Genomic DNA, 56,747 nt, shown 5'->3' on the forward strand with positions numbered 1-56,747 from the left:
CCGCGATAGCGTTCTGCCTGACACACCGCTATCGCGGCCTCGCGGTGCTCGTGCGCTCCTACAGGGTCCTCATTTACCCTGTGACTGCGCGATGGGATCAATCCCCGCGAATGTACTGCTCCAGCTGTTCGATCAGGCTGGCCTGCTCGGAGATGGCTTCTTTGACCAGGTCGCCGATGGACAGCAGCCCCAGCAGTTGACCTTCTTCCACGACCGGCAGGTGGCGCAGGTGGCTGTCGGTCATGATGCCCATGCAGGTTTCGACGCTTTGCAGGGAGTCGACGGTGATCACCTTGTTGCTCATGATCGCGCTGACCGGGGTGCCGACCGAGGAGCGGCCCTGAAGGACCATCTTGCGTGCGTAGTCACGTTCACTGACGACGCCCACCAGCTTGCCGTTGTCTACCACTGGCAAGGCACCGATGTTTTTCTCGGCCATGAGCCTGAGGGCATCGAGCACCATCTGGTGGGGGGAGATGGTGTGGACCTGCTGATTGGACGACGCCTTGAGCTTGAGCAGTTGCGCAACGGTTTTCATTTGTTGTTCTCCCATGACGACCCGAGGCGGCGTAGGGCGGCCTGACAGTCTGCCAACAGCATCTTAGACCACGCCCCGCAGAGCAAGCTGCAAAACCGGATCAGGGCATTAGAAAAGCGCTATTTGTGCAGAATTGCATGCTGGATGTCGTGCAGAGGCATGATGCGCTGCGCGGCATTCAGTTTGATCGCTTCCTTGGGCATGCCAAACACCACGCACGAGGCTTCGTCCTGGGCGACCGTAGAACTGCCCGCGTCGAGCATTTCTTTGAGGCCCCTGGCGCCATCATCGCCCATGCCGGTCATGATGATGCCGGTGGCGTTCTTGCCAGCAAATTTGGCCACCGAGCGAAACAACACATCGACTGAAGGGCGATGGCGGTTAACGAGCGGGCCATCCACTACTTGCACGTGATAAAACGCGCCGCTGCGGGTGACCATCATGTGTTTGCCGCCCGGTGCAATCAGTGCGAGGCCTGGCAGGATGCGGTCGTTGTTTTTCGCCTCGCGCACCTCGATCTGCGACAGCCCGTTAAGGCGCTCTGCGAAGGACGCGGTAAATTTCTCCGGCATGTGCTGGACGATGACGATGCCGGGGCATACCCGTGGCAAAGCGGTCAGCACCGCTTCCAGGGCCTGGGTGCCCCCTGTGGAAGTTCCCAGCGCGACAATTCGCTCGGTGGTCTGGGCCATGGCGTGACCCTGTGCGGCAGGCAGAATCGCATCGGCGCTCAGGCGTGTCGCGGGTGTCAGCACGGGTGCTGGCGCACGTCGGCCGAGGTTTTTGACATTGGCGTTGGCGGCGGCGCGAATCGCGCCTACCAGCTCTGCGGCGGACTCCAGCAGAAAGTTCTTCAGGCCAGTGGTCGGTTTGGTGATGACTTCCACGGCACCCGCCGACATGGCCTGCAGGCTGGTTTCCGCGCCTTTCTGGGTCAGTGACGAACAGATCACTACCGGAGTGGGGCGCTCGCTCATGATTTTCTTCAGGAAAGTAATGCCGTCCATGCGCGGCATTTCCACGTCGAGCACTATCACGTCCGGCCACTCTTTGGCCAGTTTATCCATGGCGAAGATCGGATCGGAGGCTGCACCCATCACATGGATGTCAGGTGTGTCGTTAAGGATACCCAGCAGAACCTGACGAACTACCGCCGAGTCATCGACTAGCAGTACGCTTATTTTTTTCGTCGCCATGTTCCGTGCTTGTCCTTATTGGTTTGTGCCTGACCCACACATGTCCGTTGCAGAGTTCGAAAATGACGTTGCGGTAGCCTGTGCTGCCCATGTCCTGTGCGATCAGGTCCAGGTTATGGCTATCGGCAAGTTGCAGTGCCGCGCTGATGTTCATCCGCGCAACATCGCTGTAATGCACGCCGCGCTTGTGGTGCGGAAACATTTCGCCGCCGCCGAACAGCTTGAGCTGATAATCCTCAGGCGCTGTGCGGTGTGCCTTGGCGTGCTCGATGAACATCTCGATCGCTTCGTCAGCGTATTTACCGTTGAGCACGCCGCATCGGTGAGTCCGGCTGGGTAGCATGAAGTGGCACATGGCGCCGATCTTGCGCACCGGATGCCACAAGGTGATACCTACGCAGGACCCAAGGATGGTGCGGATACGGGTAGGGCTTGTTGCGAAGTGAAAATCGCCGGGTGCCAGAAAGACTTCATCAACGGTGGTTTTCATGGCTTGCGATAGATCGAAGGCGCTACCAGTTTCAGTGCATCGCTGACGCCATTGAGGCTTTCAGAGTGGCTGACAATGAAATACCCGCCGGACTTGAGGCGCGGGAGCAAACGGGCAACAACCTTGATCTTGGTCTCCTGGTCAAAATAAATCATCACGTTACGAAGAAAGATCACGTCGAACTCGCCGAGTTCCGGCAGGGCCTCATTTAGATTGACCTGAATAAAGTTGACCCGGTTGCGCAACCCCCGGTCCACGAGGAAAGTACCGTGCTGATTACCGATGCCTTTGAGGCAGTACTTGTGCAGCAAAGGTACTGGCAGGTTGGTTGCGCGCTCCATAGGGTAATGCCCGGCGCGTGCTTTGGCGAGCACCTGGCTGCTGATATCCGAACCAATGATTTCCCATGGCGTGGTGCCCAGGCTTTCGGCCAGGGTCATCGCCAGGCTATATGGCTCCTCGCCCGACGAACTCGCAGCACTCCACACCCGGAAAGTCTTGCCCGGTGTCGCTTTAGGCAATACCTGCTGGCGCAGAAAATCGAAATGCTTGGGTTCACGAAAAAAGTACGTTTCGTTGGTGGTGAGCAAGTCCAGCGCAACTTGCAGTTCGTCGCTGCGCTGGCCACTCATGATCAGCTTGAAGTACTCGCCGTAGCTTTCCAGCCCATAGTGCTTGAGCCGCTTGAACAAGCGACCCGCAACCAGTGCTTTTTTTGCAGGCGACAGGCTGATGCCCGCAGCCCCGTACAACCAGGACTGAAACTGGCTGAATTCCCTGTCATTGAGCACTGTTCCGTTCACGATATCTGCCTGTCCCTGGTCAGCGTTGTTCGGCGTCGATAGCCGGAATCTGATCAACTTCAGCCAGCTTCGACATTTCGTCGATGGACAACACCTGATCGACTTCCAGAACGATGACAAACTTGCCATCGACCTTGGCCATGCCACTGATGAAGTCGGCGCGGATCTTTGCACCGAAACTCGGTGGCGGCTCGATCTGCGAAGCAGGGATGTCCATGACCGCCGAGACGGTGTCCACCAGCAAGCCGATGTCCTGGGACTGACCGTCCGCAGCACTGGCTTCGATGATCACCACGCAGCTACGGCGGGTGGTGGTCGAATTGGGGCGGCCGAAGCGCGCCGACAGATCCACCACCGGCACGACCGCGCCGCGCAGGTTGATCACCCCGCGGACGAAGGCCGGCATCATCGGTACGACAGTGAGATTGCCGTACTCGATGATTTCCTTGATGCCGAGGATACCGATGGCGAACATCTCGGTGCCGAGCATGAACGTCAGGTACTGCTCCTGCTCCTCAACGACTGTTGCGTTTTGTCGTGTCGTGGCGATTGCGCCCATGTCTGTCTCCTTTCAAGGCAAGCGTGTGGGTGGATCCGCTCAGAATCGAGTGAACTCGGATTCATCCGGAGTGCTTGCCATGTTGTACGCAAACGATTTCTGCGGCGCTTGCGTAGCCGGGCGAGACGGCTTGCGGCTTGAAGTCCCTGAGGAGTTATCAAACTTCGCTGGCTGGTTGGCTGCTTTTGGCGCCGCGTCCAGGGTGAAGAAGCTCATGGCCTGCTGCAGTTGTTCAGCCTGGCTACTCATCTCCTCGGCTGTGGCGGCGAGTTCTTCGCTGCTCGATGCGTTCTGTTGCGTAACCGAGTTGAGCTGGGTCATGGCCGTGTTGATCTGCGCGACACCGGCAGCCTGTTCTTCAGACGCAGCGCTGATTTCCTGCACCAGGTCCGAGGTTTTGTTGATGGACGGCACCATCTCGTTGAGCAGGTTGCCGGCTTTCTCTGCCATGTCGACACTGCTGGAAGACAGTTCGCCAATTTCCTGCGCGGCCACCTGGCTGCGTTCTGCGAGCTTGCGCACTTCAGCGGCGACCACTGCGAAACCTTTACCATGCTCACCCGCACGAGCGGCTTCGATGGCGGCATTGAGTGCCAACAGGTTGGTTTGGTAAGCGATGTCATCGATGATGCTGATGCGCTGGGCGATCTTTTTCATGGCCACAACGGTCTGCTGTACGGATTCACCACCGTCGGTGGCTTCCTTGGCAGCCTTGCTGGCCATGCCGTCGGTGACTTTGGCGTTCTCGGTGTTCTGGTTGATGCTGGCGCTCATCTGTTCGATGGAGGCGCTGGTTTCTTCAACGCTGGCGGCTTGCTCGCTGGTCGCCTGGCTCATGGACTGGGCGGTAGCACTGACTTCTTCGGAGGCGCTGGCCAGATTGTCGGCCGCGTTACGCACTTCACCGATGATGTGCGATAGCTTGCCCACCATGTTTTGCATGGCGTTGATAACCATGCCGGTTTCGTCTTTCGATCCGGCTTCAATACGAACGTTGAGGTTGCCTTCGGCCAATTGCTCGGCAACCGAAGCGGCTTCTTTCAACGGGCGGGAAATGATCCGCGAGATGAACAGTGCCAGACCCAGGCCGATGACCAGTGCAGCGATCAATACGCCGACGATCGAGACCCGCGCACTGTCGTACAGTGCATCACCGCGCTGACTGGCGGCTTCAGCACCGGCATCATTAAGCTCTACCAGTTTTTGCAGGTCGCCCGTAACCAGGTCGAACTGGCGCTTGGACTCACCCGCCAGCATGGCGCGGGCTTCATCTTCGCGGCTCTGGTTGGACAGGGCCTGCAAGTCCTTGCTGACCGCCAGATAAGCCGCCCAGTCATTTTTTGTGACGGTGAAGAGGCGACGATCCTCGTCGTTGCTCAACAGTTTTTCATAGGTGTCCAGACGAGTTTCGAACTGCTTTCTTTCGGCCGCTGCTTCAAGCGCAATCGCGTTCTTGTCATCGAGGGACAGTGCCGCCACGTGACGGTTTTCCTTGATGCGATAATTCGCGGCGAAGAAACGCATGCCCGACGCGGCGCGCATCGACGGCATCCAGTTATCGCGAATCTCACTGGCAGTGTCGTTCACCTGACCCAGCTGAATGATGGAAAAAACGCCCATGACTGCGGTGAGGGCGAGCACCGTGAGAAATGACGCGATCAACTTTGTGGCGATCTTCAGATCGTAAAACCATTTCATCGGGTGTTACCTCCATGGAAATGCATGTGCATCAACGAGCAGTGGCTGGCGATTGGGCTTGATTAGCGGTGTAGCGTGTTTCTAGATGTACGATTTGGCTGAGCAGAGCTGGAACGTCGAGGATCAACGCCACCGCGCCACTGCCCAGGATGGTTGAGCCGCTGATGCCGCGCAGTGCGCCGAACAGCTTGCCCAACGGTTTGATAACGGTCTGGAACTCGCCCAGCAGATCGTCTACGACCAGTCCCGCCTTGTGCTCGGCATAGCGCACCACCACCACGTTTTGGCGACGTGCGGCAGGACCGTCGTGGTGGAAGTGGTCACGCAGGTACACCAGTGGCAGGACTTCGCCGCGCAAATCCAGATAACCCTGTTCGCGGCTGATCTGACGGTCGTCTTCACTGAGTTCTATGCACTCCTGAACCATGTCCAGAGGGATCACATAAGTGGACTGGCCAATGCCGACCAGGAAGCCATTGATGATGGCCAGGGTCAGCGGCAGGCGGATGCGTATCACGGTGCCCTGGCCCGGCTTGCTGTCCAGATCGACAGTGCCGCGCAGCAAGGTGATGTTGCGCTTGACCACGTCCATGCCCACGCCACGGCCCGAAAGGTTGGTGACGGCCTGGGCAGTAGAGAAGCCCGCTTCGAATATCAGGTTGTAGATTTCCTGATCGGTGAGGGTCGCGCCGGGGGCGATCAGGCCGCGTTCCTGGGCTTTCTCCAGAATCCGGTCGCGATTCAGTCCCGCGCCATCATCGGCGATTTCGAGGACGATACTGCCCGAGTCGTGGTAAGCGTTGAGATGCAGATGGCCCTTGGACGGTTTGCCAGCGGCGAGTCGTGCCTCGGCGCTTTCAATCCCGTGGTCCATGGCGTTGCGCAGCAAGTGCATGAGCGGATCGCCGATTTTCTCGACGACCGTTTTGTCCAGTTCGGTTTCGGCACCGCTGATGATCAGGTCGATGTCTTTGCCCAGCTCCTGGCTGACATCACGCACGACCCGGCGGAAGCGGTTGAAGGTGTCGCCGATGGGGATCATCCGCAGGCGCAACGCACCATCAAGAATTTCCTCCACCAGCCCGGAGACCGTTGAAGTCGACTCCTGCAAAGGGTCGTTGTCGCAGGTGCGGGCTAGCAGGGTGGCACCCGCACTCGCGATGACCAGTTCGCCCACCAGATTGATCAGTTCGTCGAGCTTGTCAGCGTTGACCCGCACGTAACGGCCATCTTTGGCCTTGCTGTCGGCGGGCTTGTCGGCGGAAACCTGCTTGTCGCTGGCAAGCGCTTTTTCACTGGAAAGTTGCGCAGGGACGCGTGGCACTGAACGCTGGTCTTCCAGCAGCTCACCCATCGCGACCATGGACGTGCCGTGTTCTGCGCCTTGAGAAACAAGCTCCGTGCCGGGCTCTGCCTGCTGATTGACCGCATCGCCAGAATCGATCCGGGTAATGTCTACCTGGCATTCATCACGTACAAAGTCGAAGACTTCATTGATCGCTGCGTGGGTTGCGCTGGAGTTGAAGTCGATTTCGAAACCCAGGTAGCAAGACTCTGCGTCCCATGCTTCAAGGGCTGGCAGGTTGTCGGTCAGTGTCTGAATCGCAACGATTTCACCCAGCGTGTTCAGAAAACGCAGGAACGACAACGGGTCCATGCCGTTGCGAAATACGTCCTGACCGAAGCGCAGGGATAGATGCCAAAGCACCGCGTCGGAGTGCCCGGCTGGAGCGTCGCTGTCCGGGATGACCTCTAGCTCTTCGCTGGCCTTGCCGCCGGGTGCCTGATAAGCCTGCAGGGTTTTGCGCAATTCGGCTTCGCGGGCCAACGCGGGCGCTTGTAATTGGCCGCCCTGACTGGCGACCACATCGATCAACTCCAGCATGTGATCGCCGGATTTGAGCAGTACTGCAATCAGACCTGCATCGGCGGCGACACTGCCTTCACGCAAGCGATCAAGCACGTCTTCGACGATGTGCGTGAAGCTGACGATAGGGTCCAGGCCAAACAGGCCGGCAGAGCCCTTGATGGTATGCGCCGCACGGAATATCGCGCCGATGGCGTCATCATTGCCAGGTTCGCTCTCCAGCTGCAGCAATGACTCTTCCATCGCCTCCAACAGCTCGCGAGCCTCGACGATGAACGTTTGTAATGCCTGATCGAGGTTAATGCTCACGTACAGTTCCTTGTCGTGTCGGCCATGGCGGCCGGGCGTGCCGGGTTAAACCGACGGGCCCAGGCCACTCAATTGCAGGGTTTCCAGTACAGCTTTGCTATGCCCGGTCAGCGTCAACGCGGTCCCGGCACGGGAGGCCTCACGGGTGACCATGATCAGCAGTTGCAGGCCCGCGCCGTCCATTTCGGTGATCTGCGACAGATCGATCTGCATCTGCGGCGTCGCGCCCAGCTTCGGCAGCAATTGGGCGGACAATTCCGAGGCGGTATAGATGGTCAGCTCACCGTCGATGTTCACGTGTGCCGTGTCATTGAGTATTTCGCATGCAAGCGGCATCGCTACCTCCCGGGTATCAGCATCAAGTAGCAGGCAATCAGGGCAGAATCAGTTTGGAAACCGCTGCGAGCATCTGCGCAGGCTGGAACGGCTTGACGACCCAGGCCTTGGCGCCAGCAGCCTGGCCTTCCATTTTTTTCGATTCCTGAGATTCGGTGGTGAGCATGATGATCGGCGTGAATTTATAGCTGGGTAACTTCTTCACCTCTTTGACGAAGGTGATGCCATCCATGTTAGGCATGTTCACGTCGCTGATGATCAAGTGCACTTTCTGACCGTTGAGCTTGCTCAGTGCGTCTCGGCCGTCGCTTGCTTCGATAACGTCATAACCTGCGCTTTTCAGTGCGATGCCGACCACTTGTCGAACGCTGCTGGAGTCGTCGACGACCAATATGTTTTTAGCCATGTGGCTCTCCTAAAAAAAGGTTATTTCTTGTGAATTCTGTTGTCCGGCGCTGCTGCCGTGATGCGTGTTGCGCTGCTCGTCGGTGGCGTAGGTTGCTTCCATACGTGCGAGCCAGCTGCGTGCATCAATCGCCACTGCCTGATCAGGTGCCTGTGTCGCCTGCTGCAAATGCGCGTGCAGGTCGTCAATGTTGTCCCGAACGTGAACCAGTATCTGGCTGACCCGATCCTGAAATTGCAGGCTGACCAGCACCTCAGTCATTTCGTCGCGGATACCGAAGCTTTCCTGTTGAAGCATTTCGGCAGACTCAGCGAGGCGCTCGGTCACGCTCTTGAAGCGCTCCAATACACGCTGAATAGTGTTTTCAGAATTCACTACCGAGTTGCTGTCCAGGTCCGCGCCACTGGAAGCAGCCTGCACCAGTTGGTTAATGGCACTGTTGATGATGTCGACCTTGGCGGACATCTGCTGACCGGTCTCACTGGACTTGCTCGACAGGCTGCGTACGGCGTCGGCAACCACGGCAAAACCACGACCTGCTTCGCCAGCGCGTGCGGCTTCGATGGCTGCGTTGAGGGCCAACAGGTTGGTTTGCGCAGCAATGGCCGCGACATCCGCCGCCATGGTGCGCAACTCGCCGGTGTAGGCGGTGAGGTTGCGAACCTGAGCGAGGGTTTCGTCGCGGCTGGTCTGTGTGGCCTTGAGGGAGTTGATCACCTGCACCAGGTCGTTGTCGCTTTGTGCGAGAACCTGCAATGCGCCATCGTTGTTTTGCCCACCCAGGTCACCCGCCGCATGTTGCGACGCATGCACCGTTTCCTGAAGTCGCGAGGAAATACCGGTGAAGCGACCGGTCAGGGTCACAATGGCGGTTTCGGTCTGTTGCCGCGAGCTTTCTACCTGCTTGGCCCAGATGGGCATTGCGCCGAGCAAGACTTCGTTGATCTGGGCATTCGATTGCAGCGATGCGCCTTCAGCCGCTTGCTGATGATGCAAGGCTGTCGCCTGGGCGATGGCCAGCAGTTTGCGATTTTGACTGGCGGCAGCGAAGAGGCCCGTGGCGACGCCAGCAGCCAGTACGGCAGCGCTTAAACCAATGTTCAATTGGGTCGGTGCTGACAGCAAAAGTGCTGCGCATCCTGCTACTGCAGGCACCAGTGGAAACCAGAGGAAGAGCGTTTGGCGGTCTTGACCAGGAGAACTACCGTTTTGGCTCGGCGTCATGGTTCGTTCCTTGAACTGCTACAAAGGATGATTTGCGAATATCTGGTTATCTGCTAGTACGACTGAGACTTTAGTCACATTTATGACGCCAATCGTCGGGCAATCGGACAGGCACACACCTCATTCGAGTGGCTTTTTCTGACGACCTTGTTTTTTTGATGTGTGTTTTGCCTTTATTTACGGGGGTTTCCCTGATTTGGGGTCAGGAAAAAGCGTAGCAGCGCAATTTCAAACACGGAAATATTTTGTCGTTAATAGACGGAACTATTTTTGGTTTTGTTGTCACGCAAGCTGCCTGATTTTTGTAAGAACTGCCGCAGGCCTTGTAGGAGCCAACTTGTTGGCGAGACGGAATTTCTGACGACGCAGGTCCGACGTCTCGCCAACAAGTTGGCTCCTACAGGTCCTGTGGTGTCTGTCCCATCAACCAGGTGGTGTTACCGCGCGTCCACCGGGCGGCCCCATAACTCCATCACGTAGTCGACAAAGCTGCGTAGTTTGGGCGACCTGTAGCGATCCCGGGGGTAAAGCAGATTCATCGGGCGACACGGCAACTGGTAATCAGGGAGCAGGGCAACTAGCCTGCCATCTGCCATGTCTTCGCGCACCAGCGCATCAGGCATCATCACGATCCCCGCTCCGGCGCGAGCTGCCTTGTGCAGGCCAGCGGAGGTATTCATCGTGATCGGCCCGCTGACCGGAACCAGCACCTCACCATCCGCACCCGTCAAACGCCAATGCTTTTCAACCGAACTCCAGTCGTCACCTGCCGGGTAGGCAAATGCCAGGCAGTCATGTTGCTGCAGGTCCATAGGCGCAAGAGGAGTGCCCCTGCGCTGCAGGTACGAGGGGGCAGCGCACAGGGTCAGTGTGTAATCCAGCAGGGGGCGGGCCACCAGGCTTGAGGTGTGGACAGGGCCAAGACGGATAGCAGCGTCGAAACCCTGGCCGATCAAGTCCATGCGCTCGTTACTCCAGACAATGTCGAGCTTGATTTGCGGGTAGCGGCGAATGAACTCGCTGAGCGCCGGGGCGAGGCTTTCCGAGCCGAACGTGAAGGGTGCAGTGATCCGTAATGTCCCTTGGGGCGTGTCCTGAGACTGCGCGGCCAGTTGCTCCGAGTCCGCCACCAGCGCCAGCACGTCGACACAGCGTTGGTAGTACGTTGCACCGAACTCTGTCAGCCCCTGACGCCGGGTCGTACGTTTCAGCAGGCTTACCCCCAGCCTTTGTTCAAGCGCCCGCAGATGGTTGCCGACCATCGTGGTCGACATGCCGCATTCCAGCGCCGCGGCCGTCATGCTGCCTGTCTCGACCACTTTCACAAAAACCGACATTGCCTGGAGTAAGTCCATTATCAAGCCTGACTTTAAAATGATTTAAGAAATTGGCCGTTTATCCAGCTCAGGTTGCTAACGATACTGGAAAAAACCACGCCTGAGATGGAGTTTCACATCATGACCGCCACTTGCCTGATGACCACGTATCAACCCCTTGCGCTGAGCTTTGTTCGCGGTCTGGGTACTCGCGTGTGGGACGATACTGGCCGCGAATATCTGGATGCGGTGGCGGGTGTGGCGGTCACCAATGTGGGGCATTCCCATCCCCGTTTGGTAGCAGCTATCAGCGAGCAGGCGAGTCTGCTGATACACACTTCGAACCTCTACAGCATTCAGTGGCAGCAGCTACTGGCCGAGAAGCTGACCCGGCTGGCGGGTATGGACAAGGCGTTTTTCAATAACTCCGGCGCAGAAGCCAACGAGACCGCGCTGAAACTGGCCCGGCTCTATGCATGGCACAAGGGGATCGAAAAGCCGTTGGTGGTGGTGATGGACAACGCCTTCCATGGCCGCACACTCGGGACCTTGTCGGCCAGTGATGGTCCGGCGGTGCGGCTAGGGTTCAATTCGTTGCCCGGTGACTTCGTCAAAGTGCCTTTTGGCGATCTGCCGGCATTGGACAAAGTGTGCCAGGCCTACGGCAATCGCATCACGGCGATTCTGCTGGAGCCGATCCAGGGCGAAAGTGGTGTTCAGTTAGCCCCGCCGGGTTACTTGAAGGCACTGCGGGAGCTGTGCAGTCGGCGTGCCTGGTTGCTGATGCTGGACGAGATTCAAACCGGTATGGGCCGTACCGGGCAATGGTTTGCTTTCCAGCACGAAGGCATCGTGCCGGACGTGATGACGTTGGCCAAGGGGCTAGCCAATGGTGTTCCGATCGGAGCCTGTCTGGCACGGGGCAAAGCGGCGCAGTTGTTTACGCCGGGCAGCCACGGCAGCACCTTCGGAGGAAACCCTCTGGCGTGTCGGGCAGGCTGCACAGTAGTGGATATTCTCAATGAGCAGCATCTGCTGAGTAACGCCCGTCAGCAAGGTGAGCGGCTACTTGCCGGCTTGCGGGCGGCCCTGAGTGAACACCCGGATGTGCTGGCAATTCGTGGCAAGGGGTTGATGGTGGGCATTGAGCTGAACCGGTCCTTGCCGAATCTCGCAGCGATTGCTGCCCAAGAGCACGGCCTGTTGATCAACGTGACACGGGGCAAAACGATTCGCTTGCTGCCACCCTTGACGATCAATGAGCAGGAAGTTGATGCGATTGTGTCGGGGGTATGCAAGACGCTGGCGTCGTGTACGGGGAGGGAGGAGGTGACTGCTGCGACGCACACCAGGATTAAGTCAGTACAGCCTGCAGTAAACGCATAACCTTTGGGTGCTCACCGAGGTTGCGAGGCCAGCGATAGCGGTTTGTCTGACACGCCGCCATCGCTGGCCTCGTTACCTCGGCTTGGGTCGAATTTGACGGGGCTTTACGTCACCACTCGATAGCAAGGCTCGTAGGCCGCGCCACCGGGAAGTTTCATGCGGTGTTGCTCGACAAACGCATGCAGCAGGCGATCAAGAGGCTCCATGATTTCGGTATCGCCGTGGATCTCGTAGGGGCCATATTGCTCGATCAGACGAATGCCTTTGTCTTTCACGTTGCCGGCGACAATGCCCGAAAACGCACGACGCAGGTTGGCCGCCAACTGGTGAGGCGGCAGTGAACGGCTCAGTTGCAGAGAGGCCATGTTTTCGTGGGTCGGATCAAACGGGTGCTGGAAGCCTTCATCAATTTTCAGCAACCAGTTGAAGTGGAACGCGTCATTGCGGTCGCGGCGGAACTGCTTGACGGCCTTGAGACCGGCAACCATTTCTCTGGCCACTTCAGCGGGATCGTCAATGATGATCTGGTAATGCTTGTAGGCCGACTCGCCCAGGGTGGCGCCGACAAACGCGTGCAGTTGCTCCAGATACGGCGCTGCGCTTCTTGGTCCGGTGAGCACGACCGGGAACGGCAGGTCGCGGTTGTCCGGGTGCATCAGGATGCCCAGCAGGTAGAGGAACTCTTCAGCAGTACCTGCGCCACCCGGAAAGATGATGATGCCGTGCCCGACGCGAACGAACGCTTCAAGGCGTTTCTCGATGTCGGGCAGGATCACCAGTTCGTTCACGATCGGGTTGGGGGCTTCCGCTGCGATGATGCCCGGCTCGGTCAAACCCAGATAACGACCAGCGTTGATCCGCTGTTTGGCGTGGGCGATGGTTGCGCCTTTCATCGGGCCTTTCATCACTCCCGGGCCGCAACCGGTACAGATATCCAGGCTGCGCAGGCCGAGTTCGTGGCCGACCTTCTTGGTGTATTTGTACTCTTCGGTGTTGATCGAGTGTCCGCCCCAGCACACCACCATTTTCGGCTCAAGCCCCGGCCGCAGCGTGCGGGCATTGCGCAGCAGGTGAAACACGTAGTCGGTGATGCCTTGTGAGCTTTCCAGGTCAATACGCTGACTGTCCAGTTCACTTTCGGTGTAGACGATGTCGCGCAGCGCGCTGAAGAGCATTTCGCGGGTGCTGGCAATCATCTCCCCGTCGACGAACGCATCAGCTGGCGCGTTGAGGAGTTCCAGACGTACACCGCGGTCCTGCTGGTGAATACGGACTTCGAAGCTTTCGTAAGCTTCAAGGATGGTCTTGGCATTATCGACATGCGCGCCGGTGTTGAGGATCGCCAGAGCGCATTGGCGGAACAGGGTGTAAATGCTGCCTGAACCGGCGGCGCTGAGTTGCTGTACTTCGCGTTGGGACAATGTTTCGAGGCTGCCTTTCGGGCTTACCGAGGCGTTGATTACTTGTCTTTGGGGCATTCTGAAATCCCTTGAAGAAATGCCGCTGAGCCAATCGGGCTCAGGCGCATCCGGATAATGAAGTCCTGCACGGCCTTGCATGAACGGAGGCGACCGGGCGGGCACATGTGAAGTTGAGCATCGTGGGGCAAAAGCCATCACCACGATTGAAGCGGGTGAAAACCCGGTGACTCAATATCCTCCTTGTCTGAGTTGATGCGGTGCGGTTGGTTCTGCGCGGCCTGATCTGAACAGACACACTCATTCAACCGATGATTCAATTGAGCGTCAACTCCTTACAAGTGAGTGGCTTACAGCCTTCATCCTATACCTGATCAAGTTTTGCCCGCAGCCTTTACTGTCCGTCGCGGGCGGCTGCTGCCAGTACCAGCAGTTTTCCGCTTGCCGGACTTGCGTTTGTTTTTCCAGGGCGGAGAAACTCCGGCAGGGCTCGCAGCAGTGATGACCATCCGCATGCCGATACAACGGCTGACGTGTTTGCTCATCCAGCTGGCCTGTCGCGTGACAAACTCTTCGAGGCTCATCTCGCCAGCCTGGACCATGTCCAGCGCCTGCTCCCAGATAGCCGTGGTGCCTGGATCGGCAATCGCTCGGGGGACCGCATCTATCAGACTGAACGCTGCCGGAGTTGCTGCCAGCGCTTTACCGTTCTTGATCAGGTAACCCCGGTCCAGCAAACCCTGAATGATGCCGGCGCGAGTCGCTTCGGTGCCGATCCCGGTGGTGTCCTTGAGCTTCTGTTTGAGCAGCGGATCTTCTACCAGCCGGGCGACATTTTTCATCGCCTTGATCAGATCGCCCTCGGTGTATGGCTTGGGCGGTTGGGTCCAGAGGTCTTTGAGGGTGATGTCGGCGACCGGGTATTCGCAACCTTCAGCCAGTCTCGGCAATGCTTGTGGAGCCGGAGCTTCGCGACCTTTGACGGGTGTCAGAGCCTCAGGCAGTGCTCGTTTCCAGCCCGGTTCGACAATCAGCTTGCCCGTCGCTCGAAGCTTTTCACCGCCGCAGTCGAAGTCGGCCTGCGTGCGATCGTACTCATGATTGGGCAGGAATTGCGCAAGGTAACGTGCTCTGATCAAGGTGAATACCGCCCGGTATTTACCCGTCAGTTGCTCGAGGAATTTGCCCGCACCCGTGGGGATGATGCCATGGTGGGCACTGACCTTGGCATCGTTCCAGGCCTTCGAGCGCCGACCCGGTTCCAGATGCTTGAGTAGATCGCTCAGTGCCGGATCAGCACGGCCCAGTGCGTTGATGATTCGCGTCGCGTCGCTGTGTTGACTGACCGGCAGATAACCGCAGTCGCTTCGCGGATAGGTGATGACCTTGTGGGTTTCGTAGAGCGATTGGGCGATGTCCAGCGTTTCCTGGGCGCCCAGGCCAAGCTTTTTCGAGCAGATTTCCTGCAGCGTGCCGAGGTCGAAAGGCAGCGGTGCTGATTCGCGTACCCGTTCTGTCCGTAGCTTCAGCAGCCTGGCTCGGGCCGCGTTGCGCATGGCCTCGACGGCGCTCTGCGCCGTTACCTGATTCAGGCAACGATCCTGGTCGTCACACACATCGGGTGCCGCGCGCCATTGTGCGGTGAACGTCTGGTCGTCGTGGCGAAGTTGCACATCGATTGCCCAGAACGGGACAGGGACAAAGTCTGCAATGCTGCGGTCCCGGTCCACCACCAGCCGCAACGTCGGGGTCTGTACGCGCCCGACCGGGAGGACGCCTTGATAACCCGATTGCCGGCCGAGGAGGGTGAACAGGCGACTCATGTTCATACCTATCAGCCAGTCCGCTCGCGAGCGTCCCAATGCCGAGTGGTAGAGGCTGAAGGTTTCGGCGCCGGGCTTGAGGGCGTTCAAGGCCTTGCGGATCGACGCATCGTCCAGCGCCGAGAGCCACAGGCGCTGAATCGGCCCGCGATATCGACAATGGTCCACCAGTTCCCTAGCGATCATTTCCCCTTCGCGGTCGGCGTCGGTGGCGATGACCAGCTCGGATGCTTCGCCCAGAAGTCGCTTCACCGCCTTGAACTGGCTTGCGGTACGCGGTTTGACCAGCATTTTCCATTTTTCCGGGACGATAGGCAGGTCATCCAGTACCCAGCGTTTGTAGCGGGCGTCGTAGCTGTCAGGGGGGGCAGTCTCAAGCAAATGGCCAATGCACCAGGTCACAGTCGCGTCGGGACCGATCCAGCAGCCATCGCCACGGCGCTTTGCGCCCAATACGGCGGCGATATCTTTGGCCTGGGAGGGTTTTTCGCAGAGAAACAGCCGCATGAGTACCATCGATTTTTACGGTTTTGATGGGGTACAGCATGAGCAGTGATGATCTTTTCGGCAAGTTTTATCTGTATGGATATACAGATAAAGTTTGTGGGAAGGTGCGCTGGGCATCGCAGAAAATCTATTGGCTTGAAAGCAATTCCGCAGGACCGTCTTCAGCCGGGAGGAGCTTATTACATTCGCTTGATCTTCTTCGCCAGAAATACCGTTCTCCCGGCTAAAGCGCGGCGCCGCCCGGCCAGTTTTGCGAGATCGTGGCACTCCTCACAGAAGGCGTGTAATCCCGCAAGCCTTGCACCAACCGCTCTGGCACCGCTATTTTGTCCCTGCGCTTTGTGAATAAAACACTCTTAAGGATGTTTGATGAGCTGGATGTTCCTGTTGTTCGCCGGTGCCTGCGAGATCATTTATGCGGCGGTCATGCCCCGCACCGACGGCTTTACCAAGCTCTTGCCCAGCCTTTTTTGCGGTTTCTTTATCTGTTTGAGCATGTACCTGCTCTCCCTGGCAACGCGCACGATACCGGTGGGCACAGCCTATGCTGTCTGGGTAGGAATCGGTGCTTTGGGGACGGCCATCTACGGAATGCTGGTGCTGGGCGAAGATCGCAGTGTGTTGCGGATTCTGTGTTTTTTGCTGATTCTGGCCGGTATCGTCGGTTTGAAACTGGTGTCTGCACCCCGCTGAATACGAGCCCTCGGTGACTATTGAGCTATACCGGTTAGAACAAAACATCTAAAACAGCGTCGAAAGCCCGACGAGTGTCCCTGTCTCGGTTTGAAGGAGCCATTTATGTTTATCCGGTCGTTGACCATCGCTACGTTGCTTGTCTCTGCAGGCCCTCTGCTTGCAGCTGACAGTGACAGCCCTCTGAACCAGGATCGTGGCAAGGCCCGGCCACTGATCGTGATTGCACCCAGCAGCGTCGACCCAACGCTGGTCAGCCTGCAAAACGCCCTCAAAGAACCGGCTAATCAGAAAGCTTTTACTGAACGTGACATGGTCCTTTACACCGTGATCAACACCATGGGCAAGCGCAACGGCAAAGACCTCGATGCGCAATCAACCATGGCGCTTATTCGTGAGCTGAAGCTGGGCGCAAGCACCGGCACCAAGGTCATTCTGGTCGGTAAGGACGGTGAGAAAAAGCTTGATCAGTTGGGTCCCATTGGCGTGAAAGATCTGTTCACCAAGGTTGATCAGTTACCCGCTGAGGAAAAGGCTGCCAGCGCTCCGGCCGTTGCTGCGCCAGTCCCTGAAGCCAAACCCGGTGCTGAAAAAAACGGCAAGCCCGCGAAAGGCGCCCCTAAGACGCTTGACGATTGACCGGTAGTTGTCGGGGCTGACGATTGTCGGCCTCGACACAGGTGACGCTCATACTGACGTGTGACCCGCTACCCAGAACCCGACCAGACTTCGCTCAAAACGTTAAGATGCACACCGGCAGGGGCTTGGGACTGAAACAGGCCCGGCTGGAACGTTTGCTTTAAAGTGTAGAACTCGATTTGAGCGATTTCAGACCATGAAGACCGTAGCAATTATTTTGTTTCCCGATTTCCTTCTGCTCGACATGGCCGGGCCGATGGAAGTCTTTTCAATCGCCAATCGTTATCTCGACCCTTCCAGGCACTACCAACTGACGACCGTCGGTACTCAGTCTTCGCCTATTCGTGCGTCAAATGGCGTGACGGTCACCCCGGATATTTGCGTTGAACACGCCCCGACTTCCTTTGACGTGTTACTGGTGCCAGGAGGGCCGGGGTCTTATAACGACAGTCATCCGCCACTGGTGGCGTGGCTGCAGCGGGCTGCGCAGGAATCGGTCCTCTACGGTTCGATCTGCACCGGCGCGTTTCTGCTGGGGCGGGCCGGTTTGCTCGATGGCCATACGGTGACCACTCACTGGCATTACACCGAGCGCTTGATCAAGGGCTTTCCCGCAGCCAATGTGACCACCGATCAGATCTACATCAAGGACCGCCGTCTGGTGACCTCCGGCGGTGTAACGGCCGGGATCGACCTGGCCTTGGCGCTGGTCGCCGAAGATCACGGCAAGAAAGTCGCGCTGGATGTTGCCAAGGTACTGCTGGTTGTCATGAAGCGGCAGGGCGGACAAGCGCAGTTCAGTCCGCTGGTGGCCACAGTCGCTACTCAGGAAACACCCATCACCCGAGTGCAGAACTACCTTGTCGAGCACCTTGAAGAGAGCTTCTGCATCGAACGCATGGCGTCGATGGCCGCGATGAGCCCACGGCATTTCGCCAGGGTCTTCAGTCGTGAAGTCAACATGACACCGATGGAGTTCATCCAGAATGCCCGGCTCGACAGGGCCCGCAACCTGCTGGAAACCACGGCGCTGCCGCTCAAGACGATTGCTCATCGCAGTGGGTTTGGCAGCGTGCGGTACATGCGCTCGCTGTTCAGCGACCGACTCGGCCTGACACCGAGCCAGTATCGGCAGCAGTTTGGTTGAGAGGAAATCAGGCATCCCCTCGAATGCATGGTGATCCTGCACCTTGTTGGCGAGAATGCTGGATGCGGTGGTTCAGGCCCGCCGCCTCGCGAACAAGTTCGCTCCTACCATTAGTGTTTAAATTCTTAACAACACCGAGTGCCGCTTTGTCCTGATTGTGCACCTTGATGACCGTTGCGCTCCCCTTGCGAGGGTTGTTTGAAAGTCGACGCCTGCGAAGATACCTCAAGGAATTTTTTGCAAGGCTCAGCCCCATGGACAACCCACCGTACGACGTTAACAACGATGCTGATCCGGTGACCCTCACCGGGGCGCACGTCAGTCTTGATATGCCGGTAACCGGCGGCCTGTCTCCCGGCCGACTGGCATTGGTCAAACAGCTCATCAGCGCCGACCTGAGCAAGAAAGTTTCTGTGCCTTTTCTGGCGGCGTCCTGCGAGTTGACCCGCAGTCATTTCTCGCGCTCATTCAAACGCAGTACGGGCATGTCTCCTCAGGACTGGATTCGCAATCAGCGCATCCAGCAAGCCAAGGAGCTGATAAAGAACTCGGCGATGACCCTCACGCAAATCAGCGCCGAATGCGGGTTTTGCGACCAGGCGCATTTTTCCCATATGTTCAGCAAAACCGAAGGCACAAACCCTGCTCTATGGCGTGGCATCGAACGCAAATCACAAGCAGCCAGCCAGGGTCACAGTTCGCGAAGCGCTCGCCACATATGGACTTTGGAAATGAACCCGGTCTCGGTCGCGACGGCCAGCGGCTCCAGCCCAAAGGATTCAAACCCGTTGTGCTCGTAAAGCTTGCGGGCTGAAGGGTTGTCTTCACTGACAGTCAGTTGTACCAACAACGCGTCAGGCCGGTTACGTGCGTAATCCAGCGCTGCTTCGAGCAGGGCCTGGCCGTAACCTTTGCCCTGTTGTTCGGCGACGACATACATGCCGAACAACAACACCTTGTGCCGGGCCCGTTGCCGACTGCTGAAGGTCAAGCCCACAGCGCCGAGTACGCTTTCACCGTCGAGGATACCGAACACCACTTGCCCCGCATCTTCTGCCTCATCAAGCCTGTGTTCCCACCACGACAAGGGCAGGGCAGCGCGCTCTTCAGGCGATGAGGTGAACGCCTCCGGGTGGCGGGTATAGGCGTCAAGCATCAATACTCTGTACGCAGCGGCATGCCGGGCGTGCAAGCGTTCAATAGTGGGCGTCGTCGATGTCTGCATTACACCACCGCAATCAGGTCAAGCTCGACCGTCGCGTTTTTAGGTAACTGATAAACGCCGATCGAGCTGCGAGTGTGCGCGCCCACTTCGCCGAGTACGAAGAACAACACTTCAGATGCGCCATCCGCCACTTCGCTCTGCTGGGTGAAATCCTGCGCACATTGCACATACAGGTTCATGCGCAGCAGGCGTTTGATTCCCTCCAGTGAACCGACGCTGCGTTGCAGCAACGCCAGCGCGCGCATGGCGCAAATTTTCGCGGCCAGTTGTGCCTGGGCGAGGCTGATGTCGGCTCCGGCACGCCCCGTCACTACCACCGTGTCACCACCCCGGGGGATCTGGCCGCTGACGTAAAGCTCATCGTTGTGACGAACCACAGGCACATAATTGCCGCCGATTTTGATTTCGCCGTCGAAGCTATAGCCCAGTTGCTCGGCGATCAGGTTGAAGCGCTGGTCTGCTGACATGTCAGGTCTCGTGGCCAAAGTGAGGGGGGGGGCGATGGGTGACTATATCGCCTCAAGTACCAAGGCTTGGCAAGCGGTCGTGAGCGCAAAATCTGATCCAGATCCTCGACCAGCAGATGAGTCGCCCCAGATGAGTCAATGCCAAGTAGAATCACGCTCTTGAAGGTTTTTGAGGTTTGACGGTGGTGGAGGTGCAACAGGGCTTTATCCTGAGTCGACACTGGCGCGATACGCCAGAAGGCACGCAAGTGGACTTCTGGCTGGCGACTGATGAGGGTCCCCGTCACATTCGCTTGCCGGTGCAACCTTCCGTGGCGTTCATTCCTGCCGAGCAGCGCGTCCGTGCCGAAGCGGTGCTGCGCAATGAAACCGGAGTCGAACTGCGTGAATTGAGCCTGTGTGACTTCCGCCATCGCCCGGTGCTTGGGGTTTACTGTCAGCAGCATCGGCAATTAATGAACCTGGAAAAGTCCCTGCGCAAAGGTGGCGTGGACGTTTACGAGGCCGATATCAGGCCGCCTGAACGCTATCTGATGGAGCGCTTCATCACCGCGCCCGTGCAGTTCAGCGGCGTCGCTGACAGCAACGGTACGCTATGCGAGGCACAGATCAGGCCTGCCGAGCATTACCGGCCAAAGCTGCGGCTGGTTTCACTGGATATCGAAACAACAGAAAAAGGTGAGCTTTATTCCATCGCGCTTGAAGGCTGCGACCAGCGCCAGGTGTACATGCTGGGCCCGGCCAATGGCGACGACCGCGAAGTCGATTTCGACCTTGAGTACTGCGACACCCGCAAGCAGTTACTGGAGCGTCTGAATCAGTGGCTGGCGCGTCATGATCCGGATGCGATCATTGGCTGGAATGTCGTGCAGTTCGATCTGCGGGTCTTGCACGAGCATGCCCAACGCCTGCAAGTGCCGTTGCGCCTTGGGCGTGGGGGTGAGGCGATGGGTTGGCGCGAGCATGGATCGCGCAACAATCACTTTTTCGCCGACGCCAGCGGGCGTCTGATCATCGACGGCATCGAGGCGCTGCGCTCGGCAACCTGGAGCTTTCCGTCGTTCAGCCTGGAAAACGTTGCGCAGACCTTGCTGGGCGAAGGCAAAGCGATTGATACGCCGTATCAGCGTATGGACGAAATCAACCGCATGTTCGCCGAGGACAAGCCAGCATTGGCTCGCTACAACCTCAAGGACTGCGAGCTGGTGACGCGGATTTTCGCCAGGACCGAACTGCTGACGTTTCTGCTGGAGCGCGCAACAGTCACCGGCTTGCCTGCTGACCGCAGTGGTGGCTCGGTTGCTGCGTTCTGTCATTTGTATATCCCGCTGATGCATCGTCAGGGTTTCGTGGCTCCCAACCTGGGCGAGCGCATGCCCGAGGCCAGCCCCGGTGGTTTTGTCATGGATTCGCAGCCAGGCCTTTATGAGTCAGTACTGGTGCTGGATTACAAGAGCCTGTATCCATCGATCATTCGTACTTTCCTGATCGACCCTGTAGGTTTGGTTGAGGGCATCCGTAACCCTTCGGATGAGCATTCGGTACCCGGCTTTCGGGGCGGGCGTTTTTCCCGTACCCGGCACTGTCTGCCCGCGATAGTGGAGCGGGTCTGGCAAGGTCGTGAAACCGCGAAGCGGGAGAACAACCAGCCGCTTTCCCAAGCGTTGAAGATCATTATGAATGCCTTCTACGGCGTGCTTGGCTCCAGTGGTTGCCGTTTTTTTGATACGCGGCTGGCGTCGTCCATTACCTTGCGCGGCCACGAGATCATGCGCCGTACCCGGCAGTTGATTGAAGCGCAGGGCTACACGGTGATCTACGGCGATACCGACTCCACGTTCGTCTGGCTCAAGAGCCTGCATGGCGAGGAAGAAGCAACCCGGATCGGTCGCTCACTGGTGCAGCAGGTCAACCAGTGGTGGCGTGAGCATCTGCAGCAGGAATACGGGTTGACCAGTGCGCTGGAACTGCAATTTGAAACTCATTTCCGCCGCTTCCTGATGCCCACGATTCGCGGCGCGGAGGAGGGTAGCAAGAAGCGCTACGCCGGTTTGGTCAGGCGCGCGGATGGTTCTGAGGAGATGATCTATAAAGGTCTTGAGACCGTGCGTACCGACTGGTCGCCACTCGCTCGGGAGTTTCAGCAGGCGTTGTATTCGCGGATTTTTCATCGCCAGCCCTATCAGGATTACGTGCGTGATTATGTGCGTCGTACCCTGGCCGGAGAGTTTGACGACTTGCTGATTTATCGCAAGCGGCTGCGGCGTCGACTGGATGACTACGAGCGCAACGTGCCGCCGCATGTTCGGGCCGCTCGACTGGCGGACGAACACAACGCGAATCTGGGACGTCCGAGGCAGTATCAGAACGGCGGCTGGATCAGCTACGTGATCACGGTCGCCGGGCCGGAGCCCCTGGAAACAAGGCATGCGCCGATTGATTACGATCACTACGTCAGTCGTCAATTACAGCCGATTGCCGACGCGATCCTGCCGTTTGTGGACGACGATTTCAGTACCTTGATTGGTGGGCAGTTGGGGTTGTTTTAGGGGATCAGCGCATTTGGCCGATTGAGTGCGCTCCCACAGACACCGCGCCTGCCCGGCCAGTCCTGAGAGATCAAGCGTGCAGGCGAGCATAGAATCTCCACAGGTGATTACATGCATCGGGTATCTCTGCCCTTGACGAGTCGCTCCACCAACTCCGGCAACAACACCTCACACGACATCTCAATCTTCAGGTCCAGCAGCTCATCCGCGCGGGTCTTGCCGATGTTGATGGCGATTAACGGCTTGCCTTGCTCGTTGATTGTTTTGCACAAACGGAACGCCGAGTAGGCCATCAGCGAGGAACCTACCACCAGCAAACCGTCAGCCTCGGTCACGCGGGCAAGCGCTTTGGCGGCAGTCTGTGGAGCAACGTTTTCGCCGAAAAACACCACGTCTGGCTTGAGGCGCTGGCCGTCGCAATAAGGACAATGAGGCACCTGAAAGCGGGACTCGAACGCCGGGTCGAGCAGGGTGTCGCCATCCGGTGCCTGAACCGCGTCAACGCCCGCGAGATAAGGATTTTGCAGTTCCATCAATTGCTGAATGGCTGCCCGGTCGGAGCGTTCGCCGCAGTCCAGGCACAGCACGCGGTGCAGGCTGCCATGTAGCTCGATAACGTCGCTGCTGCCAGCCTGATCATGGAGGGTGTCAACGTTTTGCGTGATCAACCCGCTGAGGCGCTGACGGGACTGCAATGTTGCCAGAGCCCGATGTGCCGCATTGGGTTCGGCGATTCGCACTCGCGGCCAGCCCAGCATGGCCCTGGCCCAATAGCGCCGACGGGCCTCGGGGGAACCGAGAAACTCCTGGAACATCATCGGCGCTTTGCCGCGCCTTACCCCATTGGTATCCCGGTAGTCGGGAATGCCTGAGGGGGTACTGATGCCTGCCCCGGTCAGGACCACGAAACGCTTGTGCGACATCAGCGCAAGAAGCGCTTCGACCGGGGCTACTGATGGGCTGTCCAGCATGAAGCGGTCTCCGCGTGGCATGAGTGGTATATGACCCGGCCCGTGCGAATGGGTGCCCTGCGAGTAATTATCAGGGTCTGGACATGACCATCAAACGCACCGCCATTAGCGTCAGTACGCTGGCAAGCAGCCGTGGCTGAAGTCTGCCCAGGCGCTCTTTTCCAGCGAACCAGCGGTTGATGGTACCCCCGAATGCGCCCAGCACCGCATGGAATACGAACGCTATTACCGTGAGCACCAGGCCGAGGAGGATCAACTGCTCGGCGATCATGCCCGTGGACGGTGTCACGAATTGTGGGAGGAAGACGATGAAGAACAGCAGTGCCTTGGGATTGAGCAGGCTGTTGAGCATGGCCCGGACAAACACCGTGCGCAGCGAAACCTGGTTATCGATGTGGCTCTCGCCCAGCTTGCCGCCTTGCAGGGCTTTCCAGGCCATCCACAACAGGTAGACCACCCCCGCATACCGAATAATGTCGAAAGACGGCGGCCATGCAGCGACCAGACCGGTTACGCCCGTTGCGGTGAGAACCGTCAGAACGATGTCTGCGGCGCTGATCCCCAATGCAACCGCAAGGCCACCGCGCCAGCCATAGGTAAAACCGTGGCTCATGACAAACGCCATGTTCGGGCCAGGAGTTATCAGCAGAAGCATGACTGCGCCGCAGAATAAAGACAGTGTTTGAAGGTCGATCATGAGCCGCTTCCCAGCGTTGAGTGGTGTACCTCGACGTTAGCCGATCGCACTCAAGAGGCTGCGCTACAGTTGCTGGCGATTGTTGTGCAACAGTTCCATGGTTTTGCCTTTGTCGGTCTGAAGTGAGAATCTCGCTGCCCATCTATTTTCAGAGCAGGCAGTGATGAGTCGTTATCCGTTCAAGCAGGTTGATGTTTTCAGCCGTCAGGCCCTGAAAGGCAACCCGCTGGCGGTGGTGCTCGATGCTGACGGGCTCGGTGAGGATACGATGGCGGCATTCGCCCATTGGACCAACCTCAGTGAAACAACCTTCGTGCTGAGCCCGCAGCACCCGGAGGCAGATTATCGGTTGCGAATCTTCACCACGCTGGATGAGCTGCCATTTGCTGGCCATCCGACGTTGGGCAGCTGTCATGCCTGGCTCGAAAGCGGCGGGCAGCCCAAGGGTGATGAAATCATTCAGGAGTGTGGCATCGGGTTAGTGCGTATTCGGCGTCAGGATGGACAATTGGCGTTTACGGCACCAGCGCTGTTGCGCTCGGGACCTGTCGACGCCGCTTTACTGGAGCGGATTCGCTCGGGCCTGGGCCTGGTGGGCAGCGCGATCCTGGAGGCTCGCTGGGTCGATAACGGCGCTGGCTGGTTGGCGCTGAGGCTTGTCGATCGGGCCAGCGTACTGGCGCTGCAGCCTGATTATGCGCAGTTGGCCGGGCTGGCCATTGGCGTCTTCGCGGCTTGGGATCCACTGTCCGATGGCGAAGACGCGCAGTTCGAGGTCAGGGCTTTTATCGCCGGAGACGGTATGCCGGAGGATCCGGTGACCGGTAGCCTCAACGCGGGCATCGCCCAATGGGTATTGAACGACGGGGTGGCGGCGGATAGTTATGTTGTGAGCCAGGGCACGGTAATGGGCAGGCAGGGCAGGGTCCACGTGCAACGTCTTGGTGATGACATATGGATCGGCGGTGATGTAGTGACCTGCATCGAGGGCAGCGTGGAACTGGGATGAGGCACCGTGGGACCGGCTTGCGGTTCACGATCAAGAGCACGCTTGTAGGCAAGCATAGAATCTCCAACCGTAAAAACGCCTTTCATCAGCGGCAACTGGGCCACAGTTGGGCTGCATTGGATTTGTAGGAGCCGAGCTTGCTCGCGATATAAACGACACGGCCTGTCAGATGTACCGAGATGCCTGTATCGCGGGCAAGCACCGCTCACAGAATCTACGCAGCACCCTCGGGCCGGTTTTAGCCGGGAGGGCGTCGAGATGTTCGCTAAGTTTTCTTTGGCGAAATACCGCTCTCCCGGCTAAAGCCGATCCCACGTCATCGTGCAGGTAAACATTGAGTTCCTGCCGGGATGGGAGCGTTAACCCAACGCCTCTCGTGTCCCCACCCCATCCACCAGTCGCATCAGCCCCAGCGGGTTACCGTTTTTCAATGCGTCGGGCAGTAACGAGTCGGGGTAATTCTGGAAGCAGATCGGGCGCAGAAAGCGGTTGATGGACAAGGTGCCGACCGATGTTCCGCGGGCGTCGGATGTTGCCGGATACGGGCCGCCATGGACCATCGCGTCGCTGACCTCCACACCGGTTGGATAGCCATTGATCAACAGGCGCCCGGCCTTGTACTCCATTAACGGCACCAGATCCGCGAACGCTTCGAAATCTGCCGGTTCGGCTATTAACGTCGCGGTCAGTTGGCCTTGCAGGCTGAGCACGGCTTGTTTCAGCTGTTCGGCGTCTTCAACCGTCACGGCAACCAGCATCGGCCCGAAGACTTCATGTTGCAGCAAGGTGTCGCCATCAAGCAGCAATGCGACGTCCGCTTCATACAATTGCGGGTAGGCCTGGTTGCCTTGTTGAACCTGTCCGGCGCGATGGTGCAGGCCTGGATGGCTGGCCAGTCGGCCCAATCCGTCAGCGAAGTTGCACAAGCCACCGGCGTTCAGCAGCGTATGCGGCGCATGGGCGTTGAGCAGATGGCCGAGCTTGTCCAGGAAGTGGCCAAACTGCGGTGAGCGGATGCCGATCACCAATCCCGGCTTGGTGCAAAATTGCCCGCCGCCCTGAACGACGGAGGCCGCCAGCTCAGCAGCAATTTTTTCGGCGCGCACTTCAAGCGCTGTCGGCAGCACCAGTATCGGGTTGATGCTCGACATCTCGGCAAACACCGGGATGGGTTCCGGACGTGCTGCGGCCATGTCGCACAATGCGCGCCCACCGCCCAGTGAGCCGGTAAAGCCGACGGCCTTGATCGCCGGGTGCTGAACCAGCCATGCACCGACGGTGCCGCCGTAGATCATGTTGAAGACGCCAGCAGGCATTCCGGTTTTTTCTGCGCCGCGGATAATTGCCAGTGCGGCCCATTCAGCCGTCGCCATGTGCCCCGGGTGGGCTTTGAATACCACCGGGCAACCAGCGGCCAGTGCGGCTGCGGTATCGCCCCCGGCTGTGGAAAACGCCAGCGGAAAATTACTGGCGCCGAATACCGCTACCGGGCCGAGACCGATATGGTATTGGCGCAGGTCCGGCCGGGGAAGCGGTTGGCGATCCGGCAAGGCCCGGTCAATACGCGCACCGTAGAAATCGCCTCGGCGCAACAGTTGTGCGAACAACCGCATCTGGCCGCTGGTGCGCGCCCGTTCACCCTGGATACGGCCCGGTGGCAGGGCTGTTTCACGGCAAACCATGGAGATGAATTCGTCACCCAGTGCGTCAAGTTCGTCGGCGATGGCGTCGAGAAAACTCGCCCTTTGCTGCGCGCTCGTGGTGCGGTAGGCGTGGTAAGCACCAGCGGCGGCGAGCGCGGCAGCGTCGACCTCATCGCGGGTTGCTTCCATGAAGGACAGTGGCAGAGCTTCGCCGGTCGTTGCATCCAGACTCTGCAGACTAACCGAGCCTGCTGCGCTGCGCTTGCCGTTGATGAAGTTGTGTCCGAGTAGAGCGGTCATGAGGCCTCCGGTGTAATTCGGTAAGAGGCCGTGTAAGCGGATCGACGGCCCGGCAGGTTTTCAGCACTGCAAGGTAGTCGAAGATTTGAATGTGCGCCCACTATTATGAGGCGAGCAGAGGATGCCTGCCGGGTAGTCAATTCAGGCAAACAAGCCAGATGCTACAGGCAAGACCGCAACGGCTCAGGGTTTGCCTGAGTGTTCATCAGTGTCAGACAGGGTGCTGATCAGGCGTTTGATATCTTCCTGAACGCCCGGAGGCAAACCATCCAGCTCGCTCAGTACTTTGGTTTCAGCTGCGGTTATGGAATCAATGGCCAGCAACTCCCGGGAGCCGGTGATCACATACAGGACGTCGACGCCTGACTTGGCGACAGCCCTAAGGTATTCAGCATTTGGAAACCGGTTGCCTCTTTCGTAAAGCCCTTGAGCATTGGCCTCAACCCCGCCAATGACACCCAGGTCGCGCTGGGAAAGAGCCAGTCGCTTTCTTTCCGCTTTGAGTCTGGGGCCCATGCCTTCCATTTGATATGTCCTGATGCTGAGCCTCGGTGGGAAGAGGTCAGTTATGCAATGAGTGATGACGCAGGTTAACAGAAGCCTCGGGGTGTGAGGGGTGTGATCCTGGTGGGTGACCGATGGAGGGGCTCACGGCGCTGTGTTGCCGGGGCCCCGTGCAATACGTTTGCCGGGTCTGGTCGCTACCTGACTGGCTTGACCGTCGCGCTGTTTGCCGGTCCTGGCTTCGCTGATCAATGCCGGGATCAGCGGGCCTTCAGGCAGGTTCTTCCAGAAACGGCTCGGTAAGTGACCTTGCATGACTTTCGGGTTCAGGCGCGCGGGGTTGAAGATATGGCTGTAATAGGTCAGCCACAGCTCGCCACCGGGATCATCGGCATTGCGCGCCAGTTGTTGCCACTCAACAGGGCAGACCCGCTGGTGAATCAGTTGTTGGCCGTCGTAGTACACGCCGTCCCTGGGCGTTGCAATCATCCAGCGATGCTGGCCCATACGGCCGATGAAGTGCTGGCTGGCGCTCAACAGAATGTCGTGGGCAGACTCGTGCCATGCGACATAGTGTGGCTGAGCGACGGATTCCGGCAAATCCGCAGCAGGCAGAGCGACAAAGCGCAGAAACGCATGCAGGTGATGAGCTTCGCGGCTGACTTGCTTGATCCTTCTGTGTAACTCGCTGCCCAGTTTGTCACCGGCAAGCATGGCGGTGCGATCGCCATGGCTGACGCGCCACAACACTTCATACAGCAGGCTCCAGCGCTGGTCGCCGCGATACTGCGCTGCGTTTTCCAGTAGTTCCAGCAGCGCCAGCGGGATGCGTGCCTGGAAGGGGCCCGGCTGTTCGGGATAACTGTGATCTGAACCGAACAGGTCGCTGGCTTCGCTGGACGTCCAACTGACCTGGCTTGGATCGACTTCATGGCTGAGCAGCCAGCGTGCCTGCTGACGCCAGTTATCGAACAGATCATCGCACTCCAGGCAAATCATCCCCACAGCCCCATTTGCTGAGGTGCCGGACGATCACGCAGGAGCATGTGTAGCGACTCACTGCTGCTTTCTGCCTGCGACGGGTGGTAGTCGCAGGTGACGATGAATGGCTTGGCCTTGGCCAGTACGCAGCGCATGCGGGTCAAATCTTCATAACGGATTCGCCGCTGTCGACGCAGCTCCATCAGACGGTTGGTCGTGCGAATACCAATTCCGGGGATGCGTGCAATCAGCGACGCGTCAGCACGGTTCAGGTCCAGTGGGAACAAGCTGCGATTGTTCAGCGCCCAAGCCAGTTTCGGGTCGATATCGAGCGCCAGGTGGCCCGGCCCCTGAAACAGTTCATTGACCTTGAAGCCATAGCCGCGCAACAGGAAGTCGGCCTGGTACAAGCGGTGTTCACGCATCAGTGGCGGTGCCGCCAGCGGCACACTTTTCGGGCTGTTGGGGATCGGGCTGAACGCTGAGTAATAAACCCGGCGCAGGCCGTAGTTACCATAGAGGGACTCGGCACTGCTGAGGATGGTGCTGTCATCGGTTTCGTCGGCACCAACGATCATTTGTGTGCTTTGCCCGGCAGGTACGAAGCGTGGGGCGCGGGGTTCGTTGAGAACAGTCTGTTGCCCGGTATGGATGGTCTGCATGGCCTGTTTGATCGTGACCACGTTTTTTTCCGGTGCCAGGGTTTTCAAGCCGTCGTCAGTGGGTAATTCGATGTTGACGCTCAGTCGGTCAGCATAGCGGCCCGCCATCTCGATCAGCGCCGGATCGGCGTCGGGTATGGTCTTGAGGTGGATATAACCGCGAAATTCGTGGACCTCTCGCAACAGTCGAGCCACCTCGATCAACTGCTCCATGGTGTAGTCCGCCGAGCGAATGATGCCGGAGCTGAGGAACAGCCCGCTCACGCAATTACGCCGGTAGAAGTCCAGGGTCAAAGTAACCACTTCTTCCGGGCTGAAGCGGGCACGAGGTACGTCGCTGGAGCGGCGATTGACGCAGTATTGGCAGTCATACAGACAGAAATTGGTCAGCAGAATCTTGAGCAGCGAGACGCAGCGCCCGTCTGGCGTGTAGCTGTGGCAAATTCCCATGCCGTTGCTTGATCCCAGCCCGGTCTTGCCCTCCGAACTGCGCTTGGGCGCGCCGCTGCTGGCGCACGAAGCGTCGTACTTGGCAGCGTCAGCGAGGATACTGAGCTTGTCGATGAGCTGCATGGGAAACTCCGATACTGTTTGAATGTACAGTATAGGGTTGGGTCGTGGGATGCAATGTCCTGTGGTCGGGAGAATGGGCTATGAGTTACGTGAAATGGAGTGCACGGGTATTGTGAACGGGACTGCAATCCCACATACGATCCCGTTCCAGTTCAAATGAGCAAGATTTTCACTTGAAAATCCTTGCCACTCCTCGCTACATCCCCTGACTCCCGCGAATCAGATCATAGGCCTTGCGTGCGAGCGGGTTGACGGTGTTGGGCCTGATCCACAGGTGGTAAGTCACATCCGGCAGGCGTGGCAAACCGTCGTTTTCTCCCAGTACGCGCATGTCCGGGCCGAGCATTTCCATGCTCCGCGCGGTGACACCCAACCCGGCACGGGTGGCAGCCTTGATGCCGATCAGGTTGGACGCCAGATACGCCTGCCGCCAGGGGATATTGGCGCGTTCCAGGGCCTCTAGCGCATAACGCCGATAGATGCTCGGTTCGTCCACCAGAATCAACGGTAAGGGCTCGCCGGGCACGTGGATGTACTGCGCGGAGCAGATCCACCACACCGGAGAGGTGCGCAGCGCAAAGCCTTCAAGGTCCGGGTCTTCGCGGGTCGAAATCACCATGTCTACTTTGCCGCGATGCAGATCGTCCATCAGGAACGGGCTGCGGCCGACGTCGATTTCCAGGCGCAGGCGCGGTGCTGAACGGGCGATGTGGCTGAGGATCGGCGGCAGGATGGTGTCAGCGACGTCATGAGGGGAGCCGATGCGCAGCACGCCACTCAGGCTGTCTTCGCGCAGGGAGTTAAGCGCTTCGTCATTGAGCGACAGCATTTGCCTGGCATGGCGCAGCAACTGGCGACCTGGCTCGGTGAGCTGTTTCTGGCGTCCCTGCTTATGGAACAGGCTGACACCCACCTGCTGTTCCAGACGCTGCATGTGCTGGGTCACGGAGGATTGGGTGCGCGCCAGTTGTGCGCCCGCTTCGGCAAAGCTGTGGTGGTCGACCACGGCAATGAACGTACGCAGCAGTTCCAGATCGAGGGTCGTACTGGGAGGAGGGTTCAACATGTGCATACGGCTCGGTCATATCAATCAGATAGCGCAATACATTACGTTTATTTATGTAATGGCAGTGAGTATTTTAAGAGATTTCCGCGAAAGCCCTGTTTTACGAGCTTATAGCGTTTATGTCTAAAACGAAAATACAGAAAGTTATAACCATATTTGATATTTGAATTTCCGTTAATCGCTGGCGCTACCTAGGATGCCCCACATCAGGTCGGGGGACGCCGACCATCAGCCAGGGAATGAACCGGGAATGACTATGCCTAACACACGCACGCCAGCTTCACGTTTTCTGCCTGTCATGTTGGGCGCTTTGGTTTCGCTTGCGGTGACCGGTATGGCGCAGGCCGATGCAACGCTGGACAAAATTGAAGCCCGGCACAAGCTGGTGGTCGGTGTGCTGCTCTCTGGTGGGCCGTTCGGCTCTATCGATCCTGCCAATCAAAAGCCGAAAGGCTTGAACGTTGACCTGGCAGAAGACATCGGCCGCCGCCTTGGCGCTGAAGTTGAACTGGTGCCGGTACTGCCCGCCAATCGTGTGCAATTCCTGCAGCAGGGTAAGGTGGATCTGTTGATTGCCAACATGGAGTGGACCGCTGAACGCAGCCAGATTCTGGGGTCTGTACCCACACCTTTCTATCGCGTCGGCGGCACTGCGGCGGTATTGAAGGACAGCAAGATCAACACCTGGCAAGACCTCAAAGGCCAGTCGGTGTGCACCTCCCAGGGCAGTAGCTACGTCAAACCGCTGACTGAGTTTGGTGCTGAGCTCAAGGCATTCAAAAGCTCCTCCGAATCCCTGCTGGCGCTGCGTGGCAACAACTGCGTGGCTGCCGTTCATGATTCGACACTGATCAATCCGCTCGTGGCCAACAATCCGGAATGGAAGGACTACCGTGCCATTGCTCCGGAGCTGAACCCGGCACCCTCGGTGATCTGGACGCGTCAGGGCGAAACCGATACCCAGGCCAGGCTCGACAGCATCGTCAAAGACTGGCACCGCAGCGGTTTTCTGATCGAGGCTGAAAAACGCCACAACATCACGCCTGCATCGCCTGCGCTGGTTGAGCTGCATGCGCAGTTCAAGGGCTGATTAGCGGGCTCTTCTGTAGGAGTTGCCGAAGGCTGCGAAAGCGGTGTGCCAGGTGCAACCGCTTCGCAGCCTTCGGCAGCTCCTGCAGAGGCTTCATTCTGTCGGTAAGGACTTTCCATGAACACCTTCTTCACCCGTAAAACCCTGACAGCACTAGGGCTGGTGCTCTGCGCCGGGCTGGCTCACGCTGACGCGACGCTCGACAAGATCCAGCAGCGCCACAAGATCAGCGTTGGTGTGATTCTCAGCGGGCCGCCATTTGGCACTATCGATCCGAAGACCGGCGAGCATCTGGGCTACAACGTCGAACTGGCCAAAGGCATTGCCAAACAAATGGGCGTCGAGCTGGAGACTGTTTCGGTGCTGGCGCCGAACCGCGTGCAGTTCCTGCAGCAGGGCAAGGTTGATCTGTTGATCGCCAACATGCAGTACACCGACGAGCGCGCCGAAATTCTCGATTACGTGCCGACCCCCTATGAAGAAGTCGGCGGTGCTGCACTGATTCGCAAAGGCGCCGGGATCAGCACGTGGGAAGACCTCAAGGGCAAGCCGGTGTGCGTGTCCCAGGGCAGCAACTTTATCAAGCCTCTGCAGGAAACCTACGGCGCGCAGATCAAGGCGTTCCGCAGCCAGTCCGAATCGCTGTTGTCCCTGCGTGGCAACGGCTGCGTGGCGGCGGTACATGTCAGCCCGACCATGCATGCGCTGCTCAGCGACGCCGAGTGGGCTGACTATGCGATTCCATTGCCGAACGATCTGATCCCGTCCAATTCGGTGATCTGGATTCGCAAGGGCGAACATGATGTGCAAGCCAGGCTCGACGCCATTGTGCGTGACTGGCACCGCAGCGGCTGGTTGATCGAGGTCGGCGAACGCACCGGCATGGCACCGTCTCAAGCCTTGCGTGACCTGCATGAAAAATTCCGTAACGCCGCGCCGTTGGCCGTCAGTCAATGAGTGCAGCCCTGTTCCAGGCGTTACAGCAACTGCTGGGTGCCGTTCATGTGCAGAGCGGTGATGACACCGCCTCGCAACTGACCGACAAGCAAGGCCGTTACGTTGGCCGGGTGGTGGCGATAGTTCGCCCGGCTGATACCGAACAGGTCGCAGCCGTTGTCCGCCTGTGTGTCGTTCATGACGCGCCCGTCGTGGTGCAGGGGGGCAACACCGGCTTGATGGGCGGCGCGACACCCGATGCCAGCGGCACCGCCGTGCTGGTATTGCTGGATCGACTGAACCGCGTGCGCGCAGTGGACACCGACAACGATACGTTTACCGTCGAGGCCGGCTGCATCCTGCAACACCTGCAAGAGGTGGCGCGTGAAGCCGGGCGTCTGTTCCCGCTCAGTCTGGGCGCGGAGGGCAGTTGCACCATCGGCGGCAACCTGGGTACCAACGCTGGCGGTACTGCCGTACTGCGTTATGGCAACACACGTGAGTTGACGCTGGGGCTGGAAGTGGTGACTGCCGAGGGCGAAATCTGGCATGGCCTGCGCGGTTTGCGTAAGGACAACACCGGCTACGACCTCAGGGATTTATACATTGGCAGTGAAGGCACGCTGGGCATCATCACTGCCGCTACGTTGAAACTGTTCCCACTGCCCAAGGCTCAGGCAACGGCGTTTCTGGCGTTCGACTCGCTGGCGCAAGCGGTGAGTTTTCTGTCCCATGCCCGCGCTGGATTTGGCGCAAGCCTGACGGCATTCGAGTTGCTGACGGCTGATTGTCTGGCGTTGCTGCGCGAGCAGTTTCCGGACGGTCCGCAGCCATTTTCCAAGGCAGCGCAACCCTGGTTTGCACTGTTGGAACTCTCTGATAACCACAGCGAAAGCCACGCCCGGCAATCGTTTGAAGAGGTTTTGGGCGCAGCATTTGAAAGCGAATTACTGGCTGATGCTTTGATTGCCGAAAGCCTCGCCCAGAGCGAAGCCCTGTGGTTACTGCGCGAGAACATGAGTGACGCGCAGAAGCGCGCCGGTCGCAACATGAAGCACGACATCTCCGTGCCGATTTCCCGGGTGGTCGATTTCGTTACTCACACCAACGCCTTGCTACAGGCGCATTTCCCTGGCGTACGCAACTTCACCTTCGGTCATCTGGGCGACGGCAACCTGCATTACAACGTGGCCCATCCGCTGGATTCGACGGTTGAGGCGCACATGGCCAATTACGCTGCCCTAAGCCTGCTGGTGCACGACAGTGCGCATGCTCATGGCGGCTCGATCAGCGCTGAGCACGGCATCGGCCAGCGCAAGCTGGACATGCTGTCGCGCTACAAAAGCCCGGTAGAGCTGGACCTGATGCGTCGCATCAAGCGGGCGCTGGACCCGAAAAACCTGCTCAACCCCGGCAAAGTCCTGGTGGTTGGCGAACAGGGAGAAGCGCCATGAGTGTGCGTCTGTCAAAACGCGTACAGCGCGTCACGCTGTCGGCCAATGCCGCAGCCAAATCACGAGTCACCGCCTTGCGCGAGGCGGGGGTCGATATCCTCGACCTGACCACCGGTGAGCCGGATTTCGATACGCCGGAACACATCAAGCAAGCCGCCTATGCCGCCATTGCAGCGGGCGATACCAAGTACACCGCAACCCCTGGCGTGAAAGCTCTGCGGGATGCCGTGCAGCGTAAGCTCAAGCGGGAAAACGCGCTGGAATATCCGTTGCCCTCCATCGTGATTGCCAACGGTGCCAAACAGATTATTTATAACGCCTTTGCCGCCACTCTGGATGACGGTGACGAAGTCCTTGTACCGGTACCGTACTGGCCGTCGTTTCCGGACAGCGTGCGCTTTAGCGGTGGCGAACCGGTGTTTATCGAGTGCCCGCTGGAACAGGGCTGCAAGCTGACGCCGACCCAGTTGGAAAGCCACATCACTGAGCGCACCCGCTGGCTGATTCTCAACGGCCCCGGCAACCCGAGCGGCGCGGTCTACAGCGAAGCCGAATTACAGGCATTGGCTGACGTGCTTCGACGTCATCCGCAGGTCCTGGTCCTGCTGGACGAGTTGTATGAGCACATTCGCTTTGATGGTCGTCAGGCGTTGAACCTGCTCAACGTGGCCCCGGATCTGCAATCGCGCTGCCTGTTGGTGGGCGGTGTCTCCAAGACTTACGCCATGACCGGCTGGCGCATCGGCTTTGGTGCTGGCCCGCAAGAGCTGACCACCGCCATGACGGTGGTGCAATCGCAATCCACTTCTGGCGCATCGTCAGTCGGGCAGGCGGCAGCGCTAGCGGCATTTGACGGCGGGTTGGTTTTCCTGCCCGAGCAGGTCGCGGCGTATCACCAGCGTCGTGATGTACTGGTAGCGGCATTGCGCGAGGTTGACGGGCTGCAGGTTCTGGAGCCTCAAGGCGGGTTTTTTGTGTTTGTCCGCTGCGCCGGTTTGCTCAGTCGTTATCGTCCGGACGGCCAGCGTATTGACAGCGACGCCGACGTGGTCGACTGGTTGCTGGAGTCAGGTGTCGCAGGCGTCGCGGGCAGTGCTTACGGCCTGTCACCCTGGTTCCGCCTGTCGATTGCCACTGCAACGACTAGCGTTGCTGAAGCCGGACGACGCATCGCCGCGGCCTGCGCGCGTTTACTCAGCGAGGTGCCTGCATGAGTCATTGGCTGGAATTGTTCGTCCACTGGACCGCAGGGTTCGGACTCAATTACAACTTTCTGCTGGATGCCTATCAACGCGGCTCCATGGTAGACGGTGCGCTGACCACCATGCTGTTGTGCGCTTTCACCATCGTCGGCAGCTTGCTGGTAGGCGTTGTGCTGGCGGCAATGCTGACGTCGGGCAAAACGTATCTGGCAACCCCGGCGCGGATATTCATTGAGGTCACCCGCAACACGCCAACCCTGGTTCAGCTGTATTGCGCGTTTCTGGTGCTGAACATGTTGCTGACTCAGGCTGTTGGCGCGGCCAACCCGCTGACACCGTTTGCCTGGGTCGTGATCGTGATTTCCTTGCACAAGGGCGCGTTTCATGCCGAGGCGTTGCGCGCCGGTATCGAGGCTGTGCCGTCGGTGACCATGGAGGCTGCCAGCTCGCTGGCGTTCAGCAGCCGTCAGTTGTTGTGGAATGTACAACTGCCGCTGGCCCTGCGTTTCGCCTTGCCGTCCCTGATCAACAACCTGATCGATCTGGTGAAAATGACGGCAGTGGCATCTGCCATTGCGGTTGGCGACATCACTTACGCGGCGATCATGATCTGGACCCAGAGCGATAACGTGCTGGAGCTGATGATTCTGATTCTGTCGTTCTTCGGCTTGCTGAGCTTCTTCGTCAATTGTGTAGGTCGCGCCCTCGAAGCGCGCCTGAGGATGCCTGGTTATGGCCACTGACTCTTCCACTGTGGCTGTGCCGCTGGCTTGGCCGCGCCGCCACATCGGCAAGCTGGCGCTGCTCGTTGCGGTAGTTGCCTGGCTGATCTTCGCTGCCCCGCAAAGCCCGGTGTTCATGGCGCTGGTGCAATGGTCGCCGGCATTGGCCAAGGGGTTCGGGCAAAACATCCTGATCAGCCTGGTTGCGATCGGGCTGGGCACGCTAGCGGGCCTGTTGATTGGTGCACTGGCCTTGTCGCCCGGCTGGATATTGCGTCTGCCCGCGCGGATCTGGGTGCAGATTTTCCGTAATGCGCCGTGGCTGGTGCTGATCTACTTCACGACGTACGTGTTCCCTTTCGAGATACACATCGGCAGCTCTTACGTGTCGTTTCCCGACTGGGTCAAGGTCACCATTGGCCTGGCGTTGCCTGCGAGTGCCAACGTTGCGGAGATCTTCCGTGGTGCGATTGGCTCGATCCCCAGTACCCAATGGGAAGCCGCACGTTCGCTGGCGTTTACCCGCTGGCAGATTTTCACGTCGATCATTCTGCCGCAGTGTTTCAAGCGCATGTTGCCGCCATGGATGAATCTTTATGCGGTGATCACCATGGGCACTGCGCTGGCCTCTCTGGTCGGCGTGCATGACGTGATCGACACCGCGCAGATCGCCAGTAATACCGTGAACCAGACCGGCTTCACCGTGCTGATCTACATGAGCCTGTTGGCGCTGTTTTTCGCCTACTGCTATCCGATTTCCCGTTTGACTCAACGTCTGGAGCGCCGTTATGCCTTCTATTGATAAAGCCTCCCAGCCACTGGTGAGTCTGCGCGACCTGCATTTGTCATTCGGCACCAACCATGTACTCAAGGGGATTGATCTTGAGGTGCAACGCGGTCAGGCGGTGTCGATCATCGGACCTTCGGGGTCGGGGAAGTCAACCATTCTGCGTTGCATTACCGGTTTGCTGCAGACCCAGCGCGGCACCATCCAGGTCGGTGCAACCGAAGTCAACAAGCTGGCCACCGAAGCTGACCGCATCGAACTGCGTAAACGGGTTGGTTTCGTGTTTCAGCAATACAACCTGTTCCCGCATTTGTCGGTACTCGAGAACCTGGTGATTGCGCCACGCAAGGTGCTGGGTATCAGCCGGGCCGAGGCCGAGCTGCAAGCCCGGGCACTGCTGGCCAAGGTCCGCATGGAACACAAGGCGGATGCCTATCCGGGGCAGTTGTCCGGTGGTCAGCAACAGCGCGTGGCGATTGCCCGGGCGTTGGCCATGCGTCCTGAGCTGATCCTGTTTGACGAAGTGACTTCCGCGCTGGACCCGGAAACGGTCGGCGAGGTGCTGACCGTGATCCGTGAGTTGACGGAGGAGGGCATGACCTGCGTGCTGGTCACCCACGAAATGCGTTTCGCCGAAGAAATCAGCGATGTGGTGTATTTCACCGAGAACGGATTGATCGTCGAACACGGCAGCGCCGAGCAGATTTTCCAGCGGCCGATCAGCGAGCGTACCCGCGAGTTCCTGCGTCATGCGCTGGGGGATTCAGGTCGACGTCCGGCGGCACACAATGATCCCTACGTGCTGAGCAATCTGGGCCGGTACAGCATTTCTGTTTGAGTCTGTAAGAGGCCCCCAAACTGTTTTGATTTGAAATGCTTTCCCGTGTGGGCGCTGGGCTTGCCGGCGATACGGGCAACGCATATCGCGGGCAAGCCCAGCTCCCACAGGGGGGAAAGCGTTTCAGTTCAAGAGTTAACCCAGGAGTATTTATGACTATCGAAAACCGTGCCGAAGCCATCGAAACCCTTTTGCAGCAAGTGCGTGTGATCAACGATCGTGGCGTCGACCGTGCGGCGTTGCAGGAAATCATCGCGCTGCTTGAAGGTCTTGCCACTCGCCATGACCTGTTTAATTTCGACACCTTTCCCTCGCCGGTCCCCGGGGCGGGTTCGACGGCTTTTCGCTATCGCCTGAACGACGATGGCAACACGCCAACGCTGTACATGAACTCGCTGTTGCCGGGCAAAAAAACCTTGCCTCACAACCATGAGACCTGGGCGGTGATCGTTGCCGTACAAGGGCAGGAAATCAATTACGTCTGGGCGCGTACCGACGATGGCAGCAACCCTGGGTACGCCAGACTTGAGCTGGACAAAGAGGTCGTGGTGCAGCCCGGCACGCCGATTGGCTTTTTGGGTGAAGATCTGCATGGCATCCGGGTTGAGGGTGATACGCCGACGCTGCATTTCCACTTGTACGGTCGTCCGCTGGAGTCGTTGAACGGCCGCTTTGGTGTCAACGAGGAAGGCCGCGTCTTGAATTACAACGCGTCGCAGATGGAACCCTCGATCAAGGCTTATGCGTGATTGATGTGCACCCTATGCGTGCCTGTGGCAGGGCTGGGGTAATCGGTTAACCGGCAGTTGGTGTGTGCGATAAATAATGACGCGGTGTGACTTATATCCACGTCTCATGTATCGCGGGCAAGCACCGCTCCCACAGGTCCTGCATCAATACAACAATTTGTGAGATTCCATGAGCCAAACCATCACCCCAGCGCAACTGCAACAGTGGCTTTTCGACGGGCAGGAAATTGCCCTGTTTGATGTGCGTGAGCACGGCCAGTATGGCGAGGCGCACTTGTTTCACGGCCAGAACCTGCCTTACAGCCGTCTGGAAATTGAAGCGCCTCGCCTGGCCCCCAATCCTGCGGTGCGTCTGGTGATCTATGACCAGAACGGCACTGACGTTGCCCTGCGTGCCGCTTCACGTCTTGAGGCGCTGGGTTACCAGCAGGTGCATATCCTGCAAGACGGTGCCGATGGATGGCAGGCTGCAGGCCTGCAACTGTTTGCCGGTGTGCATGTGCCCTCCAAGGCATTTGGCGAACTGGTGGAGGAGGTTAGCCACACGCCACACATTACTGCTGACGAACTGGCGCAGTGGCAGGCGCGTGGCGAGCCGTTGCTGGTGCTCGACGGCAGGCCGTTCGATGAGTACCGCAAGATGACCATTCCCGGTTCCATCTGCTGCCCCAATGGCGAACTGGGTTATCGACTACCTGCCTTGGTCAACGATGAAACCACGCCCATTGTGGTGAATTGCGCCGGGCGCACCCGGAGCATTATTGGCGCACAAACGCTGATCGATCTAGGCGTGAAGAACCCGGTTTATGCGCTGGAAAACGGCACTCAAGGCTGGTATCTCGCAGATCTGCAACTGGAGCATGGCAGCACCCGACGTTATCCGGACCAGGTGTCTGCGGATGCCCTGGCTAAACAGCGCGAAGCTGCCAGAACCCTGGCGCAAAAGGCCGGTATCGAAACAGTCAGCGCTGCACAAGTGGCCAAATGGGCCGAAGATCAGAGCCGCAGTCTGTTCCTGTGTGACGTACGCACGGCTGAAGAGTTTGCCGCAGCGACCTTGCCCGGTGCACAACATACGCCGGGCGGGCAGTTGATTCAGTCCACCGACCTGTACATCGGTGTGCGACATGCGCGCATCGTGTTGATAGATTCCGACGGCATTCGTGCCCCCATCGTTGCCAGTTGGCTACGTCAGTTGGGGCATCAGGCTTATGTGCTGGAGGATGGCGTCAGGAGTGATCTGACGTTGCAAGCGTCGCCGTTGCTGAGCGCTGCACAATTACCGACCATCAATGCACTGGCAGTCGCCGACGCCTTGAAAGACGACGCAGTTGCGCTGATTGACCTTCGGCCGAGCACGCTCTTCCGCAAGGCGCATATTCACGGCTCGCGCTGGTCGATTCGCCCCTTGATAGCGGCCGCCGTTGCCGTTGAAGCACGCCCGCTGGTGTTGCTCGCCGACAGTCTGGAAGTGGCGCAACTCGCTGTTCAGGAATTACCTGAAGCGCAGCAGGCACAGGCACGTTTGCTGGAGGGCGGAATTGAGGAATGGCGGGCAGCGGGTTTGCCACTGGTGGACGATGCCACAAGCCTGGACGACGCGCAGTGTATCGACTTCCTGTTTTTCACCCATGATCGGCATTCGGGCAACAAGGACGCGGCGCGGCAGTACCTGGCGTGGGAAATCGGCTTGCTGGCGCAAATGACTGAACAGGAAATCAACAGCCTTAGGCCTTTGCACGGAAAAAAGCCTGAGCGCCCGTCGGCTACCTCTGATGTGCGTACGCGGTTGATTCACGCCGCACGTACTGAGAAGGGCGGCGGCGGGCGCGCAGTGAATGTGCCAGTGACGCGTTTGAGCACTGTGCTGTTCGATAGCCTCAGCGAGATGCGCGATATCCGTAAGCGTCGGGACACTGAGCGGGTCTTGAGCTACGGCGCGCGAGGCAATCCCACGGCATTTGCGCTGGAAGATCTGGTCACCGAACTTGAGGGCGGGCATCGCACCAAGCTGTTTTCCACGGGGCTGGCGGCGACTGCACAAACCTTTCTGGCGTATCTACGCCCCGGTGATCATGTGTTGCTCACCGATGCGGTCTATGGCCCGGTGCGCAGGATTGCGTCGGAGTACCTTGTGCCGTTCGGTATCGAAGTCGGTTACTTCCCGGCCGATTGCCGCGGTCTGGAAGCGCTGCTGCAAGCCAATACCAAAATGGTTTACGCCGAAGTGCCGGGCTCGCTGCTTTATGAATTGTGCGACCTGCCTGCGATTGCTGCGTTGTGCAAACCACGCGGAATCTTGCTCGCTGTCGATAACACCTGGGGTTCTGGTTATCTGTATCGACCGCTGGCGCTGGGGGCGGATATCTCGATCATGGCCTTGACCAAGTACATCAGTGGTCACAGCGACGTGATGATGGGCTGCGTCTGTACCGGCAAAGACGTGTGGCCCGCGCTGGGGCGGATGAGCGAAACCTTCGGCAATACCGTCAGTCCGGATGATGCCTATCTGGTTCTGCGCGGAGCACGGACACTGGCTTCGCGGCTGGATATTCACGAGCGTCAGGCACTGCAAGTCGCTCACTGGTTGCAGGCGCAGCCGTTGGTCCAGCGGGTTTTCCACCCGGCGCTGGTCGAGCATCCCGACCACGATCTGTTCAAGCGCGATTTCAGCGGCAGCAATGGCCTGTTGTCGTTCGAACTGGCCAATGACGATCCTGCTCAGCTTGAGCAGTTCATCGGCGCACTGCGCCTGTTCGGGCTGGGTGCTTCATGGGGCGGTTATGAAAGCCTGATCACCGTGGCGGATGTGAGTGATCGTAATAACCCCGATGACAGGGCGCTTAACCCGGTATTACGCCTGCACATCGGCCTGGAGAATTTGACTGCCCTGATTGAAGATTTGCAGCGGGGATTTGACGCTATCAACGTTTGATCGAGTGATTTGTTATTTTATAACACTTCGCTTTCTGGCTATGTAATACTGTAACAAATAGTTGCAGGTTACTGGTTCATGAAAACACCCCGCATTCCTTCCATCGCCGGTTCGGTTCTCGCCCAGTCGGCATGGAAGAGAGTTGTGCTCGCCTTGAGCATGCTGGTTTTGCTGTGGTTGGCGATCATCTGGGCGGTGGCCATTCCATGAGCGCCGCCATCTCTCTGCAGGATCTCACCGTCGTCTACGAACGCCGGGCCGCCGTTCATCACCTCAATGGGTGTTTCGAAGCCGGGAGCCTGACTGCCATTGTCGGGCCCAATGGCGCTGGCAAATCGACGCTGATCAAAGCCATTGCCGGGACCATGAAGCCTGCTGCCGGTCGGGTCGATCGCGGCAACCTCGCAACCAAAACCCTCGGTTATTTGCCTCAGGCTGCAGAAATTGACCGCAGCTTTCCACTCAGTGTCGCCGACACCGTGGCGATGGGCGCATGGCGTAGCATCGGTGCGTTTCTTGGCCTGACCCGAGACCTCGCCAGGCGCACGCAAGAGGCATTGCAGGCGGTGGGCCTGGAGGGCTTTGAGTCGCGCAGCATCGGTTCGCTGTCTTCCGGGCAGTTTCAGCGTGTGCTGTTCGCCCGGCTGCTGCTTCAGGACGCTGCTGTGATTTTGCTCGATGAACCCTTCACTGCAATTGATGCACGTACCACCCGTGACCTTCTGGAGTTGGTACGGGTCTGGCACGGGCAGGGCAGAACAGTGATTGCCGTGCTGCACGACATCGATCAGGTGCGCCAGCATTTTCCGCAAACCCTGCTGATGGCGCGTGAAGCCATTGCCTGGGGCGCGACTGCAGACGTCCTGAACGTCGAGAACCTGCGCAAGGCGCGGAACATGGCTGAGTTCTGGAGCGCGGATACGGAGTTGTGTGGGGTGGAGACTCTATGATTTCTCCCGACGTGCAATGTCCTGTAGGAGTGAGCTTGCTCGCGATGGCGTCAGGTCAGGCGATCACTTTTGGGCTGGTGTACCGCATCGCGAGCAAGCTCACTCCTACAGCAAGCCGGATTCCAGTCAGGTCCCGCGTCCGGATTCTGAGGGGGTGGTCATGACCCTCTACACCTTGTTAATCGAACCCTTCGTCGAGTTTGGCTTCATGCGCCGGGCCTTGGTGGCGTGTCTGGCGCTCGGCATTGGCTCCGGGCCGGTGGGCGTGCTGTTGATGCTCAGACGCATGAGCCTGGTGGGCGATGCGATGAGCCACGCAGTATTGCCGGGGGCTGCGTTGGGTTTTCTGTTTTTCGGTTTATCACTGCCTGCCATGGGCGTTGGTGGCTTGATCGCCGGCCTGGCCGTCGCGCTGTTGTCCGGGCTGGTCAGTCGCCTGACGGCCCTGCGTGAAGACGCGAGCTTTGCCAGCTTCTACCTGACCTCGCTGGCGGCCGGGGTCATGATCGTTTCGTTGCACGGCTCCAACGTTGACCTGTTGCATGTGCTGTTTGGCACCATCCTCGCCATCGACGCCAGCGCGATTTACATGGTGGGCGGTATCGCTTCTTTCACCGTGATCCTGCTCGCACTGATTTACCGGCCGCTGGTCCTGGAGTGTTTTGACCCCGGATTCCTGCGTGCCGTCGGCGGGCGAGGCTCGCTGTATCACGTACTTTTCCTGCTATTAGTGGTGCTCAATCTGGTGGCGGGCTTCCAGGCGCTGGGGACATTGATGGCGGTCGGCATGATGATGTTGCCTGCCACGGCGGCACGCTTCTGGGCCACGTCATTAAGCGCGTTGGTAGCGATTTCGACGTTGGTCGCGACGTTGTCAGGCTTGATCGGGCTGATCATTTCTTACCACATGGGCGTCGCTTCGGGACCCGCCATCGTCCTGACCGCCAGCGCTTTCTATGGCTTTTCTCTGTTGTTCGGCCGCACAGGTGTCCTGCGCGGTCTGCTTCCCCAATCTCATCTGGCCAACTGATTCACGCACCTATTTCAAGAGGAACGTCATGAAACGATCAATGCTGTTGGGTTCAATGGCAGCCCTTGTGCTGTCTGCTGTTAGCGCTCTGGCGCAGGCCAAACCTCTGGAAACCGTCGCGTCATTCACGGTCATTGCCGACATGGTGCAGAACGTCGGCGGCGACCGGGTGCATGTTACCTCGCTGATTGGTCCCAACGGTGATCCGCACGTCTACGAACCCAGCCCGGCCGACGCTCAGGCGTTAAAGAAAGCAGACGTGGCGTTTGTCAGCGGTTTGCATCTGGAAGGCTGGATGGATCGTTTGATCAAGGCCTCGGGTTACAAGGGGGAGCCGGTAGTACTGTCGAACGGCATCAAAACCCGCAGCATGGAAGAGGACGGCGAGCGTATTACCGACCCCCATGCCTGGAACAGTGCTGCCAATGCGGTGATCTACGTGCGTAACATCGTGGCTGGATTGCAAAAAGCCGACCCTGCGGGCGCTGCCGTCTATCAGGCTAACGGCGAACGCTACACAGCGCAGCTTCAAGCGCTGGACAGTTATGCCCGGACGCAAATCCAGTCAATTCCCGTTGCGCAACGCAAGGTGCTGACCTCCCATGATGCCTTTGGTTATTTTGGCGATGCTTATGGCGTTACCTTCCTGTCGCCGCTGGGTTTCTCCACTGAGTCCGAAGCTTCGGCGGCAGATGTGGGCAAGCTGATTCGGCAGATCAAGGCCGAGCATGTCAGCGCTTACTTCTTCGAAAATTCCGGTGATCCGCGGCTGGTCAAGCAAATCGCCGATGCCAGTGGCGCCAAGCCCGGTGGTGAGCTGTATGTTGAAGCACTGTCGCCAGCCACTGGGCCTGCGGCCAGCTATGTGCAGATGTTCCGCTACAACGTTGATCAGTTGGTGGCGGCGATGCAGGGTAAGTGAAGCCGAGGGGCAAGGAGGCGAAGGCTGCGCATTCGCAGCCTTCGGTAGTTTCTGTCGAACAGAATGCAGTCCGTTGAATTGACATGCACGATCTGTAGGAGCTGCCGTAGGCTGCGAAGTATTGATACTGACACACCGCTATCGCAGCCTTCGGCAGCTCCTACAGTCCTGGGTCGCCGGGTTTTAGTGTTCCGAGAATTTAAACACCGTCGTCTGGGTATAAGTCTTGCCCGGGTCCAGTCGTGTACTCTGGAATTTCGGCTGGTTCGGCGCATCAGGATAGTGTTGGGTTTCCAGGGTAAAGGCACCCCAGTGCGGGTAGACCTTGCCTGCTTTGCCGTGAATGCTGCCGTCGAGGAAGTTGCCGGTATAGAGCTGCACGCCGGGCTCGCTGGTAAACAACTGCAGGCGACGTCCGGATTGCGGATCGCTGACTTCGGCGGCCAGTTTGCTGACGTCGCCTTTAGTGTCGAGCACCCAGTTGAAATCGAAGCCACCTTGTTTAGGCTCGGCGTATTTCAACTGCTGATGATCCGCCTTGATGTTCTTGCCAATGGCAGTCGGGGTAAGAAAGTCCATAGGCGTGCCTTTGACCGCAGGCAGATCACCGGTGGGGATCAGCTTCTCGTTGACTGGCGTGTAATGCGAAGCGTGCAGGGTGGCGACTTGTTTGAGGACATCACCATTGCCAGCGCCTGCCAGGTTGAAGTAGCTGTGGTTGGTCAGGTTGAGCACGGTGGGTTTATCGGTGGTCGCCTTGTACTGGATGCGCAGCTCGTTTTTCTCGTTAAGGCTGTAGGTCACTTCAGTCTTCAGGTTGCCAGGGAAACCCATCTCACCGTCGGGTGACACATACGTCAGCTTGACACCCACCCAGCCGCTTTCGTTGCTGGGTTCGGCTTTCCACACGCGTTTGTCGAAACCCTGCGTACCGCCGTGCAGTGCGTTGGTCTTGTCGTTCTGTGGCACTTGGTACGTTTTGCCATCCAGGCTGAACTGTCCGCCCGCCAGACGATTGCCAAAGCGGCCTATGGTCGCACCGAAGTACACCGTTCCGTTGTCCTGATAACCCTTCACATCATCAAAGCCCAGTACCACATCCTCAACCTTGCCGTTCTTGTCCGGCAGTAATAGCGATTGCAGCGTCGCGCCATAAGTAATGATGTTGGCTTCGACGCCGTGGCTGTTGCGCAGGGTGTACTTCTCGACCGCGGTACCATCAGCGGTTTTACCGAAGGGGCTGTGGTCATTGGTGAGGCTGGCCGCATTGGCGGTGAGGGTGGCGATCATCAGTGACAGTCCAAAACTGCTGAGCAGTGAAGAGGGTTTCATTGAATTTACCTTTTTTGTTGTTGTGGTGTGGGCTGCACCGAACCTTCGATGCTGGCCGGGTTCTTACGTTTTACGGATTATTGGTCTGACTATTTATCCTTATAAATGGTGTTAAGAGGATTTATAGCCGATAAATCGATGCTTGAAAATTTAATCGTAATACTATTTGATGGTCGTATAGATTCTATAGGCGCTGCCGAAGGCTGCAATCTGGTGTTTTTCCTGTAGAGGAGGCATCGCAGCCTACGGCAGCTCCTACAGGCAGAACCATGAGATGGTTTGACAGCCATTCATATGATGATTAGCCTCAATTCGCGGAAGTCACCGCGTAGTGAGGCGTAGCACATGAGCAGTAATTTTCATGCGTCAACGGTCGACTGGCTGGGGGCGTGGATCGCGGCGGGCAATGTGCGGCCGGGTCAGGTGTTAAAAGTCGAAGCGGTGCTCGCGGAAGAGTTGGGCGTTAGTCGCACGGTGATCCGCGAGGCGATCAAGACGCTGGTGGCCAAAGGTTTACTCGAAGTGGGGCCCAAGGTAGGGACCCGGGTGATGCCTTTGCGTAGCTGGAATCTGTTTGATCCGCAAGTGGTGGGTTGGCTGGCGCGTAAAGGTTTGCCAGAAGACTTTGTAAAGGATTTGCTCGATCTGCGCAGGACCATCGAACCCATGGCTGTCCGTTGGGCATGCGAGCGGGCCAGTACAGAACAGATATTTGAAATTCAACGGGCTTATGTGGCTCTGGCGGCATCGGTGGCGGACATGGGCGATTACAACCAGGCCGACCGGCGCTTTCATGAGGCGGTCCTGGCGGCTAGCCATAACCGTTTCATCGAGCAAATGTTGCCAGCGTTGGGTGCGTTACTGGCGGTGTCGTTTGAAGTGTCATCGGCTGTGCCGGGGGAGTTGGGTAAAACCCTGCCTTTGCACAAGGACCTTGCTGACGCCATTGCTAGCCGCGATGCAGCGAAAGGCGTTTGGGCGTGCATGACGTTGATCGAACAAGCGGCTGGCGTGATTGCTGAATCGTTCGCCAGGCAGGCGCTGGTTCCCGACAGCGACTAAGGTTTCACCGAAGTAGAAAACTGCTACACAGAATGGCTACAGAACACCTGACAAAAATAAGAAAAAAGGACACTTTCACATGCAATGGCTGCCTGTTTCAGCGCATCGTTTCATGCTGGGCGAAGGCCCGTTCTGGGACGCCCAAACCCAGACCCTCTATTGGGTCGACATCGCCGCCCGACTGGCTTGCCGACTGTTCGAAGATCAATATCAGCAGTGGCACCTGCCTGAGTCCGTCTCTGCCTTTATCCCTACCCGAAGTGGTGATGCACTGGTGACCCTTGCCAGCGGCGTCTATCGCCTTGATCTCGATTCTCCAGGTTATGCGCCCAGCCTCACGCTGTTGTGCGTGGCCGATCCCGTCGCTGGTAATCGCGCCAATGAAGCGCGCTGCGATCCTCGAGGCCGCTTGTGGCTGGGATCCATGCAAAACAACCTCGACGAGGAGGGCGGTGATCTGCCGATCACCCGACGGTCCGGCGGCATGTTCAGAATTGACGCCGATGGGGCCGTCACGCCTTTGCTTGAAGGTCAGGGCATCGTCAACACCCTGTTGTGGAATGCCAAAGGCGATGAGCTCTACAGCGCAGACAGCCTTGACGGGGTGATCTATCTCTACCCGGTTCTGGTCGATGAAAAGCTTGGATCGCGCTCTGTCTGGGCCGCTGAACATGAGCGCGGCGTGCCTGACGGCTCGGCGATGGACGTCGAGGGCTACATATGGAACGCACGCTGGGGTGGAAGCTGTCTTATTCGCTATGCCCCTGATGGCAGCGTCGAGCGCATCGTCGAACTGCCGGTCAGCCATCCCACCAGCTGCATATTCGGCGGCCCGGACATGACCACGCTGTTTGTCACCAGTGCTGCACCGGCGGATGCTCACGGGCAATTCGACGGCGCGCTGCTCGCTGCCGAGGTGGGTATACGCGGATTGCCGTCGACACGTTTTGCGGGTTAAGAGGTTGCTGTCTGGTATTGGCCGCAGATAACAAAGCTTTAGAAAAAGGTATGTCCAATGTCAGTGCTTCAGTGTGAGTGACACTAGGTTACATTCCGGTCATTGATAATATGATATGACTGTTTTGTTCTTGTTTTGATGTCGTCAACGTTGTCTTCGGACGCGCGATGACTTCGACACAACTCATTGCTGGACGCTGTAGCTATTCAATAAAAATAAGGAGTTAGCTATGTTGAGTCGTCACGGGATCCGTTCCCTTTGCTGTGCCGCCGTTGCCACTGCCGTGCTGGGCCTTGCTGGCGGAGTCTCTGCCGCCGAAAAGGTCAAAATCGGCTTCCTCGTCAAGCAGGCTGAAGAGCCCTGGTTTCAAACTGAATGGGCCTTTGCCGAAAAAGCGGGCAAGGACCACGGTTTTGAAGTGATCAAAATTGCCGTACCTGACGGCGAGAAAACCCTCTCTGCTATCGACAGCCTGGCCGCCAACGGTGCCAAAGGCTTCGTCATCTGCCCACCTGATGTTTCGCTTGGCCCTGCGATTGTGGCCAAAGCCAAAGCCAATGGCCTGAAAGTCATGGCGGTTGACGACCGTTTTGTCGACGCCAGTGGCAAGTTCATGGAGGACGTGCCTTATCTGGGCATGGCTGCATATGAGGTCGGCCAGAAACAGGGCGAGGCCATGGCCGCCGAGGCGAAGAACCGTAACTGGGACTGGAAAGAAACTTACGCCATCATCAATACGTATAACGAGCTGGATACGGGTAAGAAACGTACCGACGGTTCGGTTGATGCGTTGAAAAAAGCCGGTTTCCCGGAGGACCACATCCTCTTCACTGCACAGAAGACCCTCGACGTTCCTGGCAGCATGGAATCCACCAACTCGGCGTTGCCTAAACTGCCTTCCGCAGCGAAAAACCTGATCATCGGCGGCATGAACGACAACACGGTGCTGGGTGGTGTGCGAGCAACTGCGGGCGCTGGCTTCAAGCCTGCCAACGTGATTGGTATCGGCATCAATGGCACTGATGCCATCGATGAATTGAAGAAGAAGGAAAGCGGCTTCTTCGGTTCGATGCTGCCAAGCCCGGATAAAGAGGGCTACAACACTGCGCTGCAGATGTACAAGTGGGTCACCACCGGCGAAGAGCCTCCTAAATACACAGCGATGGACGACGTAACGCTGATTACCCGGGCGAACTTTCAGGAAGTGCTGACCAAGATTGGTCTCTGGAAGTGACAGTGCGCGAGGTGCGCACTGTCTAGCACCCAGGAACCCTGTAGGAGCGACCGGGTGGCGACCCACCTTGCTCGCGATAGCGGTATATCAGCGAATAAATCATCGCTTGACCCCGCGCCATCGCAAGCAAGCTAGCTCCTACAGGAATCGTGTTTCGATCCTGATGATGGGAGGTTCCATGCAACCGCAAGCCACTGTCACACCCACCTCGCAACCTTTGCCCGCAGGCAGCCTGCGCTTCAACGGCATTGGCAAGACTTTCCCCGGCGTGCGAGCACTGTCGGAGATTACTTTTGAGGCACGTCCCGGCAGCGTTCACGCGCTGATGGGCGAGAACGGCGCGGGTAAGTCCACGCTGCTGAAAATCCTTGGGGGTTCCTATCAACCGAACAGTGGCAACTTATCGATCGGTGAACAGGCTTACACCTTCAAATCCACGGCAGACAGCATCGGAGCGGGTGTAGCGGTCATCCACCAGGAGCTGCAGTTGGTGCCTGAGATGTCCGTTGCCGAAAACCTTCTACTGGGTCACATGCCCAGCCGCTGGGGCATGGTCAACCGGCGCGCCATGTTGCGTCAGGCGCGGGAGTTGCTTAAAGGCCTGGCCGACGAGATCGACCCGTCGACCCGTCTCGGCGACCTGTCCCTCGGTCAAAGACAGCTGGTGGAAATCGCCAAGGCCATGTCACGCAATGCCCATGTGATTGCATTTGACGAGCCGACCAGCAGCTTGTCGGCCCGGGAAATCGATCGTTTGATGGCAATCATCGTCAAGCTGCGGGACGAAGGCCGGGTGATCCTTTATGTGTCTCACCGCATGGAAGAAATCTTCCGGGTTTGTGATGCGGTGACGGTGTTCAAGGACGGGCGCTTCGTGCGCACCTTTGAAGACATGGCAGAACTGGATCACGACCGGCTGGTGACCTGCATGGTCGGCCGCGATATTCAGGACATTTACAACTACCGGCCAAGGCAGCATCAAGGGCCGGGCCTGCGGGTCACCGGGCTGCTTGGACCGGGTCTGCAGGAACCAGTGACCTTCGCGGTGCAAAAAGGCGAGGTGCTGGGCTTCTTTGGTTTGGTGGGGGCTGGTCGTACCGAGATGTTCCGCATGTTGTCGGGCCTGACACGCAGCAAGTCAGGTACGTTGCAGATCGACGGCAAGAACCTTGAGCTTCGTTCCCCTCGTGATGCGATTGCCGCCGGAATCCTGCTATGCCCAGAAGACCGCAAGAAAGAAGGCATCGTGCCGCTCTCCAGCGTTGCCGAAAACATCAACATTGGTGCGCGTCCACGCCACGTGACCCTGGGCTGCCTGATTCAGGGTCGCTGGGAGAAGAGCAACGCCAAACATCAGATTCAGGCGATGAACGTCAAGACGCCGTCGCCAGAGCAGCAGATGCTGTTCCTTTCGGGCGGCAATCAGCAGAAGGCGATTCTCGGTCGCTGGCTGTCGATGCCGATGAAAGTCCTGTTACTGGATGAGCCGACCCGAGGCATCGACATCGGTGCCAAGTCAGAGATTTACCAGATCATTCATAACCTGGCAGCTGACGGTATTGCGGTGATTGTGGTGTCCAGTGATCTGATGGAAGTCATGGGCATTGCCGACCGGATTCTGGTCATGAGTGAAGGCGCCATTACCGGCGAGCTGAACCGTGACGAGGCCGATGAGGCACGCCTGTTGCAACTGGCATTGCCACGAACCCGTGGTTGAGCGAATCGGTTCGCGCTGCGAAATCAGCGGTGAAAAACAAGCATGAAAAATAAGAAAGAGGTGCGTATGTCTAGCGAATCCAGTCTGACGGCTCCACGTCAGGGCCTTAACCTGCGACGTTTTATTGATGACTGGGCCATGCTCATGGCGGCGGTGGGCATTTTTGTGCTGTGCACATTGCTCATCGACAACTTCATGTCACCTCTGAATATGCGTGGCCTGGGTCTGGCGATTTCAACAGTGGGCATCGCTGCGTGCACCATGTTGTTCTGCCTGGCCTCGGGGCATTTCGACCTGTCGGTGGGCTCGGTACTGGCTTGCTCCGGGGTGATCGCCGGAATCGTGATTCGCGATACCGACAGCCTGTTTCTCGGCATCTCCGCCGCATTGGCGATGGGCCTTGTAGTAGGGCTGATCAACGGCATCGTGATTGCCAAGCTGCGCATCAATGCGCTGATTGCGACGTTGGCGACGATGCAGATTGTTCGTGGTCTTGCGTACATTTTTTCCAACGGCAAGGCAGTTGGCGTTTCCAATGAAGACTTTTTCGTGTTCGGCAATGGCCAGCTGTACGGCGTGCCGGTGCCGATTCTGATCACCATCGTATGTTTCGCGTTTTTTGGCTGGCTGCTGAATTACACGACTTACGGGCGTAACTCCCTGGCCATTGGCGGTAACCAGGAGGCTGCGCTGCTGGCCGGTGTGCATGTTGATCGCACCAAGATCATCATCTTTGCCGTGCATGGTCTGGTGGGCGCCTTGGCCGGGGTGGTGCTGGCGTCGCGGATGACGTCGGGCCAGCCGATGATTGGTCAGGGCTTTGAGCTGACGGTCATTTCTGCATGCGTACTGGGCGGCGTGTCATTGAGTGGCGGCATCGGCATGATTCGCCACGTGATCGCGGGGGTGTTGATTCTGGCGATCATCGAGAACGCGATGAACCTGAAGAACATCGATACCTTTTACCAGTATGTGATTCGCGGTTCGATCCTGTTGCTAGCGGTGATTATCGACCGGATGAAGCGGCGCTAAAGGTGGGTAATTGCAGGTAAACCTTCGCGTCTGAATCGCTGGCAAGCCATGCTCCCACATGAGGCAGCGGTCCTATGTGGGAGCATGGCTTGCCAGCGATCAAGGCGCCGCAATTCCGGGCTAACACTGCAGCCCTCCTCAAAAATCCTGCCCCTCAACAAATTAAAGTTGGCGCTCCATGCTGAACTACTTAGAATGATTCTCATTTTAAGTAGTGACCCACAGTGAGCCGTTGACTATGAGGGACGCAGCAGGGGCATTCGAGCCCACCCTGGAAAATTTCTACCGCGATCATCGCAGCTGGCTGGAAAGCTGGCTGCGCAGTCGTCTTGGCAATGCATGGGATGCTGCCGATCTGAGTCAGGATACGTTCGTCAAGGTGTTGGCCAGCCAGCACGGTGAACCGCTGAGTCAACTGCGTGAGCCACGGGCCTATCTGTTGACAGTGGGCAAGCGCCTGCTGATCAATCATTACCAGCGGCGCAGTGTCGAGCAGGCTTACTTGCAGGCCCTGGCCAGTTTGCCTGAAAACGTTATTCCGTCTCCCGAAGACCGCTGGGTGCTGCTGGAAACCCTGCAAGCACTGGATGAACTGCTCGACGCGTTGCCTTTGCCGGTTCGTCGGGCATTTCTCTGGGCGCAACTGGAAGGCCTCGGTTACGCGCAGATCGCTGAACGTTTGCAGGTATCCGAGCGTACGGTCAAACGCTATATGGCCCAGGCTTACACCCATTGTCTGATGGTCGACTTATGAGCAACGTCGCGCAGGCTCGTCAGATCGCCGAAGACGCCGCTGGCTTTCTGGTCTTGCTGGAGTCCGGTAGCGCCAGTGCCGAAGACCGGGCGCGCCTGCAACGTTGGCGTGAGCAGTCAACCCATCACGAGCAGACCTGGCAAAAAGCCCAGGGCCTCCGTCAGCGTTTTTCCAGTCTGCCGCCAGAGCTGGCCATGGCCAGCCTGGATCGTCCTGACCGGGGCCGACGCTCGGTGATGAAGCGCGCTTTGATTGTCGCGGCTTTGCTGCCTGCGGGCTGGTTACTGGCCCAGCAAACACCGGTCGCCGCACTGCGTGCGGATTTGCGTACCGCCTCTGGAGGGCGCCGGGACTTACGCCTGCCGGATGGCAGCCTGCTGCAACTCGACACCGCCACCGCGCTGAATATGGACCTTGAGCAGGGCAGGCGTTCGCTGTCGCTGATTGAGGGCGAGATGGCGCTGAACATGGCCAGCAATGTTCCCGCGATGACCATCAATACGCAGCAGGGGAAGGTGTTGGCAGACGGTGCCGAGCTGTGCGTCCGCCAGTATGGACAGAGCTGCCAGGTTTCGGTGTGGCGTGGCTCGGTGCAGCTCATCCCGCAGCAAGGCCCGTCGATGCAGCTAAAGGCGGGCCAGCGTGCCACCATGAGCGCCGAATCGATTACTTCCGTGCAGCCTTTTGATACCCTTCAGCCGGGTTGGCGCCAAGGTGTGCTGAGCGTTGAAAATCAGCCGCTTGGGCGCTTTCTGGAGGACCTCAGCCGTTATCGTCCGGGCATTCTGCGTTGGGAGCCCGCGCTGGAATCGCTGAAGGTCACCGGCACTTTCCGCCTTGATGATACTGACAAGATTTTGTTCCTGCTCGCCGCGAGCCTGCCATTGCAGGTGCAAACCCGGACGCGGTATTGGGTGACGCTGACTGCGCGCGGAGCTGCTGCGTGAATTGACCCTAATCGCGAGCAAGCTCACTCTCATCAAACGATATGCAGACTACTGGATTGAAATGCGTTTTCTGTAGGAGCTGCCGAAGGCTGCGAAGCATCTATCCTGACACACCGCGATCGCAGCCTTCGGCAGTTCCTACAGGTCCAATGATTGCCGCGAGACAGCCTGGTGTCATGGACACCGGCTGCTGTCGCGTACGGTGAGTACCGTCGGGAACCGGTGAGATTGCACCGGCTCACCGGCAATACGCTGTAGCAGGGTCTCAACGGCGCGTACGCCCTGAGCATGCATGCTGGTGCTGATGCTGGTCAGTTGCAGGTGCGCAGCCAGCGGCGTGTCGTTGTAGCCGACCACCGCGATATCACGCCCGGCCAGCAAGCCGCGATTACGCATGGCACCGAACAGACCAATCGCAAGAAAATCGTTTACGGCAAAGATCGCCGTGGGCGGCTGGGGGAGGCTGAGCAGGTATTCGCCGGTACTGAAGCCTGCCTGTGTATCGAAATGGCCGGGCACGACAAATTCCGGTGGGATAAGGATCCCGCGTTCACGGTAATACTCGATGAAGCTTGCGGTGCGCTCACTGGAGTTGCTGCTATGGGCTTCTCCGGCTATCACCGCGACGCGTGTGTGGCCTTGAGCGAAAAGATGCTCGGCGGCCAGCCGACCGCCCATTTCATCGTCCGAAGTGATCGAACAGTGCTGGCCACGTCGGCGGCTGACCAGCACGAAAGGCACTTGTCGCTCCGCCAGTTCTTCAAGAAATCCTGGCTGCGGGGTGCAATGCACATCGCTGATGATCAGACCTTCGACATTGCGCGCAAGGGCGCGCTCTGCCAGTTCGCGCTGGCGTTCCGGACGGTCCAGCGTATTGGCGACGAACGAGGTGTAGCGACGTGCGCTGGCCGCTTCGTCGATGCCTTCATAGACCGTTGCCAGCACAATGTCAGAGAGTCTTGGAACCAGAATCGCGATCTCTCGGCTGTGCCGGGTCTTGAGGGTGCGGGCGTGGGTATTGGGTTGGTAATCGAGGCTGGCGGCAAGGGCGCGGATGCGCTCGATGGTCTCTTTGGAGGCTGCCCGTCCTGCATGGTCCAGAGTGCCGTTGAGTACCCGCGATACCGTCGAGACATGCACGTTAAGTTGCTGGGCGATACCGCGAAGTGTGGCGGGGCGTCTGTTCATGGGGCATGCCTCATAACGCGGAGGAGCAGGGCACAAATGCTCGCATTTCGCCGCTGGATTTGCACGGTGTGGCCCCTTGTCAGCCTGTAGCAGGGCATTTGCGCCACGATGGAGCGCGGCGTACCAAAAGATTGCACGAACCGTTGGGCAACACTACCCAAACGTTTGGGTTATTTTTTCGGGAGTTTTTTAGCGTCTCCTAACATCATGAATCCATTGGTTTTTATCTCTGACTTCAGGCCAATGAGATAAGCGCGTAAAAAAGTTGGTATGCCCATTGCGTTGCACCTGTCAGTTCTCTTTACCTGACTGATGGGAAACTCGCCATGACGCACGCTTCAGCAAACCGCGCACGTAGTTTGACCCGACTGGCATTGGCCTGCTCGTTGGCGATAGGCACTCTGTCGCCATTGGCGGCAATGGCCGACAGCACGTTGCGAATCGCAATGACTGCAGCGGACATTCCGCTGACCCATGGTCAGCCGGATCAAGGGTATGAGGGCAACCGCTTCACCGGGATCACGATCTTCGACTCCCTGGTGGAGTGGGACCTGTCGCAGAGCGAGAAACCCAGCGCTCTGGTGCCGGGGCTGGCTACTGAATGGGCGGTCAACCCTGATGACCACACGAAGTGGATTTTCAAATTACGTCCCGGCGTGAAATTCCATGACGGCTCGGCGTTCAATGCCGATGCCGTGGTCTGGAACGTCAACAAGGTGCTCGACAAGCAGGCGCCGCAATACGCACCGGGGCAAATCGGCGTGACGGTCTCCCGGATGCCCACCCTGCGCAGCGCGAAGAAAATCGATGACCTGACCGTTGAGTTGACCACCAGCGAGCCGGATGCGGTGCTGCCGTATAACCTGACCAACCTGTTCATGGCTTCGCCGGTGGCCTGGCAAAAAGATTTCGCCGCCGTTCCTGCGGCCACCACAGATCCGGCCGAGCGCTCCAAGCAAGCCTGGACTGCTTTCGCCAGCCATTCATCAGGCACGGGCCCGTTCAAGATGAACCGCATGGTGCCGCGTCAGGTGCTGGTGCTGGACAAGAACCCGGACTACTGGGATGCCAAGCGCGTGCCCAAAGTAGATCGTGTGGAATTGATCCCGCTGCCAGAGGCCAACGCCCGAACGGCTGCGTTGTTATCTGGTCAGGTTGACTGGATTGAAGCACCCGCGCCGGACGCTATGGATCAGATCAAAAGCAAGGACTTCAAGATTTACTCCAATGCCCAGCCGCATCTCTGGCCTTGGCAGTTCTCCTTCGCGCCAGGTTCACCGTGGCTGGACAAGCGTGTCCGTCAGGCCGCCAACCTGTGTCTGGACCGCAGTGAGCTGAAAGCTTATCTGGGCGGTTACATGCAGGAAGCCACCGGGACCTACGAGAAGGATTCTCCGTGGTACGGCAACCCTGAATTCAAGATCCGCTACGACCAGGAAGCCGCGCAGAAACTGATGACTGAGGCGGGCTACAGCAAGGCCAAACCGATCAAGGTCAAGGTCCTGACTTCGGCATCCGGCTCAGGGCAGATGCAGCCGTTGCCGATGAACGAATACATCCAGCAGAGCCTCAAGGGCTGCTACTTCGACGTTGAAATTGCTGTCACCGAGTGGAACACGCTGTTCAGTGGCTGGCGCCTGGGGGCCAAGGATCCTGCGGCGCAGGGCGCTAACGCGATCAACGTCAGTGCCGCAGTCATGGACCCGTATTTCGGCATGGTGCGCTTTGCCAGCGAGAAGGCGTTCCCGCCGGTTTCCAACAACTGGGGCTATTTCGCCAACCCGGAAGTCGAGAAGCTGATCACCACCGTGCGCAACTCTTTCGACCCTAAAGCACTGGACGAGGCAGCCGGTAAGCTCAATGCCGCCATCGTCGATGAAGCGCCGTTCCTGTACGTCGCACATGA

The 56,747-nt window shown here is 58.4% G+C and carries 52 protein-coding genes (1 of these 52 running past the window's edge); 28 read left to right on the forward strand and 24 right to left on the reverse strand.

What is annotated here, in order from left to right; all coding sequences use genetic code 11:
* Positions 1-97: 97 nt before the first annotated feature.
* The 11 genes from ACYASS_RS11820 to ACYASS_RS11870 form a co-directional block, all read right to left on the reverse strand.
* On the reverse strand, positions 98-538 hold the full coding sequence (locus ACYASS_RS11820) for a CBS domain-containing protein (RefSeq protein ID WP_243248975.1): 441 nt from the start codon (positions 536-538) through the stop codon (positions 98-100).
* A gap of 119 nt (positions 539-657) precedes the next feature.
* Positions 658-1,734: a protein-glutamate methylesterase/protein-glutamine glutaminase gene (locus tag ACYASS_RS11825; protein WP_463586244.1), complete on the reverse strand. Its 1,077-nt coding sequence runs from the start codon at positions 1,732-1,734 to the stop codon at positions 658-660.
* On the reverse strand, positions 1,697-2,224 hold the full coding sequence (gene cheD, locus ACYASS_RS11830; protein WP_463586245.1) for a chemoreceptor glutamine deamidase CheD: 528 nt from the start codon (positions 2,222-2,224) through the stop codon (positions 1,697-1,699). Before cheD ends, ACYASS_RS11825 begins: the two co-directional genes overlap by 38 nt.
* Complete coding sequence (locus ACYASS_RS11835) at positions 2,221-3,027, reverse strand: CheR family methyltransferase (RefSeq protein WP_463586246.1); 807 nt, start codon at positions 3,025-3,027, stop codon at positions 2,221-2,223. Before ACYASS_RS11835 ends, cheD begins: the two co-directional genes overlap by 4 nt.
* A 19-nt stretch (positions 3,028-3,046) precedes the next feature.
* Positions 3,047-3,586, reverse strand: a complete 540-nt coding sequence (locus ACYASS_RS11840; protein ID WP_243248978.1) for a chemotaxis protein CheW — start codon at positions 3,584-3,586, stop codon at positions 3,047-3,049.
* 39 nt (positions 3,587-3,625) lie between these two features.
* Positions 3,626-5,284 carry a methyl-accepting chemotaxis protein gene (locus tag ACYASS_RS11845; RefSeq protein ID WP_463586247.1) on the reverse strand — a complete coding sequence of 553 codons (1,659 nt, stop codon included), beginning with the start codon at positions 5,282-5,284 and terminating at the stop codon, positions 3,626-3,628.
* Between the two features lie 31 nt (positions 5,285-5,315).
* A complete protein-coding gene (locus tag ACYASS_RS11850) occupies positions 5,316-7,460 on the reverse strand; it encodes a chemotaxis protein CheA (RefSeq protein WP_463586248.1) in 2,145 nt (714 codons plus the stop codon).
* Positions 7,461-7,505: 45 nt separating this feature from the next.
* Entirely contained in the window at positions 7,506-7,796 is a 291-nt protein-coding gene (locus ACYASS_RS11855) for an STAS domain-containing protein (RefSeq protein WP_122664302.1), read from the reverse strand.
* A gap of 37 nt (positions 7,797-7,833) precedes the next feature.
* Complete coding sequence (locus tag ACYASS_RS11860; protein ID WP_243248981.1) at positions 7,834-8,202, reverse strand: response regulator; 369 nt, start codon at positions 8,200-8,202, stop codon at positions 7,834-7,836.
* A 9-nt stretch (positions 8,203-8,211) separates the two neighbouring features.
* The gene (locus tag ACYASS_RS11865) at positions 8,212-9,426 is read right to left on the reverse strand and encodes a methyl-accepting chemotaxis protein (RefSeq protein ID WP_463586249.1); all 1,215 of its coding nucleotides are present in this window, start codon (positions 9,424-9,426) and stop codon (positions 8,212-8,214) included.
* 437 nt (positions 9,427-9,863) lie between these two features.
* Positions 9,864-10,781 (reverse strand): LysR family transcriptional regulator, encoded by a 918-nt coding sequence (locus ACYASS_RS11870; protein WP_463586250.1) that lies wholly within the window; start codon positions 10,779-10,781, stop codon positions 9,864-9,866.
* A 102-nt stretch (positions 10,782-10,883) separates the two neighbouring features.
* Here ACYASS_RS11870 and ACYASS_RS11875 point away from each other — a divergent pair, with 102 nt between their 5' ends.
* On the forward strand, positions 10,884-12,128 hold the full coding sequence (locus ACYASS_RS11875; RefSeq protein ID WP_463586251.1) for an acetylornithine/succinylornithine family transaminase: 1,245 nt from the start codon (positions 10,884-10,886) through the stop codon (positions 12,126-12,128).
* A 104-nt stretch (positions 12,129-12,232) separates the two neighbouring features.
* On the opposite strand, the gene ppnN is transcribed toward ACYASS_RS11875, so the two are convergent.
* Positions 12,233-13,606 carry a nucleotide 5'-monophosphate nucleosidase PpnN gene (gene ppnN, locus ACYASS_RS11880; protein WP_243248985.1) on the reverse strand — a complete coding sequence of 458 codons (1,374 nt, stop codon included), beginning with the start codon at positions 13,604-13,606 and terminating at the stop codon, positions 12,233-12,235.
* Positions 13,607-13,920: 314 nt separating this feature from the next.
* Positions 13,921-15,876: a DNA topoisomerase III gene (locus ACYASS_RS11885; protein WP_463586252.1), complete on the reverse strand. Its 1,956-nt coding sequence runs from the start codon at positions 15,874-15,876 to the stop codon at positions 13,921-13,923.
* Between the two features lie 369 nt (positions 15,877-16,245).
* On the opposite strand from ACYASS_RS11885, the gene ACYASS_RS11890 reads away from it, so the two are divergent.
* From ACYASS_RS11890 to ACYASS_RS11905, 4 genes are all read left to right on the forward strand, one after another.
* On the forward strand, positions 16,246-16,569 hold the full coding sequence (locus ACYASS_RS11890; protein WP_243248987.1) for a DMT family transporter: 324 nt from the start codon (positions 16,246-16,248) through the stop codon (positions 16,567-16,569).
* Between the two features lie 105 nt (positions 16,570-16,674).
* Positions 16,675-17,208, forward strand: a complete 534-nt coding sequence (locus ACYASS_RS11895) for a DUF4174 domain-containing protein (protein ID WP_463586253.1) — start codon at positions 16,675-16,677, stop codon at positions 17,206-17,208.
* Positions 17,209-17,404: 196 nt separating this feature from the next.
* A complete protein-coding gene (locus ACYASS_RS11900; RefSeq protein WP_463586254.1) occupies positions 17,405-18,355 on the forward strand; it encodes a GlxA family transcriptional regulator in 951 nt (316 codons plus the stop codon).
* A gap of 329 nt (positions 18,356-18,684) precedes the next feature.
* Positions 18,685-19,155 carry a helix-turn-helix domain-containing protein gene (locus ACYASS_RS11905; RefSeq protein ID WP_243249009.1) on the forward strand — a complete coding sequence of 157 codons (471 nt, stop codon included), beginning with the start codon at positions 18,685-18,687 and terminating at the stop codon, positions 19,153-19,155.
* Here ACYASS_RS11905 and ACYASS_RS11910 read toward each other — a convergent pair.
* Together ACYASS_RS11910 and ACYASS_RS11915 are read right to left on the reverse strand one after the other, a co-directional pair.
* Positions 19,047-19,580 (reverse strand): GNAT family N-acetyltransferase, encoded by a 534-nt coding sequence (locus ACYASS_RS11910; RefSeq protein WP_463586255.1) that lies wholly within the window; start codon positions 19,578-19,580, stop codon positions 19,047-19,049. The two genes, ACYASS_RS11905 and ACYASS_RS11910, sit on opposite strands and share 109 nt — an antisense overlap.
* Entirely contained in the window at positions 19,580-20,047 is a 468-nt protein-coding gene (locus ACYASS_RS11915; RefSeq protein WP_463586256.1) for a RidA family protein, read from the reverse strand. The genes ACYASS_RS11910 and ACYASS_RS11915 overlap by 1 nt, the downstream gene beginning before the upstream one ends.
* Positions 20,048-20,232: 185 nt before the next feature.
* On the opposite strand from ACYASS_RS11915, the gene ACYASS_RS11920 reads away from it, so the two are divergent.
* A complete protein-coding gene (locus tag ACYASS_RS11920) occupies positions 20,233-22,596 on the forward strand; it encodes a DNA polymerase II (protein ID WP_463586310.1) in 2,364 nt (787 codons plus the stop codon).
* Between the two features lie 107 nt (positions 22,597-22,703).
* Here ACYASS_RS11920 and ACYASS_RS11925 read toward each other — a convergent pair whose 3' ends face one another.
* Both ACYASS_RS11925 and ACYASS_RS11930 read right to left on the reverse strand, forming a co-directional pair.
* Complete coding sequence (locus ACYASS_RS11925) at positions 22,704-23,567, reverse strand: NAD-dependent protein deacetylase (RefSeq protein WP_463586257.1); 864 nt, start codon at positions 23,565-23,567, stop codon at positions 22,704-22,706.
* A 70-nt stretch (positions 23,568-23,637) separates the two neighbouring features.
* Positions 23,638-24,264: a LysE family translocator gene (locus ACYASS_RS11930; RefSeq protein ID WP_463586258.1), complete on the reverse strand. Its 627-nt coding sequence runs from the start codon at positions 24,262-24,264 to the stop codon at positions 23,638-23,640.
* 163 nt (positions 24,265-24,427) lie between these two features.
* Here ACYASS_RS11930 and ACYASS_RS11935 point away from each other — a divergent pair, with 163 nt between their 5' ends.
* Positions 24,428-25,273, forward strand: coding sequence for a PhzF family phenazine biosynthesis protein (locus ACYASS_RS11935; RefSeq protein WP_463586259.1), 846 nt, complete (start codon positions 24,428-24,430; stop codon positions 25,271-25,273).
* A gap of 359 nt (positions 25,274-25,632) precedes the next feature.
* Here ACYASS_RS11935 and ACYASS_RS11940 read toward each other — a convergent pair whose 3' ends face one another.
* The 5 genes from ACYASS_RS11940 to ACYASS_RS11960 all read right to left on the reverse strand — a co-directional run bounded on the left by ACYASS_RS11940 (position 25,633) and on the right by ACYASS_RS11960 (position 31,002).
* The gene (locus ACYASS_RS11940; protein ID WP_463586260.1) at positions 25,633-27,216 is read right to left on the reverse strand and encodes an aldehyde dehydrogenase (NADP(+)); all 1,584 of its coding nucleotides are present in this window, start codon (positions 27,214-27,216) and stop codon (positions 25,633-25,635) included.
* A 183-nt stretch (positions 27,217-27,399) separates the two neighbouring features.
* Positions 27,400-27,741, reverse strand: a complete 342-nt coding sequence (locus ACYASS_RS11945; protein WP_463586261.1) for a helix-turn-helix domain-containing protein — start codon at positions 27,739-27,741, stop codon at positions 27,400-27,402.
* A gap of 123 nt (positions 27,742-27,864) precedes the next feature.
* Complete coding sequence (locus tag ACYASS_RS11950) at positions 27,865-28,719, reverse strand: TIGR03915 family putative DNA repair protein (RefSeq protein WP_463586262.1); 855 nt, start codon at positions 28,717-28,719, stop codon at positions 27,865-27,867.
* Positions 28,716-29,936 (reverse strand): putative DNA modification/repair radical SAM protein, encoded by a 1,221-nt coding sequence (locus ACYASS_RS11955; protein WP_243248997.1) that lies wholly within the window; start codon positions 29,934-29,936, stop codon positions 28,716-28,718. The genes ACYASS_RS11950 and ACYASS_RS11955 overlap by 4 nt, the downstream gene beginning before the upstream one ends.
* A gap of 196 nt (positions 29,937-30,132) precedes the next feature.
* Positions 30,133-31,002, reverse strand: a complete 870-nt coding sequence (locus ACYASS_RS11960; protein ID WP_463586263.1) for a LysR substrate-binding domain-containing protein — start codon at positions 31,000-31,002, stop codon at positions 30,133-30,135.
* A 256-nt stretch (positions 31,003-31,258) separates the two neighbouring features.
* On the opposite strand from ACYASS_RS11960, the gene ACYASS_RS11965 reads away from it, so the two are divergent.
* From ACYASS_RS11965 to ACYASS_RS12025, 13 genes are all read left to right on the forward strand, one after another.
* Entirely contained in the window at positions 31,259-32,092 is an 834-nt protein-coding gene (locus tag ACYASS_RS11965; protein ID WP_463586311.1) for a transporter substrate-binding domain-containing protein, read from the forward strand.
* A gap of 117 nt (positions 32,093-32,209) precedes the next feature.
* Positions 32,210-33,049, forward strand: coding sequence for a transporter substrate-binding domain-containing protein (locus ACYASS_RS11970; protein WP_463586264.1), 840 nt, complete (start codon positions 32,210-32,212; stop codon positions 33,047-33,049).
* Complete coding sequence (locus ACYASS_RS11975) at positions 33,046-34,482, forward strand: FAD-binding oxidoreductase (protein WP_463586265.1); 1,437 nt, start codon at positions 33,046-33,048, stop codon at positions 34,480-34,482. Before ACYASS_RS11970 ends, ACYASS_RS11975 begins: the two co-directional genes overlap by 4 nt.
* Positions 34,479-35,696, forward strand: coding sequence for an aminotransferase class I/II-fold pyridoxal phosphate-dependent enzyme (locus ACYASS_RS11980; protein WP_463586266.1), 1,218 nt, complete (start codon positions 34,479-34,481; stop codon positions 35,694-35,696). The genes ACYASS_RS11975 and ACYASS_RS11980 overlap by 4 nt, the downstream gene beginning before the upstream one ends.
* Positions 35,693-36,427, forward strand: coding sequence for an amino acid ABC transporter permease (locus tag ACYASS_RS11985; protein WP_122664326.1), 735 nt, complete (start codon positions 35,693-35,695; stop codon positions 36,425-36,427). The genes ACYASS_RS11980 and ACYASS_RS11985 overlap by 4 nt, the downstream gene beginning before the upstream one ends.
* Positions 36,417-37,208, forward strand: coding sequence for an amino acid ABC transporter permease (locus tag ACYASS_RS11990; RefSeq protein ID WP_463586267.1), 792 nt, complete (start codon positions 36,417-36,419; stop codon positions 37,206-37,208). The genes ACYASS_RS11985 and ACYASS_RS11990 overlap by 11 nt, the downstream gene beginning before the upstream one ends.
* Entirely contained in the window at positions 37,195-38,031 is an 837-nt protein-coding gene (locus ACYASS_RS11995) for an amino acid ABC transporter ATP-binding protein (RefSeq protein WP_463586268.1), read from the forward strand. Before ACYASS_RS11990 ends, ACYASS_RS11995 begins: the two co-directional genes overlap by 14 nt.
* A 152-nt stretch (positions 38,032-38,183) precedes the next feature.
* The gene (locus ACYASS_RS12000; protein ID WP_463586269.1) at positions 38,184-38,780 is read left to right on the forward strand and encodes a cysteine dioxygenase family protein; all 597 of its coding nucleotides are present in this window, start codon (positions 38,184-38,186) and stop codon (positions 38,778-38,780) included.
* Positions 38,781-38,949: 169 nt separating this feature from the next.
* Entirely contained in the window at positions 38,950-41,715 is a 2,766-nt protein-coding gene (gene metC / locus ACYASS_RS12005) for a cystathionine beta-lyase (protein ID WP_463586270.1), read from the forward strand.
* Positions 41,716-41,793: 78 nt separating this feature from the next.
* Entirely contained in the window at positions 41,794-41,925 is a 132-nt protein-coding gene (locus ACYASS_RS12010; RefSeq protein ID WP_463586271.1) for a hypothetical protein, read from the forward strand.
* Complete coding sequence (locus ACYASS_RS12015) at positions 41,922-42,665, forward strand: metal ABC transporter ATP-binding protein (RefSeq protein ID WP_463586272.1); 744 nt, start codon at positions 41,922-41,924, stop codon at positions 42,663-42,665. The genes ACYASS_RS12010 and ACYASS_RS12015 overlap by 4 nt, the downstream gene beginning before the upstream one ends.
* 160 nt (positions 42,666-42,825) lie before the next feature.
* Positions 42,826-43,695 (forward strand): metal ABC transporter permease, encoded by an 870-nt coding sequence (locus tag ACYASS_RS12020; protein WP_463586273.1) that lies wholly within the window; start codon positions 42,826-42,828, stop codon positions 43,693-43,695.
* A gap of 28 nt (positions 43,696-43,723) precedes the next feature.
* A complete protein-coding gene (locus ACYASS_RS12025; RefSeq protein ID WP_463586274.1) occupies positions 43,724-44,617 on the forward strand; it encodes a metal ABC transporter substrate-binding protein in 894 nt (297 codons plus the stop codon).
* A 183-nt stretch (positions 44,618-44,800) separates the two neighbouring features.
* Here ACYASS_RS12025 and ACYASS_RS12030 read toward each other — a convergent pair whose 3' ends face one another.
* Complete coding sequence (locus ACYASS_RS12030) at positions 44,801-45,949, reverse strand: aldose epimerase family protein (protein ID WP_463586275.1); 1,149 nt, start codon at positions 45,947-45,949, stop codon at positions 44,801-44,803.
* 345 nt (positions 45,950-46,294) lie between these two features.
* On the opposite strand from ACYASS_RS12030, the gene ACYASS_RS12035 reads away from it, so the two are divergent.
* The 7 genes from ACYASS_RS12035 to ACYASS_RS12065 all read left to right on the forward strand — a co-directional run bounded on the left by ACYASS_RS12035 (position 46,295) and on the right by ACYASS_RS12065 (position 53,653).
* Positions 46,295-47,011 (forward strand): FadR/GntR family transcriptional regulator, encoded by a 717-nt coding sequence (locus ACYASS_RS12035; RefSeq protein ID WP_463586276.1) that lies wholly within the window; start codon positions 46,295-46,297, stop codon positions 47,009-47,011.
* 79 nt (positions 47,012-47,090) lie between these two features.
* Positions 47,091-47,969, forward strand: a complete 879-nt coding sequence (locus tag ACYASS_RS12040; protein WP_463586277.1) for an SMP-30/gluconolactonase/LRE family protein — start codon at positions 47,091-47,093, stop codon at positions 47,967-47,969.
* Between the two features lie 229 nt (positions 47,970-48,198).
* Positions 48,199-49,203 (forward strand): substrate-binding domain-containing protein, encoded by a 1,005-nt coding sequence (locus ACYASS_RS12045; RefSeq protein ID WP_243249004.1) that lies wholly within the window; start codon positions 48,199-48,201, stop codon positions 49,201-49,203.
* Positions 49,204-49,381: 178 nt separating this feature from the next.
* The gene (gene araG / locus ACYASS_RS12050) at positions 49,382-50,920 is read left to right on the forward strand and encodes an L-arabinose ABC transporter ATP-binding protein AraG (protein ID WP_463586278.1); all 1,539 of its coding nucleotides are present in this window, start codon (positions 49,382-49,384) and stop codon (positions 50,918-50,920) included.
* A 66-nt stretch (positions 50,921-50,986) separates the two neighbouring features.
* The gene (araH, locus tag ACYASS_RS12055) at positions 50,987-51,952 is read left to right on the forward strand and encodes an L-arabinose ABC transporter permease AraH (RefSeq protein WP_162874599.1); all 966 of its coding nucleotides are present in this window, start codon (positions 50,987-50,989) and stop codon (positions 51,950-51,952) included.
* 238 nt (positions 51,953-52,190) lie between these two features.
* Positions 52,191-52,706: a sigma-70 family RNA polymerase sigma factor gene (locus tag ACYASS_RS12060; protein WP_243249006.1), complete on the forward strand. Its 516-nt coding sequence runs from the start codon at positions 52,191-52,193 to the stop codon at positions 52,704-52,706.
* Positions 52,703-53,653: a FecR domain-containing protein gene (locus tag ACYASS_RS12065; RefSeq protein WP_463586279.1), complete on the forward strand. Its 951-nt coding sequence runs from the start codon at positions 52,703-52,705 to the stop codon at positions 53,651-53,653. The genes ACYASS_RS12060 and ACYASS_RS12065 overlap by 4 nt, the downstream gene beginning before the upstream one ends.
* Positions 53,654-53,827: 174 nt before the next feature.
* Here ACYASS_RS12065 and ACYASS_RS12070 read toward each other — a convergent pair whose 3' ends face one another.
* A complete protein-coding gene (locus ACYASS_RS12070; protein ID WP_463586280.1) occupies positions 53,828-54,841 on the reverse strand; it encodes a LacI family DNA-binding transcriptional regulator in 1,014 nt (337 codons plus the stop codon).
* Positions 54,842-55,167: 326 nt separating this feature from the next.
* Here ACYASS_RS12070 and ACYASS_RS12075 point away from each other — a divergent pair, with 326 nt between their 5' ends.
* Positions 55,168-56,747 carry the 5' portion of an ABC transporter substrate-binding protein gene (locus ACYASS_RS12075; RefSeq protein ID WP_463586281.1) on the forward strand. 94 nt of this gene lie beyond the right edge of the window, so the window shows 1,580 of its 1,674 coding nt (coding positions 1-1,580); the start codon lies at positions 55,168-55,170; the stop codon falls past the right edge of the window.

This window comes from Pseudomonas sp. HP_14 (assembly GCF_055283875.1).

Excerpts from the sequence above, each read along its gene's own strand:
- ACYASS_RS11820 (WP_243248975.1), bottom strand. The coding sequence starts at position 538 with ATGAAAACCGTTGCGCAACTGCTCAAGCTCAAGGCGTCGTCCAATCAG.
- ACYASS_RS11825 (WP_463586244.1), bottom strand. The coding sequence starts at position 1,734 with ATGGCGACGAAAAAAATAAGCGTACTGCTAGTCGATGACTCGGCGGTA.
- cheD (WP_463586245.1), bottom strand. The coding sequence starts at position 2,224 with ATGAAAACCACCGTTGATGAAGTCTTTCTGGCACCCGGCGATTTTCAC.
- ACYASS_RS11840 (WP_243248978.1), bottom strand. The coding sequence starts at position 3,586 with ATGGGCGCAATCGCCACGACACGACAAAACGCAACAGTCGTTGAGGAG.
- ACYASS_RS11845 (WP_463586247.1), bottom strand. The coding sequence starts at position 5,284 with ATGAAATGGTTTTACGATCTGAAGATCGCCACAAAGTTGATCGCGTCA.
- ACYASS_RS11855 (WP_122664302.1), bottom strand. The coding sequence starts at position 7,796 with ATGCCGCTTGCATGCGAAATACTCAATGACACGGCACACGTGAACATC.
- ACYASS_RS11860 (WP_243248981.1), bottom strand. The coding sequence starts at position 8,202 with ATGGCTAAAAACATATTGGTCGTCGACGACTCCAGCAGCGTTCGACAA.
- ACYASS_RS11865 (WP_463586249.1), bottom strand. The coding sequence starts at position 9,426 with ATGACGCCGAGCCAAAACGGTAGTTCTCCTGGTCAAGACCGCCAAACG.
- ACYASS_RS11870 (WP_463586250.1), bottom strand. The coding sequence starts at position 10,781 with ATGGACTTACTCCAGGCAATGTCGGTTTTTGTGAAAGTGGTCGAGACA.
- ACYASS_RS11875 (WP_463586251.1), top strand. The coding sequence starts at position 10,884 with ATGACCGCCACTTGCCTGATGACCACGTATCAACCCCTTGCGCTGAGC.
- ppnN (WP_243248985.1), bottom strand. The coding sequence starts at position 13,606 with ATGCCCCAAAGACAAGTAATCAACGCCTCGGTAAGCCCGAAAGGCAGC.
- ACYASS_RS11885 (WP_463586252.1), bottom strand. The coding sequence starts at position 15,876 with ATGCGGCTGTTTCTCTGCGAAAAACCCTCCCAGGCCAAAGATATCGCC.
- ACYASS_RS11890 (WP_243248987.1), top strand. The coding sequence starts at position 16,246 with ATGAGCTGGATGTTCCTGTTGTTCGCCGGTGCCTGCGAGATCATTTAT.
- ACYASS_RS11895 (WP_463586253.1), top strand. The coding sequence starts at position 16,675 with ATGTTTATCCGGTCGTTGACCATCGCTACGTTGCTTGTCTCTGCAGGC.
- ACYASS_RS11900 (WP_463586254.1), top strand. The coding sequence starts at position 17,405 with ATGAAGACCGTAGCAATTATTTTGTTTCCCGATTTCCTTCTGCTCGAC.
- ACYASS_RS11905 (WP_243249009.1), top strand. The coding sequence starts at position 18,685 with ATGCCGGTAACCGGCGGCCTGTCTCCCGGCCGACTGGCATTGGTCAAA.
- ACYASS_RS11910 (WP_463586255.1), bottom strand. The coding sequence starts at position 19,580 with ATGCAGACATCGACGACGCCCACTATTGAACGCTTGCACGCCCGGCAT.
- ACYASS_RS11915 (WP_463586256.1), bottom strand. The coding sequence starts at position 20,047 with ATGTCAGCAGACCAGCGCTTCAACCTGATCGCCGAGCAACTGGGCTAT.
- ACYASS_RS11925 (WP_463586257.1), bottom strand. The coding sequence starts at position 23,567 with ATGCTGGACAGCCCATCAGTAGCCCCGGTCGAAGCGCTTCTTGCGCTG.
- ACYASS_RS11930 (WP_463586258.1), bottom strand. The coding sequence starts at position 24,264 with ATGATCGACCTTCAAACACTGTCTTTATTCTGCGGCGCAGTCATGCTT.
- ACYASS_RS11935 (WP_463586259.1), top strand. The coding sequence starts at position 24,428 with ATGAGTCGTTATCCGTTCAAGCAGGTTGATGTTTTCAGCCGTCAGGCC.
- ACYASS_RS11940 (WP_463586260.1), bottom strand. The coding sequence starts at position 27,216 with ATGACCGCTCTACTCGGACACAACTTCATCAACGGCAAGCGCAGCGCA.
- ACYASS_RS11945 (WP_463586261.1), bottom strand. The coding sequence starts at position 27,741 with ATGGAAGGCATGGGCCCCAGACTCAAAGCGGAAAGAAAGCGACTGGCT.
- ACYASS_RS11950 (WP_463586262.1), bottom strand. The coding sequence starts at position 28,719 with ATGATTTGCCTGGAGTGCGATGATCTGTTCGATAACTGGCGTCAGCAG.
- ACYASS_RS11955 (WP_243248997.1), bottom strand. The coding sequence starts at position 29,936 with ATGCAGCTCATCGACAAGCTCAGTATCCTCGCTGACGCTGCCAAGTAC.
- ACYASS_RS11960 (WP_463586263.1), bottom strand. The coding sequence starts at position 31,002 with ATGTTGAACCCTCCTCCCAGTACGACCCTCGATCTGGAACTGCTGCGT.
- ACYASS_RS11965 (WP_463586311.1), top strand. The coding sequence starts at position 31,259 with ATGCCTAACACACGCACGCCAGCTTCACGTTTTCTGCCTGTCATGTTG.
- ACYASS_RS11970 (WP_463586264.1), top strand. The coding sequence starts at position 32,210 with ATGAACACCTTCTTCACCCGTAAAACCCTGACAGCACTAGGGCTGGTG.
- ACYASS_RS11975 (WP_463586265.1), top strand. The coding sequence starts at position 33,046 with ATGAGTGCAGCCCTGTTCCAGGCGTTACAGCAACTGCTGGGTGCCGTT.
- ACYASS_RS11980 (WP_463586266.1), top strand. The coding sequence starts at position 34,479 with ATGAGTGTGCGTCTGTCAAAACGCGTACAGCGCGTCACGCTGTCGGCC.
- ACYASS_RS11985 (WP_122664326.1), top strand. The coding sequence starts at position 35,693 with ATGAGTCATTGGCTGGAATTGTTCGTCCACTGGACCGCAGGGTTCGGA.
- ACYASS_RS11990 (WP_463586267.1), top strand. The coding sequence starts at position 36,417 with ATGGCCACTGACTCTTCCACTGTGGCTGTGCCGCTGGCTTGGCCGCGC.
- ACYASS_RS11995 (WP_463586268.1), top strand. The coding sequence starts at position 37,195 with ATGCCTTCTATTGATAAAGCCTCCCAGCCACTGGTGAGTCTGCGCGAC.
- ACYASS_RS12000 (WP_463586269.1), top strand. The coding sequence starts at position 38,184 with ATGACTATCGAAAACCGTGCCGAAGCCATCGAAACCCTTTTGCAGCAA.
- metC (WP_463586270.1), top strand. The coding sequence starts at position 38,950 with ATGAGCCAAACCATCACCCCAGCGCAACTGCAACAGTGGCTTTTCGAC.
- ACYASS_RS12010 (WP_463586271.1), top strand. The coding sequence starts at position 41,794 with ATGAAAACACCCCGCATTCCTTCCATCGCCGGTTCGGTTCTCGCCCAG.
- ACYASS_RS12015 (WP_463586272.1), top strand. The coding sequence starts at position 41,922 with ATGAGCGCCGCCATCTCTCTGCAGGATCTCACCGTCGTCTACGAACGC.
- ACYASS_RS12020 (WP_463586273.1), top strand. The coding sequence starts at position 42,826 with ATGACCCTCTACACCTTGTTAATCGAACCCTTCGTCGAGTTTGGCTTC.
- ACYASS_RS12025 (WP_463586274.1), top strand. The coding sequence starts at position 43,724 with ATGAAACGATCAATGCTGTTGGGTTCAATGGCAGCCCTTGTGCTGTCT.
- ACYASS_RS12030 (WP_463586275.1), bottom strand. The coding sequence starts at position 45,949 with ATGAAACCCTCTTCACTGCTCAGCAGTTTTGGACTGTCACTGATGATC.
- ACYASS_RS12035 (WP_463586276.1), top strand. The coding sequence starts at position 46,295 with ATGAGCAGTAATTTTCATGCGTCAACGGTCGACTGGCTGGGGGCGTGG.
- ACYASS_RS12040 (WP_463586277.1), top strand. The coding sequence starts at position 47,091 with ATGCAATGGCTGCCTGTTTCAGCGCATCGTTTCATGCTGGGCGAAGGC.
- ACYASS_RS12045 (WP_243249004.1), top strand. The coding sequence starts at position 48,199 with ATGTTGAGTCGTCACGGGATCCGTTCCCTTTGCTGTGCCGCCGTTGCC.
- araG (WP_463586278.1), top strand. The coding sequence starts at position 49,382 with ATGCAACCGCAAGCCACTGTCACACCCACCTCGCAACCTTTGCCCGCA.
- araH (WP_162874599.1), top strand. The coding sequence starts at position 50,987 with ATGTCTAGCGAATCCAGTCTGACGGCTCCACGTCAGGGCCTTAACCTG.
- ACYASS_RS12060 (WP_243249006.1), top strand. The coding sequence starts at position 52,191 with ATGAGGGACGCAGCAGGGGCATTCGAGCCCACCCTGGAAAATTTCTAC.
- ACYASS_RS12065 (WP_463586279.1), top strand. The coding sequence starts at position 52,703 with ATGAGCAACGTCGCGCAGGCTCGTCAGATCGCCGAAGACGCCGCTGGC.
- ACYASS_RS12070 (WP_463586280.1), bottom strand. The coding sequence starts at position 54,841 with ATGAACAGACGCCCCGCCACACTTCGCGGTATCGCCCAGCAACTTAAC.